The sequence below is a fragment of the Pseudomonas machongensis genome (genome assembly GCF_034961125.1).
In the GTDB taxonomy this organism is placed as follows: domain Bacteria; phylum Pseudomonadota; class Gammaproteobacteria; order Pseudomonadales; family Pseudomonadaceae; genus Aquipseudomonas; species Aquipseudomonas machongensis.
This window is the reverse complement of sequence record NZ_JAYFUI010000037.1, coordinates 84,668-141,784: the sequence shown is the minus strand read 5'-3', so window position 1 is coordinate 141,784 and position 57,117 is coordinate 84,668. Positions and strand designations below refer to the sequence as shown.

Genomic DNA, 57,117 nt, shown 5'->3' with positions numbered 1-57,117 from the left:
CATACCCAGGGATGCTTACCAGCGATATCCTGGCGGTGGCTTGGCTTGGGAGCAATCCGGCAGGACGTTGGGAGAGCGAGCAAAAGCCTGGCAGCGCCTTTGGTAGTGTCGACTTCAGCGTACCTGCGAGCGTAGTCGCCGCCAGCCAAGGCACGGTCGTCCAAGTGCTCTATGCCGTAGTGCAGGCCGGCAAGGCTGGTGTGCCGTCATTACCCCTTGATCTGACCGTGGGTGAGCTGGCGCAGGCAGACCTGCCCATGCCGGCCATTACCCAGGCCAACCCGATCACCCGCACGCTGGACCTGAACAGTTTTGCCGGCAACGCCTCAGCCACAGTCGTGGCATGGCCGTTGATCGCGACGGGGCAGCGGTTCTGGGTGTGGATCGACGGTACGTTGGAGAATGGTTCGGCGCATCGGTTCTATGCGGCCTCGGCTCAGGCGGTAACCGAGGCTCAGGTGGGGCAAGGGCTGGATGTCGCGGTGCTGCGTACGGAGTTGGAGAAGTTCAGGCACGCGTCGGTGGTTTCGGTCACGGTATCGGTGGCGTTCGACGGGGCGAGTAACGAGGCCTCGGTGAGGGCGTTCCCGGTTGCGACTTACACGCTCGAGAAGCTGATTGCGGTGACACCGACCATTGATTCGGTGATGGACGATAAAGGAAAAATCGTGCCGCCAGACGGCTCGACTGTATCGACGACCCTGACCTTGAGCGGGCAGGCGTCAGCGGGGCAGAAGGTGGAGATTCTTGATGGCGACACAGTATTGAAAACTGAAACCGTAGGGGCCATTGGGGAATGGACGAGTACGCTTACTGGGCTGGCTGCGAAGACTTATACCCTCAAGGCCAGAGGGCTGTATGGCGCTAATCCGGAATCTGAGGCTTGGGGGCTGACGGTACAGACCCATGTCTGTGACGATTTATCTACGGCACCGCTGGGGCGGTACCCTGATCGTCAGTTGAGACAGTTGACTTCAATGTTGAATTGTACTCCTGACTTCGGTGGGGCAGGGCGCTCTGCCCAGGCTCAAGTTGTCCAAGTGGGTAATAATCGTGAGCTTCAGTGGCTTTATACACTTGGTGGTGCCGGTGGTTATTCCGATCTACGCTTAGGTCTCCGTGACTTGGACTATCCACTTAAAAGCCCACTGACAGTCACTCTTGAGTTCTATGTCACTCAGTCGAATGCTACACAGGTGCAGTTGGTGGCTAACTATTACTTGGCGGGTGAGCAACACGCGGAGGTCCGGGCTTCAGTGGGCGCTCGGACAATAGCTGTCACTGTTCCAGCAGAGGCAGTGCCTTCACCAATATGGAGCCCTCAGGTGGGGGGCATACGTCTATACCTAGGCGAGGCTACGGGCAGGAGTTTATCTGCGCTCATTCACCTCAAGTCAGTGTGTCTTTCGCAATAGCTTCTGAATCGCTGGCTGTAAGCATCTGAGGCTTTGATTTTTCGAGTTTACAGAACGCTCTGTGGGGCACCCGACTATTTATCTGTACGGTTGGGTCCGCTCCCACAGAGCATTGATCTGCGTTTTTATCAGAGTTCCACGCGGGCTAGTTCAGCGCCTATCTTCCAGCTATCAGCGCCCGCCCTTGCTCCCGACACTCGATGGCCACTCTTCACTGCGGCTATGCCCACTGGTGCGCAGCAGCCCGAGGTCCAGCGCATTTTCGCCGTCCGCCGCGCCTTTGCTCTTGGACAGTTCGGCAATGGCCGTCCCTATATCGACCGGCGAGTTGGAAAAGTCCACCGACACATTGCGTTGATAGTCGCGGCCCGTGAGCGTTTCGCGGCTGACCGATTGGGCTTGCAGATCGACATCTCCAGCGCCGGACTGTATCCGTGCCCCAACCAGGCGCGCCTGGCCGCCAACGTTCAACTCGACGCCTTCACTACCCTTGATCCTGGCCTGGTGGGCGACGGTGTCGCGCTGGGTGTGGGACACCTCGACCTTTACCGTCGGCGAGAGTTTCGGGTCCACCTTGGACAGCGCCGGGCCGACTTTCTCGGTGACCTTGCCCGCCGCAGGGCCAGAGAGAGCACTGGCGGCGTCGAGATAACCCTGGGGGTTCTTCTCGTGGCTCAGGCGGCCATCGGCCTTGACGGTGAGGGTGTCGACGCTGTCCTTGCGGCTGGCCAACAACAGGTCGCCACCGATATCGCCGCGAACCTTCTGTGCATCCAGGCTTGCACCCTCGATCCGGGTGTCGCCCTGGCTCGCCAGCTCGATGCGCTCGGCGCGCAGGGTGCTGGCATTCCAGGTCTGGTTGTCGCGTTTGTCGAGGTTGACCTGCACCCGGCCGTGCAGACCACGGATATCCTTGTCTGGCGTCTCGCCGCTGTTGAGCCTGAAGCCGGCACCGGCGGTGATGTCGAGATTGTCGCGTTTTTCAGTGTTGCCCGAAGCTTCGACCAGCATGCCGCCGTTGCCGGCGTGCAGCTTGATCTCGCTGGCCGAGGCGTGCAGCCCCTGCAAATGCAGGGCGATATCTTCACGGGCGCGGCTGCTGATCAGCAGTTTGCCTTGAGTGTTGAAGTGGGCATCGACGGCCTGGCTGGCCTGCTCGTCGAGCTTGCCGTTGGCGAAGTGGCCACCGATGGCGCCGCCCTTGCCGGTGCCGAGCTTGGCAGCGACTTCCAGACCGCCACCCAGGTTGCGCCCCGTGGCCTGTTGGCTGTCATGGGCCGCCTTGACCTGCAGCAGGCCGGCGCTGTCCAGTTCGATACCGGCTACAGGCGCTTCACGGCTGCCGATGCGGGTGCCTTCGAGGATGAGGTCGCCGCCGCTGGCGAGCACGACCTTGCCCTTGGCGTCGATCTGCGCCACTTGAGCCTTGCTTTGCTGTTTCTGGCGCTCGGCTTGGTCGAGATAGCCGCGGGTTTCGATGCCGGTGCTGCCGGGGCGGTTGCCGACCTTGGCCCAGGCGTTGCCGTCGGTCTGGCGTGTGTGCTCGTTGTGTTGGTCGTTGGCCTGAGTCAGCAGCAGCTTGCCGTTGCTGGTGATGCTGAGGTCGCCGTTGCCAGCGTTGAAGTGGCTGCCTTCGTACAGGCCGTCGGCGCCCAACTGGACCTGGATGCCCGTTTGCCCATAAAGGCTGCCGACGCGCGCAGTGCGTACGTCTTGCACGCTGCTCGACGAGCCGCCCTTGCCGCTGGCCCGTACATTGAGGTCCTGGCCGGTGCTGGTGTCGACCCTGGCATCGCCACCAAAGGCCAGTTGCTCGACGCCATGGGATTGCTCGTCGACTGCCGCGCTCTGGTGATGCTGGTTAGCGCTGATCGCCAGCAGCCCTTGATTGGCACGCCAGGCGGTGCCCTGATCTTCGATACGCTCGGCCTGGACCTTGACACTCCCACCCGACAACTCGCTGACCTGGGCGATTCCGCGGCGCTGGTTCTCCAGGCGTTTGAGATGCTCCACGGTCATGTCACCGCCGACGCTGGGCGCGACCATCGCGTCCTCGGGCGATGCCTGCTGGAAGCGCGCAGCTTCCTCGCCAAGTACCAGGCGCTCGATCGGTCGGGTCAGGTCGCGGTACTCGAGGCTGGCACCGAGGGTGCCGCGCCAGTTGTCGTTGCGCTGAGTGCGTTCGTGCACATCCTGTACGGCACGATTTTCGATCTCGTTGGCCTCGACCACCAGGGCCTTGCCGGCTTCGACGCGTGCGGCCTCGGTAACCAGCTTTGCTGTGCCGATCTTCACATCGCCTCCTGCCTGCAATTCGCTGCGTTGTATCTTGCTGTCGCGCTCACGCACGTTCTCCTTCTGATGATGCCCTTCGAAGTGGCTGCCGATCCGGTCGATGCCGCCGGTCACGGCCAGGCTGCCGCCGCTGTGGGTGGTCTGGGTGTCTGTCTGCTGGTCGTTGCGGGTGGCGCCAAGCGTTATCTGTTGCCCTTGCAGGTTGAGGTCGCCGGTATCGGCCTTGACCTTCGAGCCGTTGACCTGCAAGTGCGCATCGCTGTGCAGCTCGACCGCCGCGCCCTTGAGTTCGCTGGCGACCTGCTCGGTGGCGCGTTGCTCGCTGTGCCGGTTGACCACTGCGTAGCCGACCCCGGCTTCATACTGGCGTGAACCGGGCTTGTCGCCGTCGGCCTCGGTGGTCTGGCGGGCGTGGGCGGTGAGGGTGCGCTGCTGTTCGTCGGTCTTGCTTTCGCTGCGCGCTTGAGCGCTTTCGACGATCAGATCGCCCTTGGCCTCGATCTTGAGCTGCTTGCCAGCCTCGACTTTGGCACCTTCAATGCGCAGTTCCTCGGCACTGGCCAGGCGCAGGTCGCTTTTCGAGCTGACGTCGCTCGCCAGCACCTTTTCCTGCTGGCTGCTGTGGCTGCGGTCGTGGCCGATCAGGCCGAACAGCTTGCTGTCGCTCTGTTTTTCGGTGGTGCTGGAGCGGTTGTGGTCGGCTTCGATCGCCAGGTTGCCGTTGTTGCTGTAGAGCACCGATTCACCTTCGCTGGCGATGGTGCTGCCCTTGACCCTGACCTGCCCGGCGGTGACGTTCAGGTTGGCGCCCGAGGTGATGGTGCTCCCGGCGACCTGCCGCGCGGTGTCGTCCTTGCCCTCGCGGTCGCCGAAGAAGCTGCCGGACACCAGGTCGCCGCGGTAGTCGCGTTGCGTGCCGCGCTTGTCGAGAGCCGTGGTGGTGATCTCGATCTGCTGGCCGGCCAGGGTCATATCGCCCTCGCTGTGCAGATGGCTGCCTTGCACCTTGAGCGTGCCACCGGCCTTGGCGGTCAGCTCGGCGCCTCGCAGATCGCTGGCTTTGGCGGTTTCCTGATAGTGGTCACTGTCGCTGTCACCCCGCCACAGATGCTTGCGATGGCGAACCTGCTCTTCGACACGCCCGCTCTCCTTGCCTGCTTCGATATTCAGGTTGGCCGCGCTGTCGAGGGCGAGTGCGCCACCGGCTTGCAGGCTGGCCGCCTGCAGTTGCATGTCGCCGCCGGACTTGAGCGCCAGGCGGTCATCGGCTTTCAGTTGCGTGCCCTGCAGTGTGTGCTGGGTTGTGGTGGTGTTGCTTTCATAGGTTTCGGTGGTGACGAACAACCATTTTTTGTCCCAGGCCTTGCGCTCACGCTCGATGTTCTCCTGGGCTGCGGTGTCCAGCGTGAGTTTCTGCCCTGCATTGACGTCGATCGATTTGCCCTGGCCCGTGACGGCCTGCAGCCTCAGGTCGCCGCTGGCACTGAGGTTGAGGTCACCTTGGCTGCTGCGCAGTACGGCGCCATGTTTGCCGTTGTCACCGATATACAGGCTGCCGGCGGACTGGATGTCGATGCCGTCGCGACCGTGCATGGCAATCGCCCCGACCCGCACGCCAGCGCCCTCGGCAGTGCTGACCACGCGGATGCGGCCGGCGTGCATGGCGCCGAACAGGCTGGCGTCGATGCTTGCCGGGGTGCCTGGCAGGTGCTCGACGACCTGGCCATTGGTGGCGTCGATGCGGTTGCGCCCGGCAATCAATTGCAGGTCGTCGCGGGCGTTGAGCGTACCTTTGCTGTCGATGCGCGGGGCAATCAGTTCGAGTGCGCCGCCGTCGTTGCTCTGGCCCCCGCCGAGCACAGTCAGCGCGGCGCTGGCGCTCATCGAGTCAAGCAGGCGCACGCGACCGTCCTCGAGCTGGACATCACCGACCAGAAAACCTGCGCGGGTGGTGTTGATGAAGCTGCCGCCATTGAGGGTGATGCCGTTGCTGTTGGCGAGGATGTAGTCGGCGGGGCGGCCGAAGATTTCCTGGGGGCCTTCGATCAGCGAGGCGTTGCGGCTGACCACTTCGTTGAGGATGGTCGAGGCGGCCTGGCCCTGGAACTGGGGGTTGGCGGCCAGGGCGCCAGCCAGTTGCGACTGGCCCGATTGCAGGGCGTTGTTGAGCACCGCACCCGCCTGGCCGACGTTGTAGTCGAGGAACTGGTTGTGCGACAGGCCGCTGGCGTTGGGGGCGACGATCTCGATCACCGGTACGCCATGGGCGTTGTTGATCAGTGGTGTTCCCGCCGGGCCGGGCGTCGGTTGCAGCCCGCCCTGGGCGAGCAGGGTCGGGGAGGTGGCCATCAGCGTCAGGAAGATGCTCCAGCGCAAGGCATTGGGCGACGTCGGGACCTGCAGTTTTTTGGTGTCGTTCACGGGCTTGTCTCTCTTGTTGTGGGTGAATCAGATACTCAGGTTCCATTCGAGCACCCAGACACCGGGCTCCAGGCTGCCGCGCGGCAGGTCGCTGGAGCTCAGCGCGCGCTGGTAGTCCAGGCGCAGACGCTGGCTCGGGGTGCTCAGCATCACGCCCAGGGTGGCGCCGACCATCCGCTGTGGGCTGCTGCCGTGGTCGAAACGGGTCCAGCCCAGGTCCAGGCCGAGGTGCGGGCGGATTTCCAGGGGCAGGGCGACGGACAGGGGGCGGCTCAGCGTGTTGCGCCACACGGCGCCGCTCGCGCCGGAGACGCTGTGCTGGCGAAAACCGCGCACGGCCAGGTCGTCGGAGAGGGCAAGCTGTTCGATGGCGGGCAGGCGGTCGGGGCTGTACTGCAAATTCAGCTCGCTCTGCCAGCGCCACTTGCCCTGGTTCAGGTACAGAAGCGTGGCGCGGTACTTGCGAAACCCGGGCTCGGCGCTCTTGCGTCCAAGCGGCTCGCGGTCGGCACCCAGCCAGTCGACGCCCTGGGCGATGCCGAGGTAGGCGTTCCACAGGCCGGCTTCGAGCCAGAACAGGTTGATGCCGGCTTCCAGGGTGGTCAGCACCGGGCTTTGCTGGGCGACCTTTAGCGGGCCGAACCAGGTGGCCACGCGCTTGTGATCCAGGCGCAGGCTGGCGTTGAGCATGCCTTGTTGATTGCGCCAGAGCATGCGCTCGACGCTCAGCCCTTGCAGGCTGCTGTTGCCGTGGCTGCCGAGCTGGCTGCCGGGCAGCGGCGCGCGGTATTGCAGTTGGCTGGCGTTGAGGGCGAAGGTCCAGGGACCATAGGGGAGGCTGTAGTAGAGGCTGGCGCCCTGGCTGCGACCTGGCGCGTCGAATACCGTCGAAAGCAGCGAAACGCGCAGGTCGTCGTTGAGGCTCAAGGGGCTGTCCAGGCCCAGCGTGAGGCTCAGCCGGTGGCGGCCGGTGAGTGCACTGCCGCGATTGTCCAGACGGCTGTCCAGGTGCCAGCGCGAGCTGATGTGGCGTGGTTCGATCTGGATGTGGGTGCCGCCAGGCAGGTCGCCGGGTCGCACGTTGGCGCCAAGATCATAGGCTCTGAGGCGATTCAACTGGTCCAGCCCTTGTTCCAGGTCAGGCAAGTGCAAAGGCTGGCCGAGCATGCCAGGGAAGGCGCTGGCCAGTGACAGCGGCAGCGCGTTGTCGAGTGCGATGCTTTCGACGAATCCTTCGATAATCACGATATCGAGGGGCATGCCAGCACCTGGTTGGCGCGCCAGGTAAGGGCGGCTTGCGGGATATCCGGCTTGGACGTAGCGTTCAGTGATGGCCAGCAGCAGGCGGTTGATGTCCGCCGGCCCCATGCAACCGTGCAGCAGAGGCCGCAGGCTCTGTTCGAGGGCGGCGTTGGTGACGTGCCTGTTACCGCTCAGGCGCAGGCCGCTGACCGGCCAACATTGCTCTGCAGGCGCTGCCGATGGCGCCTGGCGCTCCAGTGTTTGTGGGGCAGAACGGCGCTGCCATTGCTCCAGCCGCTGCTGTTGCTGCAAGTGCTGAAGTTCGCGTTGCTGGTCGCGCAGTTGCTCGCTGGCGGGATCGCCTGCAAGGGCAACCGAGCTGGTCAGCAGCGCGAGCAATGCATGGGTGATAGAGCGACAAATAGCCGGAAACGGGGTGTTCGCCATGGAAGAATTCCGCAGAGGTCGTACGGTTCGCGTACTCTTTTGCGTGGATTCTAAAAATTCGAACAGTCGTTTGGATGCGGTACGTTGCCTGCTTGGGTATCAGGCAAATAACGTTTTTGAGTCGGGATATTCTGAGGATTTGCTGTAGATGTAGGACGCTGCCCCGTCAGGCTACGCCGCCTTCCTCAGGTGGGCGCCCTGCAGCGCAGCAGTGGAAGGTGCAGGAAGCCCGCAGGCTCAGGGGCGAATCTCGATCATGGTGCCGTCCTTGACCATGCTCCACACTTCACGCATGTCATCGTTGCGCATGGCGATGCAGCCTTCGGTCCAGTCGAGGGTGTGGAAATACCACTCCGGGTATTCTTCGTCGATCGGTGTGCCGTGGATCATGATCATGCTGCCGGCATTGACCCCTTCGCGGCGCGCCTTGGCGGCGTCGCTGATGTTCGGGTAGGAGATGTGCATTGCCAGGTTGTAGCGGTCGCTGACCTTGCGCCAGTCGAGCCAGTAGAAGCCTTCAGGGGTGCGCTTGTCGCCTTCGCGCTCCTTGGCGCCCTTGGGTTGCTTGCCCAGGGAGATGCGGTAGGTCTTGAATGGCTCGCCGCGGCTGATCAGTTGCAGGCGCCGCTCTGACTTGAGCACCAGCACCTTGTCGATCTGCGGCTGGCTGCTGCTTTGCGCAGGCCTGGCCTGGGGCTGCGTGCCCTGGGACGTGGTCGCGGGCAGGGGCTTGCGAATGATGGTCTCGGTGAACGCCGCCTGGGACACCGATGCAACGCACAAGCAGAAGAGGGCAAGCAACCAGCGCATGAAACGTATCCTGAAGTAGCTAGGTGGACGACGAAACGTTCATCGGCGGCAGGTATTCATGGCCTATGGGGTACTGCTGCCCGATGCGGTCGCGATAATAGCATTCTAGTGTCCGGGTGACGGTGCGGAAAGCCAGTTCGTTCCAGGGTATTTCATGCTCCTCGAACAAGCGCACCTCCAGGCTCTCGACACCCACGTCGAAGTCCAGGTCGGTGAGCTCTGCGCGAAAGAATACGTGCACCTGATTGATGTGCGGCAGGTCGAACAACTGGTAGAGGGTGGTCGGGCCGACGCGTGCGCAGGCTTCCTCGACGGTCTCGCGGCGCGCGGCCTGGTCGAGGGTTTCGCCGTTTTCCATGAAACCAGCCGGCAGCGTCCAGAAGCCGCGGCGCGGCTCGATGGCGCGGCGGCACAGCAACACCTGGCTGCCCCAGACGGGCAAGACGCCTGCGACGATGTTGGGGTTCTGGTAGTGGATGGTCTGACAGGAGGGGCAGACGTACCGCAGGCGGCTGTCGCCCTCGGGAATCTGCTGAATGACCGGTTGGCCGCACGCGCTGCAGAATTTCATGCTTTTATTCCTGTGTGAGCCGCTATCTTGGCGCGGCCGGCGGGGTTGCCGCAAGCCGTCGGGGCTTGGGTGCCTCGCGGCTTTGGTGCATCATGCAAGGCAGGCCTTGGAATCGAGAGTGCGTAATGCTGGACGAGCTTCTTCGCCGAATGAGCAACCATACCCCCGCGTCACTGGAGGCGGATCGCCGTTTTCCCGAGGCGGCGGTGCTGCTGCCCATTACCCGTAGCGAAGAGCCCGAGCTGGTGCTCACCTTGCGTGCCAAGGGGCTTTCCACCCATGGTGGCGAGGTGGCCTTTCCGGGAGGGCGCCGCGATCCGGAAGACCCGGACCTGGTGTTCACCGCCCTGCGCGAAGCCGAGGAGGAAATCGGCCTGCCGCCGGGGTTGGTCGAGGTGATCGGCCCGCTGAGCCCGCTGATTTCGTTGCACGGACTGAAGGTTACGCCGTTCGTCGGGTTGATTCCGGATTACGTCGAGTACCAGCCCAACGATGCCGAAATCGCAGCGGTGTTCAACGTCCCGCTGTCGTTCTTTCGCCAGGATCCACGCGACCACACCCATCGCATCGACTACCAGGGGCGCAGCTGGTACGTGCCCAGCTACCGTTATGGCGACTACAAGATCTGGGGGCTGTCGGCGATCATGATCGTCGAGCTGGTCAACGTGCTGTTCGATGCCGGCATCAGCCTGCACCAGCCGCCAGAGCGCTTTATCCAGAACTGAGCGGGGCTCACCCGCCGACCGCGTCCAACCGTGAGGAACATGACATGAAATACCGCCTGGGCGACCTGCGGGTCGAAGCCCATCCCAGCAGTTGGGCCGCGCCCACTGCCACCTTGATCGGCAAGGTGCGCCTGCAGGCCCGGGCCAGTGTGTGGTTCGGCGCCGTGCTGCGCGGCGACAACGAGCTGATCGACATCGGCGAGGACAGCAATGTCCAGGACGGTACGGTGATGCACACCGACATGGGTTCGCCGCTGACCTTGGGCAAGGGCGTGACCATCGGTCACAACGCCATGCTGCATGGCTGCAGCGTCGGCGACTACAGCCTGGTCGGCATCAATGCGGTCATCCTCAACGGCGCGCGGATCGGCAAGCACTGCATCATCGGCGCCAATGCGCTGATCCCCGAGGGCAAGGAGATTCCCGACGGTTCGCTGGTGATGGGCTCGCCCGGCAAGGTGGTGCGCGAGCTGACCGAGCAGCAGATGCGCATGCTCGAAGCCAGCGCCGCGCACTATGTGCACAACGCCGAGCGCTATGCGCGGGAGCTGGTGGTCGATGAAGACTGACGAGCGGCCGGTCGCTTCGCCGTGCGTGAACGTCTGTGCGCTGGATGAGCAGGACGTCTGCATCGGTTGCCAGCGTACGGTGCAGGAGATCACCCGGTGGGCGCGGATGGACAATGACGAGCGCCGAGCGGTGATCAAGCTTTGCCACGAAAGGGCACTAGAGGCTGGCCTCATCCTCTAGTCTGATGCAGAACCCTGTGGTAGCGGGCATGCCCGCGAACACCGGCACAGCCGGTGCCATCCACCGCGCTGGACTCTTCGCGGGTTTACCCGCGAACTGCCCAAAGGTAATCTGTGCGGCTTGCCCACAGACTACCCGCCATGTTCTATCTCATTGCCTACATAAGCAGCGTAGTGCTGATCAACTACGCCTTCTCCAGTGCCCCGCACCTGGACGTGATCTGGTCCGCCTGGGGCGGTCTGGTGTTCATCCTGCGCGACATGGTGCAAACCCGCTTCGGCCACGGCGCCCTGGTCGCCATGTTGGTGGCGCTGGTGCTGTCCTATGTCACTTCGGAACCGGCCATCGCCCTTGCCAGTGCTACGGCCTTCTTCGTGTCCGAACTGATCGACTGGCTGGTGTTCAGCGTCACCCGCAGGCCCCTGCGTGACCGTTTGTGGCTGAGCTCGGCGCTGAGTATTCCGGTGGACACCTTCATCTTCTTCGGCATGATCGGTGCGCTGACGCCTGCCGTGATCGGCACGGCGATGGCCTCGAAGTTCGCCGGTGTAACGGCGGTCTGGCTGATCATGGCATGGCGGGCGCGACGCGCGCTGGCGGTGGGTTGATCCGCGCCCGATTGATGTAGAATACCGGTCCTTTTTCAGCGGGCAGCACCAGCCGGCGCGCCCCGGACGCCTTCGAGGACCTGAAATGACCCGTATCGGAACCCCATTGTCGCCGACTGCGACCCGCGTACTGCTGTGTGGCTGCGGCGAACTGGGCAAGGAAGTGGTGATCGAGCTGCAGCGCCTGGGCGTCGAGGTGATCGCCGTGGACCGTTACGCCAACGCGCCTGCCATGCAGGTCGCGCACCGCAGCCATGTGATCAACATGCTCGACGGCGTCGCCCTGCGTGCGGTGATCGAAGCTGAAAAACCGCACTACATCGTGCCGGAAATCGAGGCCATCGCCACCGCTACGCTGGTCGAGCTGGAAAACGAAGGTTTCAACGTGGTGCCGACCGCCCGCGCCACCCAGCTGACCATGAACCGCGAAGGCATCCGTCGCCTGGCGGCTGAAGAGCTGGAACTGCCGACCTCGCCCTACCACTTCGCCGACACCTATGAAGACTTCGCCAAAGGCGTGGCCGATGTTGGCTACCCGTGCGTGGTCAAACCGGTAATGAGCTCGTCGGGCAAGGGCCAGAGCCTGCTGCGCAGCGATGCCGACCTGCAGAAAGCCTGGGACTATGCCCAGGAAGGCGGGCGTGCCGGCAAGGGCCGGGTGATCGTCGAGGGCTTCATCGATTTCGAGTACGAAATCACCCTGCTGACCGTGCGTCATGTGGGCGGCACCACCTTCCTCGCGCCGGTCGGTCACCGTCAGGAGAAGGGCGACTATCAGGAATCCTGGCAGCCTCAGGCGATGAGTCCGAAGGCGCTGGCCGAGTCGCAGCGTGTGGCCCAGGCCGTCACCGATGCGCTGGGCGGCCGTGGCCTGTTCGGCGTCGAGCTGTTCGTCAAGGGCGACCAGGTGTGGTTCAGCGAAGTGTCGCCACGTCCGCATGACACTGGTCTGGTCACCTTGATTTCCCAGGACCTGTCGCAGTTCGCCCTGCATGCCCGTGCGATTCTCGGCCTGCCGATCCCGGTGGTGCGTCAGTTCGGACCGTCGGCCTCGGCGGTGATCCTGCCCGAGGGCCAGTCGCAGCAGACCAGCTTCGCCAACCTGGGCGCAGCGCTGAGCGAGCCAGACACCGCCATTCGCCTGTTCGGCAAGCCGGAAATCAATGGCACCCGCCGCATGGGCGTGTGCCTGGCCCGCGACGAGTCGGTCGAAGCGGCACGGGCCAAGGCGACCCGTGCTTCGCAGGCGGTCAAGGTCGAGTTCTGATCTGAGATCGCACGGGGCTGCCGAGCAGCCCATTCGCGGGCAAGCCCGCTCCTACAGACTCCTGCAGGAGCGGGCTTGCTCCAACTGCTCAAAGCTCGGTATGGCGGGTTTCCTTCAGGCACAGTACGGCAATCAGGCTGATCACCGCCGCCACTGATACATATCCCCCCACCCAGCTCAAACCGCCCATGCTCACCAGTTGCTGGGCAAAGAACGGTGCCGCCGAGGCGCCGACGATGCCGCCCAGGTTGTAGGCCGCCGAGGCCCCGGTGTAACGCACGTGGGTCGGGAACAGTTCAGGCAGCAGCGCGCCCATCGGGGCGAAGGTCACACCCATCAGGAACAGCTCGATTGCCAGGAACAGCGCCACGCCGGCAGTGGAGCCCGAGGTCAGCAGTGGCTCCATGGTGAAGCCCGAGGCAATCGCCAGCAGGCCGCCGACGATCAGCACCGGCTTGCGCCCATAGCGGTCGCTCAGCCAGGCCGACAGCGGCGTAGCCAGGGCCATGAACACCACGGCGAAGCACAGCAGGCCGAGGAAGGTTTCGCGGCTGTAGCCCAGCGTCGACACGCCGTAGCTCAGCGAGAATACCGTGGAGATGTAGAACAGTGCGTAGCACACCACCATCGCCGCAGCGCCCAGCAAGGTGGGCATCCAGTATTTGGCGAACAGGTCGACCACCGGCATTTTCACCCGCTCTTGACGGGCTACGGCCTTGGCGAACACCGGGCTTTCCTCGAGCTTCAGGCGTACGTACAGCCCCACCAGCACCAGGGCAGCGCTGAGCAGGAACGGAATGCGCCAGCCCCACTCACGGAACTGCTCGTCGCTGAGCACCAGTGCCAGGGTCAGGAAAAGACCGTTGGCGGCGAGAAAACCAATCGACGGGCCCAACTGCGGGAACATGCCGAACCAGGCGCGCTTGCCGGGTGGTGCGTTCTCGGTGGCGAGCAGGGCCGCGCCGCCCCATTCGCCGCCCAACCCCAGCCCCTGGCCGAAGCGTAGCACGCAAAGGATGATCGGTGCCCACACGCCGATGCTGTCATAGCCTGGCAGTACACCGATCAGCGTGGTGGATACGCCCATCAGCAGCAATGACGCGACCAGGGTCGACTTGCGCCCGATGCGATCACCGAAGTGGCCGAACAAGGCCGAGCCCAGCGGTCGGGCAAGGAAGGCGATACCGAAGGTGAGAAAGGCTGCCAGCATCTGCGCGGTGCCTGAGCCGGACGGGAAGAATACCGGCCCGATCACCAGCGCAGCGGCCGTGGCGTACACGTAGAAATCGTAGAACTCGATGGCGGTGCCGATGAAGCTGGCGGTGGCGACCCGGGCGGGCGAATTGACCGGGGTCGCCGAGTCAGGCTCGGCGTAGGTGCTGCTGGTTGTCATGCGTAGGTCCCTGAACAGTCGTTCGCGCGGCCGAGCAGGCGGGCCGCAGCGTATTGTTGTGGTTCGCCAGGCTGACGAGGGCCCAAGGGGTGGCAGGGAGCGGGCGCTGCTCGGGGTAGGACGCAGGGCTGCTGGCACGTCAGTGAGGCGGACTGGCCGTGGGGCGCCGGGTGCGGGTAGCAGGCGGGACGGCAGGGCTGGGTAAGCGTGGCCCGAGTATAGCTATCGGGTTATGGTCCAGACCAGTACCTTGCTGGCGCAATTGTCCTCGGTTTCGAGGATTTCCAGGCGGTAGCGTCCGACTTTCAGGCATACCGCGCTTGCCGGGATGCTTTCCAGTGCTTCGGTGACCAGGCCATTGAGGGTTTTCGGGCCGCCGTCGCAGGGCAGGTGCCATCCCAGGCTGCGGTTGAGCTCGCGCAGCGAGGCGGTGCCTTCGATGATGAAGCGGCCATCGGGCTGGGGATGGATATGGGGGTTGTCCAGGCTCTGTTCGTCCTCGAACTCGCCGACGATCTCTTCAAGGATGTCTTCGAGCGTCACGATCCCCAGCACTTCGCCGTACTCGTCCACGACCACGCCCATTCGCCGCTGCTGCTTGTGGAAGTTCAGCAGTTGCATTTGCAGTGGGGTGCTTTCCGGGACGAAGTAGGGCTCGTAGCAGGCGGCCTGTAGCTTCTCCAGGGTCAGTTCGGCGCGTGGCAGCAGGTGGCTGATGAGCTTGGTGTTGAGGATCGCTTCGACCTGGTTGATGTCGTTGTGATAGACGGGCAGGCGGGTGTGGCGGCTGAGGATCAACTGTTCGATGACCTGTTCGATCGGGTCGTCGAGGTTGATGCCGTCGACTTCGTTGCGCGGGACCAGAATGTCGTTGACGGTAATCTTGTCCAGCGCTTGCAGGCCCTCGATCAGCCCCTGGCGTGGTGGTTCGTGGGGCTCGTCGTCATCCTGGGCGTCGTCATCCTGTGGGTGCAGGGCGACGGCGTTGGGCTGTACGCGCAATGGGCGCAGGATCAGCTTGGCCGTGCCGTCGAGCAGGCAGGCCACAGGCTGCAGCGCCGCCAGTGGCAGCTTGAGCAGGCTGGCGCCAAGGCTGACATAGGCCTGTGGGTTGCGCCGGGCCAGGCGCCTTGGCAGGTATTCGGTCAGCACCAGCAGTGCCAGCGTGGCGCACAGCCCGGCCAGCCAGAAACCGTGCTCGCCGCTGTAGCGCTGGCCGATCAGGCAGGCCAGGCCCAGCACCAGCAATCTGCCCAGGCTGGCACAGAGCACCAAGGCCTGGGCGGGCAGGGTGTGCTGTTCGGCTTCACCGGCGCGGGCGTGGCCGTTGAGCTGCTGGCGGGCGGCCTCGACCGCGCTGAACAGCGCCGACCACAGCAGCGCCAGTATCAGGGTGCCGAGCAGCGGGGCGTACGGCAAAGTGTCCATGATTGCCCGTCAGATGTGCAGGATGAATTCGCGAACCAGCTTGCTGCCAAAATAGGCCAGCATCAGCAGGCAGAAGCCCGCCAGGGTCCAGCGGATCGCCTTGTGCCCGCGCCATCCCAGGCGATTGCGCCCCCACAGCAGGACGCTGAACACGATCCAGGCCAGGCACGACAGCGAGGTCTTGTGTACCAGGTGCTGGGCGAACAGGTTCTCGAAGAACAGCCAGCCGGAGATCAGCGAAAGCGACAGGAAGATCCAGCCCGCCCAGAGAAAGCCGAACAGCAGGCTTTCCATTGTTTGCAGTGGAGGGAAGTTGCGGATCAGCCCCGAGGGGTGCTTGTGCTTGAGCTGGTGATCCTGGAGCAACAGGAGCAACGCCTGGACCACGGCGATGGTGAACAGGCCATAGGCGAGGATCGACAGCAGGATGTGCGCCAGGATGCCGGGTTCTTCATTGACCAGCGGCACGGTGCCCGCCGGTGCGAACTGTGCCAGCAGCGCCGTCACTGCACCCAGCGGGAACAGCAGCACCAGCAGGTTCTCCACCGGAATGCTCAGGCAGGCGAGCAACGTCAGGGCGATCACTGCGGTGGCGATCAGGCTGGCGGCGCTGAAGAAGTCGAGGCTCAGGCCCAGCGGGGTGAGCAACTGGAAGAACAGGGCGCAGGTCTGTGCGACAACGGCAATCACGCCCAGCAGGCCGAGCAGGCGTTTGTCGACCTTGGCACCCTGTGCCAGGCGCGAACCTTGATAGGCCGTCGCGGCAATATAAAGGATGGCTGCGATCAGGTTGGGGATGAGGCTGGGTGAGGAGAGCATAGGTCCTGGTAGGCGAGCCCTTAAAGGAGGGGAGTTTGGCATAGAACGCGGTTGCCTAGGAAGACTGCAGACCGCGTCGGCCTTTTCGCGGCCAGTCCTGCTCCTGCAACCCCTGAGTTTCGTGGGCGCGGGCTGCCCGCGAACGGCCCCCCGATCACCGCTCGGCACCAAGGTGTGCGCCACCGCCGCTCTCCGTTATAATGCGCGGCTTGCTGTGCCCTTCGCGTGTGGATATCCGCCAGGGCACCTGAACAACCTCGGCTTTATTGGGCCTGAAAGGATCACCATGTTCGAAAACCTGACCGACCGCCTGTCACAGACGCTGCGCCATGTCACCGGCAAGGCCAAGCTGACCGAAGAGAACATCAAGGACACGTTGCGTGAAGTGCGCATGGCCCTGCTCGAGGCCGACGTTGCCCTGCCGGTGGTCAAGGACTTCGTCAACAGCATCAAGGAGCGTGCGGTCGGCACCGAGGTGTCGCGCAGCCTGACGCCGGGCCAGGCGTTCGTGAAGATCGTCCAGGCCGAGCTGGAAAGCCTGATGGGCGCGGCCAACGAAGACCTCGCACTCAATGCCGCTCCGCCAGCCGTGGTACTGATGGCAGGCCTGCAGGGCGCCGGTAAGACCACCACTGCCGGCAAGCTGGCGCGCTTCCTGAAAGAGCGCAAGAAAAAGACCGTCATGGTGGTGTCCGCGGACGTCTACCGCCCGGCGGCGATCAAGCAGCTCGAAACCCTGGCCAACGACATCGGCGTGACCTTCTTCCCGTCCGACATCAGCCAGAAGCCGGTCGATATCGCCGAGGCGGCGATTCGCGAAGCCAAGATCAAGTTCATCGACGTGGTCATCCTCGATACCGCCGGCCGTCTGCACATCGACGCCGACATGATGGACGAGATCAAGGCCCTGCACGCAGCGGTCAAGCCGGTCGAGACGCTGTTCGTGGTCGATGCCATGACCGGCCAGGACGCCGCCAACACCGCCAAGGCCTTCGGTGAGGCGCTGCCGCTGACCGGCGTGGTGCTGACCAAGGTCGATGGTGATGCCCGTGGCGGTGCCGCGCTGTCGGTGCGCGCCATTACCGGCAAGCCGATCAAGTTCATCGGTATGGGCGAGAAGACCGAAGCCCTCGAGCCTTTCCACCCCGACCGCATCGCCTCGCGCATCCTCGGCATGGGCGACGTGCTCAGCCTGATCGAGCAGGCCGAGCAGAACATCGACAAGGCCAAGGCCGACAAGCTGGCCAAGAAGCTGAAGAAGGGCAAGGGCTTCGACCTCGAAGACTTCCGCGACCAACTGCAGCAGATGAAGAACATGGGCGGCCTGGGTGGCCTGATGGACAAGCTGCCCAGCATCGGTGGCGTCAACCTGTCGCAGATGGGCAACGCGCAGGGTGCGGCCGAGAAGCAATTCAAGCAGATGGAAGCGATCATCAACTCCATGACCCCTGCCGAGCGCCGTGACCCCGACCTGATCAGCGGTTCGCGCAAGCGCCGTATCGCCCTGGGTTCCGGCACGCAGGTGCAGGATATCGGCCGGCTGATCAAGCAGCACAAGCAGATGCAGAAGATGATGAAGAAATTCTCCGCGAAGGGCGGCATGGCCAAGATGATGCGTGGCCTGGGCGGGATGCTGCCGGGCGGCGGCATGCCGAAGCTGTAACCGAATCCGCTTGGTCGCCTTGATAGGCGGCCAGGCAGACCCCGCCTTGGCGGGAAAGCGCCGCAAAACAGCGGCTTAAGCGGCAGGTCTGGATTGCTTTGCATGGCTCTTGCGAAAAAGCCATTTGCAAATGTCCGTGTATTCCCTGAGAATATGCGGCCTTTTGGGCACCCGTGTGCCTATTTGGCATTCAGATTTGCAGCACTGACTGCAGTACCGACTATAGGAACGATGTTCACATGGTAACCATTCGTCTGGCCCGTGGCGGCTCGAAAAAGCGCCCTTTCTACCACCTGACCGTGACCAACTCGCGTAACGCCCGTGACGGCCGTTTCGTTGAGCGCGTTGGCTTCTTCAACCCGATCGCCTCGGGCGCCGAAGTCAAGCTGTCGGTCAACCAGGAACGCGTCACCTACTGGCTGAGCCAGGGCGCGCAGCCGTCTGAGCGTGTTGCTCAGCTGCTGAAGGACGCTGCCAAGGCTGCTGCCTGAGCAGTATGAACGCGACGCCAGAAAAGGCTGACGACCTCATCGTCGTTGGCAAGATTTTTTCGGTTCACGGCGTTCGCGGCGAGGTGAAGGTGTATTCCTTTACCGATCCGATTGAAAACCTGTTGGATTATCCGCGCTGGACGCTTCGGCACGAAGGCAAGGTAAAGCAGGTCGAGCTGGTCAACGGTCGTGGCTCCCAGAAGGGCCTGGTCGTGAAACTGAAAGGCCTCGACGATCGCGATGAAGCCCGTCTTCTGAGCGGTTACGAAATCTGCATTGCGCGGAGCCTTTTGCCCAACCTGGCCGCCGACGAGTACTACTGGTACCAGTTGCAGGGCCTGAAGGTCATCAACCAGGACGAACAACTGTTCGGCAAGGTCGATCACCTGTTGGAGACCGGTGCGAACGATGTAATGGTGGTCAAGCCTTGCGCAGGCAGCCTGGATGATCGCGAGCGTCTGTTGCCCTATACGGAGCAATGTGTGCTGGCAATCGACCTGGAAGCAGGTGTGATGCGAGTCGAATGGGACGCGGATTTCTAGACGATGGGTAACCTTCGAGTAGAAGTCGTCACGTTGTTCCCCGAGATGTTCTCGGCCATCACGGAGTACGGCATTACCAGTCGTGCGGTGAAACAGGGGTTGCTGCAAGTGACCTGCTGGAACCCACGGGACTACACCACTGATCGCCACCACACGGTGGATGATCGGCCGTTTGGCGGTGGTCCGGGCATGGTGATGAAGATCAAGCCTCTGGAAGACGCCCTGGCCAGTGCCAGGCAGGCAACCGGAGCATCGGCGAAGGTGATCTACCTCTCGCCACAAGGCCGCAAGCTGACTCAGCAGGCGGTCAAAGGCCTGGCCGAACAGGAATCGTTGATCCTGATCGCCGGTCGTTATGAAGGCATCGACGAGCGTTTTATCGAAGCTCATGTCGATGAGGAGTGGTCGATTGGTGACTATGTACTTTCCGGTGGCGAGCTGCCGGCCATGGTACTGATCGATGCGGTTACGCGGCTGCTGCCCGGAGCTTTAGGGCATGTGGACTCGGCGGAGGAAGACTCCTTCACCGATGGTCTGCTGGATTGCCCGCACTACACCCGACCTGAGGTGTATGCGGATCAGCGTGTACCCGACGTGTTGCTAAGTGGCAACCATGCACACATCCGGCGTTGGAGAATGAAGCAGTCCCTTGGTAGGACCTTCGAACGACGCGCCGATCTTCTGGAAAGTCGCTCGCTTTCTGGAGAAGAGAAGAAGCTGCTCGAGGAATACCTCCGCGAGCGGGACGATAGTTAACGTATCGATGGTGGATCGAGTTATCCATCTTAGGAGCACAGCATGACCAACAAGATCATCCAGCAGCTCGAAGCCGAGCAGATGAGCAAGGAAATCCCGACCTTCGCACCAGGCGACACCATTGTCGTTCAGGTTAAAGTGAAGGAAGGCGATCGCTCGCGTCTGCAGGCGTTCGAAGGCGTTGTTATCGCCAAGCGTAACCGCGGTCTGAACAGCGCTTTCACCGTGCGCAAGATCTCCAGCGGCGTTGGCGTAGAGCGTACCTTCCAGACCTACAGCCCACAGATCGACAGCCTGGCCGTGAAACGTCGTGGTGACGTGCGTAAAGCCAAGCTGTACTACCTGCGCGACCTGTCCGGCAAAGCCGCTCGCATCAAGGAAAAACTGTCCTGAGTGCAGTTTGACCGGTGGCTTCGGCCACCTTGCGAGAGAAAAAGCAGCCTTCGGGCTGCTTTTTTGCATTCTGTGGTATTGGTGTTGCCTGCTTCGCGGGTCGCTCCGCTGCCATTCCCTTGCAAAGTGAGTACCCCATGACTACCACCCCAAGAGATCAGGAAATCCAGCGGCGTACCGAGCTGTCGATCACTCGCGTGACCAAGGCCGTTTTCCCCAACACCACCAACCACCACAACACCTTGTTCGGCGGCACCGCGCTGGCCTGGATGGACGAGGTGTCGTTCATCGCCGCTACGCGTTTCTGTCGCCTGCCGCTGGTGACCGTGTCCACTGACCGCATCGACTTCAAGCACCCGATCCCGGCGGGCTCGATCGTCGAGCTGGTTGGCAGCGTGATCAAGGTGGGCAATACCAGCTTGCAGGTACAGGTCGATGTGTTCGTCGAGAACATGTACCTCGACGGCCGCGAGCGTGCGATTCATGGGGTTTTCAGCTTCGTCGCCATCGACGAGGACAAGCGGCCGGTGCCGGTACTGGCTCAGGCCTGAGTTCTCCAGTGCGGGCCCTTTCGCGGGTAAACCCCACAGGTGCTACGCGATCCCTGTGGGAGCGGGTTTACCGGCGAAACGGCCGGTACAGACAACAATTATGCGTCTGTGAAACACTAGCCCACTTTCAACACCCAGCAGCCCTCCGAATGCCCGCCCTGGACCACCCCCTGATCGATCAGTTTCTCGATGCCCTCTGGCTGGAAAAAGGCCTGTCCGACAACACCCGCGTTTCCTACCGCAGCGACCTGGCCCTGTTCAATGGCTGGTTGCAGGAGCGTGGCGTGACGTTGCCCGATGCAGGTCGCGATTCGATCCTCGACCACCTTGCCTGGCGCTTCGATCAGGGTTACAAGCCGCGTTCCACTGCACGTTTTCTCTCTGGAGTGCGTGGTTTTTATCGTTATCTGCTGCGGGAAAAGCTCATAGGTGTCGACCCGACCTTGCAGGTCGATATGCCGCAACTGGGTAGGCCTTTGCCCAAGTCCCTGTCTGAAGCGGATGTCGAAGCGTTGCTCAAGGCGCCGGACCTGGCCGAAGCCATCGGCCAGCGCGACCGCGCCATGCTCGAGGTGCTCTACGCCTGCGGCCTGCGGGTCACCGAGCTGGTGAGCCTGACCCTCGATCAGGTCAACCTGCGCCAGGGCGTGCTGCGGGTGATGGGCAAAGGCACCAAGGAGCGCCTGGTGCCGATGGGCGAGGAGGCGGTGCTGTGGATCGAGCGCTACCTGCGTGACGGCCGGGCCGAGCTGCTCAACGGGCGCCCCAGCGATGTGCTGTTCCCCAGCCTGCGGGGCGAGGAAATGACCCGCCAGACCTTCTGGCATCGCATCAAGCATCACGCCCGCGTGGCGGGGATCGACAAGCCGCTGTCACCGCACACCCTGCGCCATGCTTTCGCTACGCATCTGCTCAATCACGGGGCCGACCTGAGGGTGGTGCAGATGCTGTTGGGGCACAGCGACCTTTCCACCACGCAGATCTACACCCACGTCGCCAAGGCACGTTTGCAGCAGTTGCACGCCCAGCACCATCCGCGTGGATGAATGATTTTCATGTTCCGCCCGGCGGCCATCAGACAGTGATTTCGCTGCGGCCTGATGTGGTAGGCTTGAGCGGTTTGCACCAGGGACCGCCCGGTCGCCGCGATTTTTCCGCAGGCGACGTCCTCCGGTCCCCGTCCGCCTTCAGGAGTACCCCATGCGCGTGACCCAGATTTTTGCCGCCGCCGCCCTGGCGCTGGCCAGTACCTTTGCCGTTGCTGCGGCCACCGACGTCACTGCCGGTGCCGAGCAGGCCATTCGCAACACACTCAAGACCCTGGAATTGGAAGTACCGATCGAAAGCGTCGCCAGCAGCCCGGTCGGCGGCTTGTACGAAGTCAAGCTGCAGGGCGGTCGCGTGCTCTATGCCAGCGCAGACGGCCAGTTCGTCATGCAGGGCTACCTGTACCAGATCCAGGATGGCAAGCCGGTCAACCTGACCGAGAAAACCGAACGCCAGGGTATCGCCAAGCTGATCAACGGCATTCCTGCGGCTGAGATGGTGGTTTACCCGGCCAAGGGCGAAACCAAATCGCACATCACCGTGTTCACCGACACGACCTGCCCGTACTGCCACAAGCTGCACGCCGAAGTGCCAGAGCTGAACAAGCGCGGTATCGAAGTGCGCTATGTCGCCTTCCCGCGCCAGGGCCTGGGCTCGCCGGGTGACGAGCAACTGCAGGCCGTCTGGTGCTCCAGCGATCGCCGTGCGGCGATGGACAAGATGGTCGACGGCAAGGAAATCAAGGCGGCCAAGTGCGCCAACCCGGTCAGCAAGCAGTTCCAGCTCGGCCAGTCGATCGGTGTCAACGGCACGCCAGCGATCGTGCTCGAAAGCGGCCAGGTGATCCCGGGCTACCAGCCGGCACCGCAGGTGGCCAAGCTGGCCCTGGCCGGCCAGGCGCAAGCCGCCAAGTAATTCATTCAATACGCCGTCGTCATGGGGTGACGGCATGTTTCACGGTCGGCGCAGGTGCCGGCCGTTCAATGGGGAGTTCACAGTGAAACCGGTCAAAGTAGGCATCTGTGGGTTGGGGACCGTCGGTGGCGGTACCTTCAATGTACTTCAGCGCAACGCCGAGGAGATTGCCCGCCGTGCCGGGCGCGGTATTGAAGTGGCTCAGATTGCCATGCGCTCGCAGAACCCGAACTGCCAGATTACCGGTACCCCCATTACCGCTGATGTGTTCGAAGTCGCGACCAACCCCGAAATCGACATCGTCATCGAGCTGATCGGTGGCTACACCATTGCCCGCGATCTGGTGCTCAAGGCCATCGAGAACGGCAAGCACGTGGTCACCGCCAACAAGGCGCTGATTGCCGTGCACGGCAACGAAATTTTCGCCAAGGCCCGTGAAAAGGGCGTGATCGTGGCCTTCGAGGCGGCAGTTGCCGGCGGTATCCCGGTGATCAAGGCGATCCGCGAAGGCCTCTCGGCCAACCGCATCAACTGGTTGGCCGGGATCATCAACGGCACCGGCAACTTCATCCTCACCGAAATGCGTGAAAAGGGCCGTGCCTTCCCTGACGTGCTGGCCGAAGCCCAGGCGCTGGGTTATGCCGAAGCCGACCCGACCTTCGACGTCGAGGGCATCGATGCTGCGCACAAGCTGACCATCCTGGCCTCCATCGCCTTTGGTATTCCGCTGCAGTTCGACAAGGCCTACACCGAGGGCATCACCCGCCTGACCACTGCCGATGTCAACTACGCCGAAGCCCTGGGCTATCGCATCAAGCACCTGGGCGTGGCCCGCCGTACCGCCGACGGCATCGAGCTGCGCGTGCACCCGACGCTGATCCCGAGCGACCGCCTGATCGCCAACGTCAACGGCGTGATGAACGCGGTGATGGTCAACGGTGATGCTGCAGGGTCTACGCTTTATTACGGTGCCGGTGCCGGCATGGAGCCGACCGCTTCGTCGGTGGTCGCCGACCTGGTCGACGTGGTGCGTGCCATGACCTCCGACCCGGAAAACCGCGTTCCGCACCTGGCCTTCCAGCCGGATTCGCTGTCGGCGCACCCGATCCTGCCGATCGAGGCTTGCGAAAGTGCCTACTACCTGCGTATCCAGGCCAAGGATCACCCAGGCGTGCTGGCCCAGGTCGCCAGCATCCTGTCCGAGCGTGGCATCAACATAGAGTCGATCATGCAGAAGGAAGCCGAGGAGCAGGACGGCCTGGTGCCGATGATCCTGCTGACGCACGGCGTGGTCGAGCAGCGTATCAACGATGCTATCGTCGCCCTTGAAGCCCTGCAGGATGTGGTCGGCAACGTCGTGCGCATCCGCGTCGAACAGCTCAATTAATTCAGCGGCGGGCCGCGACGGCGGCCCGCGCCCAGAACCGAAGGTTTGCACAATGCGCTATATCAGTACTCGCGGCCAGGCGCCGGCCCTGAATTTCGAAGACGTCCTGCTGGCTGGCCTTGCCAGTGATGGCGGCCTGTACGTGCCGGAGAACCTGCCACGCTTCACCCAGGAAGAGATCGCGTCCTGGGCCGGTCTGCCGTACCACGAACTGGCCTTCCGGGTGATGCGCCCGTTCGTCACCGGCAGCATCGCCGACGCCGACTTCAAGAAGATCCTGGAGGAAACCTACGGTGCCTTCGCCCATGCCGCGGTGGCGCCGCTGCGCCAGTTGAATGGCAACGAGTGGGTGATGGAACTGTTCCACGGCCCAACGCTGGCGTTCAAGGACTTCGCCCTGCAACTGCTCGGCCGTCTGCTCGACCACGTGCTGGTCAAGCGTGGCGAGCGCGTGGTGATTGTCGGCGCTACCAGCGGTGATACCGGTTCTGCCGCCATCGAAGGCTGCCGCCGTTGCGACAACGTCGACATCTTCATCCTGCACCCGCACCAGCGTGTGTCGGAAGTTCAGCGTCGGCAGATGACCACCATCCTCGGTGACAACATCCACAACATCGCCATCGAAGGCAACTTCGACGACTGCCAGGAAATGGTCAAGGCCAGCTTCGCCGATCAGTCCTTCCTCAAGGGCACTCGCCTGGTGGCGGTCAACTCGATCAACTGGGCGCGGATCATGGCCCAGATCGTCTACTACTTCCATGCAGCACTGCAGTTGGGCGGCCCGGCGCGCTCGATCGCATTCTCGGTCCCGACCGGCAACTTCGGCGACATCTTTGCCGGTTACCTGGCACGCAATATGGGCCTGCCGATCAGCCAACTGGTGGTGGCCACCAACCGCAACGACATCCTGCACCGCTTCATGAGCGGCAACCAGTACGTCAAGGATGCCCTGCACCCAACGCTGTCGCCGTCGATGGACATCATGGTCTCGTCCAACTTCGAGCGCCTGCTGTTCGACCTGCACGGTCGCAACGGCGCAGCGATCGCCGAGTTGATGGCCAACTTCAAGCAAGGTGGCGGTTTCAGCGTGGAGCAGGATCGCTGGACCGAGGCGCGCAAGCTCTTCGACTCCCTGGCGGTGAGCGACGAGCAGACCTGCGAGACCATCGCCGAGGTGTTCAAGGCCACCGGCGAAGTGCTTGATCCGCACACCGCAATCGGCGTCAAAGCCGCTCGTGAGTGCCGTCGCAGCCTGGACACGCCGATGGTGGTGCTGGGCACCGCGCATCCGGTCAAATTCCCCGAAGCGGTGGAGAAGGCCGGTGTCGGCAAGGCCCTCGAGTTGCCGGCGCACTTGAGCGACCTGTTCAGCCGCGAGGAGCGTTGCACGGTCCTGGCCAATGACCTGAAAATGGTCCAGGCCTTCGTCAGCCAGCACGGCAACCGCGGCAAGCCGCTGTAAAACGCGGCACTCGAGAGCATGGGGCGGGGCAAGTCGGAACATCGGCTTGCCCCGTTTGCGTTTGAGCGGTTCTATTAATTACAGAATCATCCTTCTTATTTTCAGGTTTTTCCTATTTGAGTCCCTATGCTGCTTTTCTAGAGTGGGCGCCCTGTCCATCAGGGCTCGCAGCCCTCAGGAGCGGCTCATGCACCGGCTCAACATTCTTATCGTCCAGTCTCATCCCGCCCAGCAGATCGCTTTGCACCAGGCCTGCAATGCCCTGGGGGTTTTCAACGTGCGCATTGCCTGCGATCTGGCCAGCGCCAAGGCAAGCATGGCGCAGATGCAAGCCTTGGACATGCTCATCATCGACCATGGCATGCCGGCGCTGAGCGCCCAGGCACTGTTGAAGCACGTGACCCGGCAAGGCCATGCGCGTGCGCTGCTGTTCGTCGGACAGCCCCCTGTGCGCGGCCCTGATCTCGCTGTCGAGGCCCAGCGTCAGGGGCAGTGGGTGGTTGCCCAATTGCCCTGGCCGTTGTCGGTGAGGGGGTTGCAGGCGGCATTGCAGCGGCTGCGTCGGCCGCCGCGCAGGAACTCCGGGCGGGATATCGAAACGGTCATGTTGCCCACGCATGCTCGCTGATACAGGCGCGTGCGGGCGAACTTTCCGAAGTGCCTGGCGGTCAGTTCCGATAGGTCCCCGACAAAGCGAGTACGCCGGATGGAAAGAATCTGCTCCCTGCTCAACGATGCCCTGTCCCCTTATCACACCCGCCTCGACGAAGTAGATGCGCGCGGCAATCGCCAACTCACCTTGCTCGATGCGCAGGGCAACGAGGTGTTGCGCCGCGCCGTGAGTGTGCGTCAGCTAGAGGAGCAGCGCTTGCTGGTCGATCTGGTCGACGGTCTGCACCGCGACCTGCAGATCGTCGAGGGGCGTCTGCAGCCTTGTGTGATCGCGGCCTTGCAACACCGACATCAACCTCAGGGAACCTTTGCCTGAGTGTCTCGTCAGACTTTATAGGGCGCTCGAACGCTGCTTTGCTCCGGTAGCGTTGGATCGCCGTACAGAGTCCGCTCAAGGGCTTTGAGTTGACCCCGGATGTCTTCCCCAGCATCCGGGGTTTCTTTTGCCTGCGTCATGGCAGGGCGTTGGCTGCAGAGGGAAGCTCCTCGACCAGGTGCCGTGTCTGCTCCAGGTACTCTGTGCGCAGTTCGGGGTCGAGCCAGCTTGCGTAGAACTCAGGGAGTACTTCCTGGCGCAGGTGCGGCAACAGCTTGTCGATATGGGCGATGGCTTGGCGTCCCAGTGGCGTGTCGGAGCAGCCCACATGCAGAAACTGATAGCGATTCGCACCCTTGATCGGGTGGAACTGGTAGCCGTCCAGCGAGCCGCCCTGCTGCTGGATCAGGTAACGCACCTCCGGCCAGTACCCAAGTACCAGTTGCAGGCGCCCCAGTTGCTGCATCTGCAAAAGGTTGGCGGTGGCATCGTTGCCGTAGTGGCGGCTCAGCGTGGTTTCTGGCAACTGGCGCAGGATATCGTCGACCACTACTCCGTAGCTGCGTTGGGCCACGATTCCCAACTTCATCCCTGGCCGTTCCAGCACCTGCTTCAGGTCCACAGGCGTGCTGTCCTCGGATTCGTCCAATCGTCCCGGGTCTGCCTTGCGGATGACCAGCCCGCTGCTGAGGATGGGCAGCGTGGGTTGGGAGAAATGCACGAAACGGGCGCGTTCCGGTGTCCATAGCAGGGTCGGGTCGCAGGTGAAGCTGCGTTCCTGAAGCATCTGGATGCCGCGCGCGCGATTTACCCGCAGGACCGTGTGATCGTATTCGGGCATCTGCTCGATGAGCAGGGGCAGCATGCGATCGACCACGCCCTGGCCCTTTTCCTGGCCTTCGAAAATAGTGAACGGCGGCAGGTCGCGCACCAGCCAGGTCAGGCGTTCACGGGCCTGGCCCTGCTGCGAGGACAACAGCAGGACGCAGAGCAGCACAAACATGCGCACCATGCTTGCTCGACGCCCGATCAGACCGCCCCCTGCTCGCGCAGGCGTGCCACCTCGGCAGTGCTATAGCCCAGCCCGGCGAGCAGTGTCGCCGTGTGCTCTCCCAGCGCAGGCCCGACCCACTCCGTGGAGCCGGGTGTCTGCGACAGCTTGGGCACGATCCCCGGCATCTTGAAGGGCTTGCCGTCTGGGAGCTTCGCCTGAAGGAACATTTCCCGGGCGAGGAATTGCGGGTCGCTGAACATGTCCTCGGCCGAATAGATGCGGCTGGCAGGCACGCCTGCGTCGTTCAGCGCCTGCATCACCTGTTCCAGCGGCAGGCTGTTGACCCAGCGGTCGATCACCCCGTACAGCTCGTCGCGACGCAGGTCACGGCCATCGTTGCTGGCCAGGGTTGCATCCTCGGCGAGGTCGTCGCGGCCAATGGCCTGCATGAAGCGTTTGAAGATCGCATCGCCGTTGGCGCCGATCTGCACGTGCCGGCCGTCGGCGCTGGTGTGGATGGAGGAGGGGGTGATGCCCGGCATGATGTTGCCGGCGCGCTCGCGAATGAAACCGAACACGTCGAACTCCGGCACCATGCTTTCCATCATCGCGAAGATTGCCTCGTACAGCGCCACATCCACCACCTGTCCTTCACCGCCATTGACTTCGCGGTGGCGCAGGGCCATCAGTGCACCAATCACGCCCCAGAGGGCGGCGATCGAGTCACCGATGGAAATGCCCGTGCGCACGGGCGGACGATCCTCGAAACCGGTGATGTAGCGCAGGCCCCCCATGGACTCGCCGACGGCACCGAAGCCTGGCTGGTCCTTCATCGGCCCGGTCTGGCCGAAGCCCGACAGGCGCACCATTACCAGGCGCGGGTTGAGGGCATGCAGCACCTCCCAGCCAAGGCCGAGTTTCTCCAGCACGCCAGGGCGGAAGTTCTCGATCAGGATGTCAGCATCGGCCAGCAATTGCTTGAGGATCTCGCGTCCTTCGGGGTGCTTGAGGTTGAGCGTGAGCGATTGCTTGTTGCGCGCCTGGACGAACCACCACAGCGAAGTCCCTTCATACAGTTTGCGCCACTTGCGCAGCGGATCGCCGCCATCAGGTGATTCGACCTTGATCACCTCGGCGCCGAATTCGGCGCAGATACGCGAAGCGAAGGGGCCGGCGATCAAGGTGCCGAGCTCGATGACCTTCAGACCGGCGAGGGGTTTGGCGGGGGTGGGCATGGTGCGTCCGTGGCGACAGAAAAGAGGCTTGGTTTTATCACAGCTGGTCAATGGCAGATACTGTTGCAAGGCAGAGTCCAGTGCACGCAGATGCGCAACCACCCACCCCAACAAACTCGGATCGGTTAAACTCTGCGACTTTCTCCAAAGAAGCCCCTTTCCCATGGCCCAGCCTTCCACCACCTACAAGTTCGAACTGAATCTGACCGACCTCGACCGCGGCGTGTACGAAAACGTACGTCAGACGATCGCTCGTCACCCGTCGGAGACCGAGGAACGCATGGCCGTCCGTCTGCTGGCCTACGCCCTTTGGTACAACGAGAACCTGTCGTTCGGCCGCGGTCTGTCGGATGTCGATGAGGCCGCCCTGTGGGAAAAAAGCCTGGATGATCGCATCCTGCACTGGATCGAAGTCGGCCAGCCCGACGCCGACCGTCTCACCTGGTGCTCGCGCCGTACCGAGCGCACCAGCCTGCTGGCCTACGGCAGCTTGCGGGTGTGGGAGAACAAGGTGGTCGGCGCGGTCAAGGGCCTGAAAAACCTGAGCATCGCTGCTGTCCCGCAGGAAGTCCTGGAGGTTCTGGCCACCGACATGCCGCGTACCATCAAATGGGATGTGATGATCAGTGAAGGCACGGTATTCGTCACCGACGACCGTGGCCAGCACGAAGTCCAATTGCAGTGGCTGCTCGGTGAGCGCGGCTGACCTGATCCGATCTGACAGCCGAAGACCCCATGCGTATCGAACCCCGCCCCCTGCCATCGGCACTGCCCTTCCTTGGCAACCTGCCACCCCTGTTGACCCGCCTTTATGCCGCCCGCGGCGTGCAGAGCGAGTCCGAACTGGACAAGAGCCTGGCGCGCCTGTTGCCGTACCAGCAACTTAAAGGAATCGAGGCGGCCGTCGACCTGTTGGTCGAGGCCCTGGACCTGCGTCAGCGCATCCTGATCGTCGGCGACTTCGACGCCGATGGCGCCACCGCCAGCACCGTAGGTGTGCTGGGGCTGCGACTGCTGGGTGCGGCCCATGTGGATTACCTGGTGCCCAATCGCTTCGAGTACGGCTATGGCCTGACCCCGGAGATCGTGCAGGTGGCGTTGCAGCGTCAGCCGCAACTGCTGATCACTGTCGATAACGGTATCTCCAGTGTCGATGGCGTGGCGGCGGCCAAGGCTGCCGGACTCAAGGTCCTGGTCACCGACCACCACCTGCCTGGCGAGCAGTTGCCCGACGCCGATGCGATCGTCAACCCGAACCAGCCAGGCTGCACCTTCCCCAGCAAGTCGCTGGCCGGGGTGGGGGTGATCTTCTACGTGCTGATGGCCCTGCGTGCCCGTCTGCGCAGCCTTGGACGCTATGAGACGCAGGCCCAACCGAACATTGGCGAACTGCTCGACCTGGTGGCGTTGGGCAGTGTCGCCGACGTGGTGCCGCTGGACGCCAACAACCGTATCCTCGTGCACCAGGGGCTCGAGCGCATCCGTGCCGGGCGTGCTCGTCCTGGGTTGAAGGCAATTCTCGAAGTGGCGCGGCGCGATCATCGGCGCATCACCTCGACCGACCTGGGTTTCATCCTCGGGCCACGGCTCAACGCCGCCGGTCGGCTGGACGACATGAGCCTGGGCATCGAATGCCTTCTGTGCGAAGACCCCGCCGTGGCGCTGGACATGGCCGGGCAACTGGACGGGCTCAACCAGGATCGCAAGTCCATCGAGCAGGGCATGCAGCGCGAAGCCCTGGCCCAGCTCAAGGACCTGCCGATCGAGTCCATGCCCTATGGCCTGTGCCTGTTCGACCCCGACTGGCACCAGGGTGTGATCGGTATCCTCGCCTCGCGCCTGAAGGAGCGCTACCACCGACCGACCATCGCCTTTGCCGATGCGGGCGAGGGCATGCTCAAGGGCTCTGCCCGTTCGGTGCCGGGCTTCCATATCCGCGATGCGCTGGATGCCGTGGCCGCACGCCAGCCGCACCTGATCAGCAAGTTCGGCGGCCACGCCATGGCCGCAGGCTTGTCGCTGCCTGAGGCTAACTTCCAGGCCTTCGCCGATGCGTTCGACGAAGAGGTGCGGCGCCAGTTGTGCGAGGACGACCTGACCGGGCGCCTGCTGTCCGACGGCACCCTGGCGGTCGAGGAGTTTCATCTGGACCTGGCCCGCGCCCTGCGCAATGCTGGCCCTTGGGGGCAGCATTTTCCCGAGCCGCTGTTCCATGGCGTGTTCCAGATGGTCGAACAGCGCGTGGTGGGGGAGCGGCATCTGAAAGTGGTGCTCAAGAGCGAGTGCGGCTCGGTGAAACTCGATGGGATCGCCTTCGGCATCGACCGCGACGTGTGGCCCAACCCGACGGTGCGTTGGGTGGAGGTGGCCTACAAGCTCGATGTGAACGAGTTTCGCGGCAATGAAAGCGTGCAACTGATGATTGCGCACATGGAGCCGCGCTGACAGAGGGCAGCCCTCAGCGCGGGGCGTCCATCCGGCGGAACCTCCCCCCAGGGTAATCTGGTCTAGTCTCAGAGAAGACCGGTACCGGGCCACGGCCGCACACGAGTGTCCGGGCCGGATCACCATTGGAGTCCTTGGGAGGTCCCCTCATGAGCCTGCTGCTTGAGCCGTATACCCTGCGTCAGCTGACCCTGCCCAATCGCATTGCGGTTTCGCCAATGTGCCAGTACTCGAGCGTCGATGGCCTGGCCAACGACTGGCACCTTGTCCACCTGGGCAGCCGCGCCGTCGGTGGCGCCGGGCTGGTGATCACCGAGGCGGTGGCTGTCACTGCCGACGGAAGAATCACCGCCGAAGACCTCGGGTTGTGGAACGACGACCAGATCGTCCCACTGCAACGTATCACCCGCTTCATCACTTCCCAGGGCGCCATTCCGGGCATTCAGCTGGCGCATGCCGGGCGCAAGGCGAGCACCCATCGTCCCTGGCTCGGCAAGCACGGCAGCGTCAAGGTCGAGGACGGCGGCTGGCAGCCGGTCGGGCCTTCGAAGATCGCCTTCGATCCGGAGCATACGCCGCCGCGCGAGCTGAGCCACGATGAGATCCAGGGTGTTGTCCAGGCCTTCGTCCAGGCCGCCGAGCGTGCCAAGGCAGCCGGGTTCAAGGTCGTCGAAATCCATGCGGCCCACGGCTACCTGCTGCATCAGTTTCTTTCGCCGCTGAGCAACCAGCGGCGTGACGAGTACGGCAGCTGCTTCGAGAACCGTATTCGTCTGACGCTTCAGGTGACCGAGGCCGTACGTGAGGTGTGGCCGCAGGAGTTGCCGCTGTTCGTGCGGGTATCGGCCACCGATTGGGTCGAGGATGGCTGGAACCCAGACGAGACGGTCGAGCTGGCGCGTCGTCTGAGGGCGCTGGGGGTCGACCTGATCGACGTGTCCTCGGGCGGCACCTCGGTCAATGCCGAAATCCCCACCGGCCCGGGTTACCAGACCCGCTTCGCCGAGCGGGTGCGCAAGGAGTCGGAAGTCGCCACCGGCACCGTGGGCATGATCACCGAACCCGCCCAGGCCGAGCACATCCTGCGTACCGGTCAGGCCGACCTGATCTTCCTCGCCCGCGAACTGCTGCGCGACCCTTACTGGCCGCTGCATGCCGACGATGACCTGGGTGGCAACAAGGCAATCTGGCCTGCGCAGTACCAACGTGCGACCAGCCGGGCCAATCCGATTCATGAGTCGGATCTGCGGGAGTGATGGATACGCGTACCGTTCGACTGGCCGGATGCAACATCCCGAAGCAAATGCGTTAAGGGAGAATTCAGGCTGCGGGCCTACTCTGGAGCTTTCCTATCCGTCCAGGAGTCATCCAGATGAACACCCGTGGTCTGCTCGATCAACTGCTCAAGTCCGGCCAGTCACTGCTGCAGAACCAGCAGGGCAAGGGCGGGGCGGGCAAGGTGCCCGGTCTTGGTGATCTGCTCGGGGGTGGCCAAGGCAAGGGCTCTGGCCTTGGCGGCCTGCTTTCCGGTGCCGGAGGCGGGGCGCTGGCGGCCGGGGCCATGGGCCTGCTGCTGGGCAGCAAGAAGGCGCGCAAGTACGGTGGCAAGGCACTCACCTACGGTGGCCTCGCCGCCCTTGGCGTGCTGGCCTACAAAGCCTATGGCAACTGGCAGGCGCGCCAGGGCCAGGCTCCTGCGCAGGAGCCATAGACCCTCGATCGCCTGCCACCAGCCCAGGCCGAGCAACACAGCCAGGCGGTGCTAAAGGCGCTGGTGGCGGCGGCCAAGTCCGACGGTCATATCGATGAGCGCGAGCGTGAACTGATCGAGGGCGAGTTCGTGCGCCTGGACAGCGATCGCGAGCTGCAGGCCTGGCTGCATGCCGAGCTGAACAAGCCGCTCGATCCTGCCGAAGTGGCCCGTGCCGCACAGACCCCTGAAATGGCCGCAGAGATGTACCTGGCCAGTGTGATGATGGTCGATCAGGAACACTTCATGGAGCGCGCCTACCTTGACGAACTGGCCCGCCAATTGCGCCTGGACCCGAACTTGCGTGAGGAACTGGAACGCCAGGTACGGGACGCTGCAGCGCAGTGATGTGGCGATTGGCTATTTAATCGGCAGGGATGCCGGAATACTCCGCAATTCAACCGATAACGCGCCTGGCGCCTAGGCTATACTTCGACGATTTTCCCGCTCGTGAAGAATTCCTGAGGGCTGATTGTGAAGAACTGGACCTTGCGCCAACGGATCCTGGCAAGTTTCGCCGTGATCATCGCCATCATGCTGTTGATGATCGTAGCGGCGTATTCACGCCTGGTCACCATCGAAGCCAGCGAGCAGGCAGTGGGCACGGACAGCATTCCGGGGGTTTACTACAGCTCGATGATCCGCAGCGCCTGGGTCGACAGCTACGTCGCCAGCCAGCAGTTGGTCGGCTTGTCCAACCATCGCGAGCTGACCTCGGCCGACCTCGAGCTGTTCAAGGGTTTCCACGACCGCCTCAGGGCGCAGATGGCCAACTACCAGGGCACGATCCAGGACGCGCAGGACCAGGCATTCTTCGACACCTTCGTGCGCCTCGAGGAGGCCTACGTCAAGGTGGTCGACCAGGTCCTGGCAGCCTACCGCGAGAAGAACTACCCCGAAGCCGAGCGCCTGATCGCCGAAGTACTGACACCGGCCTGGACCGACGGGCGCAAGCACCTGAACTCGGTGATCGACCGCAATACCGAATCCGCCAATGCCGCCACCCGCGAGATCGTCAGCGCCGTGGCCACCGCCAAGGGCAGCATGATCGTTTCGCTGATCCTGGCGATTGTCGCTGCTGGTATCTGCGGCCTGCTGCTGATGCGCGCCATCAGTGCTCCCATGCAACGCATCGTGCACGCCCTCGACAAGCTGCGCTCGGGTGACCTCAGCGCGCGCCTGAACCTGGACCGCAAGGATGAGTTCGGCGCCATCGAGAATGGTTTCAATGAAATGGGCGAGGCGCTTGCCAACCTGGTGGCCCAGGCCCAGCGCTCATCGGTGCAGGTGACCACCTCCGTCACCGAGATCGCCGCCACCTCCAAGCAGCAGCAGGCCACGGCCACCGAAACCGCTGCAACCACCACGGAAATTGGCGCCACCTCGCGCGAGATCGCCGCGACCTCGCGTGACCTGGTGCGTACCATGACCGAGGTGACCAGTGCCGCCGACCAGGCTTCGAGCCTTGCCGGTTCCGGCCAGCAAGGCCTGGCGCGCATGGAGGAAACCATGCATCAGGTGATGGGCGCCGCCGACCTGGTCAACGCCAAGCTGGGCATCCTCAACGAGAAGGCCAGCAACATCAACCAGGTGGTGGTGACCATCGTCAAGGTCGCCGACCAGACCAACCTGCTGTCGCTCAACGCGGCCATCGAGGCGGAAAAAGCCGGTGAGTACGGCCGCGGTTTTGCCGTGGTGGCCACCGAAGTGCGCCGCCTGGCCGACCAGACCGCAGTGGCCACCTACGACATCGAGCAGATGGTGCGCGAGATCCAGTCCGCGGTGTCGGCTGGGGTCATGGGCATGGACAAGTTCTCCGAGGAAGTGCGCCGCGGCATGTTCGAGGTGCAGCAGGTAGGCGAGCAGCTCAGTCAGATCATTCATCAGGTGCAGGCGCTGGCGCCACGGGTCCTGATGGTCAACGAGGGCATGCAGGCCCAGGCCACCGGCGCCGAGCAGATCAACCAGGCGTTGGCCCAGCTCAGTGATGCCAGCACGCAGACGGTCGAGTCGTTGCGCCAGGCCAGTTTCGCCATCGACGAACTGAGCCAGGTGGCTGCCGGGCTGCGTGGCGGTGTCTCGCGCTTCAAAGTCTGACGGCGATGAACGATCTGCAACCGCGTGATCAGCGGCAGGCCGAAGCCAAGGGCGTGTTGTACCTGCTGTTCCATATTGGCGCACAGCGCTTTGCCCTGGATGTGCGCGAAGTGATAGAGGTGCTGCCGTTGCGCCCGCTCAAGCCCATCGCCCAGGCGCCCGTCTGGGTCGCCGGGATCCTCGGGCATCGCGGTGCGCTGGTACCGGTCATCGACCTGTCGTCCCTTACCTTCGGCGCGCCTGCGCCGCAGCGCACCAGCACGCGCCTGGTACTGGTGCGTTATGGCAATGACCTGCAACTGGGGCTGGTGCTCGAACAGGCGACCAACACCTTGCGTTGCCAACCCGAGGAGTTCCAGCCCTATGGGGTGGACAACAGCGAGGCACGTTACCTGGGGCCAGTGCGACAGGATGCACAGGGGCTGTTGCAGCGCATCCAGGTCGACGACCTGTTGAACGATGCCGTACGCCTGCTGTTGTTCCCGGATCAATCCGCGCAGGTGGCAGGATGATCGAACAACGCTTCTTCCGCTTCCTGCAGGAGCGCATCGGCCTGGATGTGGACTCGGTGGGCGCGCCGATGGTCGAGCGGGCCCTGCGCCAGCGGTGCGTGGTACTTGCCGCGCGTGACCTCGACGACTACTGGCTGCGCCTGCAGCAATCGCCCGGCGAGCAGCAGGCGTTGATCGAGGCAGTGATCGTCCCCGAGACCTGGTTCTTCCGTTATCCCGAATCGTTCACGGCATTGGCCGGGCTGGCGCAAAAACGCCTGGTCGAGCTGGCCGGATCACGACCGCTGCGTATCCTCAGCCTGCCGTGCTCGACCGGCGAGGAGCCCTATTCGATTTCCATGGCGCTGCTCGATGCCGGTCTGTCTCCATCGGCCGTGCGCATCGATGCCATGGACATCAGCCCCAGCTCCCTCGCCCGTGCCGAGCAGGCCGTGTATGGACGCAACTCGTTTCGGGGCAGTGAACTGGCATTCCGTGAGCGGCACTTCGACTGCACCGATGACAGTTACCGGCTGCATGAGCGCGTGCGCCAGCAGGTCAGTCTGGAGCCCGGCAATGTGCTCGATCCCGCCCTGCGCAGTCGCAAGGGAGTCTACGATTTTGTCTTTTGTCGCAACCTGCTGATCTATTTCGACGTACCTACCCAACAGCGGGTTTTCGAGGTGCTCAAGCAGCTGCTCCACGACGATGGCGTGCTGTTCATCGGCCCTGCCGAGGGCAGCCTGCTGGCGCGCCTGGGCATGCGGCCGATCGGCATCGCTCAGTCGTTCGCCTACGTGCGTCAGGATCAGCTCGGCGTGCAGCCACCGGTCAACCCGGTACCGCCGGCACGGCCCGCCATCGCGCCGGTGGCTTCGCCGCGTCCAGTCGCCATGCCCGTGGCGGCACCACCCTTTGCCCGTGCTCCCCGCCCGCCCGCCAGGCCGGTTGCGTTGGCGACCGTGAACGAGAACGAAAGCGAGTTGCTGGCAGCCATCGCCCGCCAGGCCAATGCCGGTGCCAGCGAGCAGGCCCGCGCCAGTTGCGAGCGCTACTTGCGTCTGTTCGAACCCGCGGCGCAGGTCTACTACTGGCTGGGGCTGCTCAGCGATACCCAGGGCGATGCCGGCGAAGCACTCAAGCATTACCGCAAGGCCCTGTACCTCGAGCCGCAGCACACCGAGGCGCTGCTGCACCTGGCCACGCTGTTGGCATCCCAGGGGGATGTCACAGGGGCACGGCGCCTGCAGGAGCGGGCGGCGCGGGCGGGCAGGGAGTCTGAACGATGAGTGGTGCCTACTCGATGGACCTGATCGCCCGGGACCATGAAGACATCGACGACTGCTGGAATCGCATCGGTGTCCATGGCGACAAGCAATGTCCGCTGTTGGACCGGCACATCCACTGCCGCAATTGCGAAGTGTATGCCGCGGCGGCTACCCGCCTGCTCGACCGCTACACCTTGTTGCAGGACGAGCATGTCGAGACCGTGCAGGTGGAACAGGGCACTGTCGGCCGTTCCATGCTGCTGTTCAGGCTGGGGGAGGAGTGGCTGGCGCTGGCCACGGCCTGCCTGGCGGAGATCGCGCCGCTGCAGGCCGTTCACTCGCTGCCGCACCAGCGTTCGCGGATGTTGCAGGGGGTCGCCAACGTGCGAGGTGCGCTGGTGCCGTGCCTGTCGTTCGCCGACCTGTTGGGCATGGAGCTGGCGCCGACACAGGAGCGTAGCGGCCGGGTGATGCCACGTATGTTGATCCTGGCTGCCGAAGGTGGCCCGGTGGTATTGCCGGTCGACGAGATCGACGGCATCCATCGGCTGGACACTGCGCGCCTGCACGAGGAGCACGACGCGGCCCACTTCACGCTGGCGGTACTGCAATGGCGTGGCCGCAGTGTGCGTGTACTCGATGAACAACACCTCCTGTCTGCCGTGAAGCGGAGCCTGTCATGACCCCGGAGCAAATGCGCGACGCATCGTTGCTCGAACTGTTCAGCCTTGAGGCCGAGGCCCAGACCCAAGTGCTCAGTGCCGGGCTGTTGGCCCTCGAGCGCAATCCGGCCCAGGTCGACCAGCTGGAAGCCTGCATGCGCGCAGCGCACTCCCTCAAGGGCGCCGCGCGTATCGTCGGCATCGATGCCGGCGTCAGCGTCGCTCATGTCATGGAGGATTGCCTGGTCGCGGCCCAGGAGCGCCGCCTGTTGCTGCGCCCTGAGCACATCGATGCCTTGTTGCAGGGCACTGACCTGCTGATGCGCATTGCAACACCCGGGGATACCCAGGCCGAAACGGCGGTGCCAGCGTTCCTCGTGCAGATGGCCATGTTGCTTGACCCTTCTTCGGCACCCGCGCCGGATGCTGCCGGCGCTGCGGCCACGCCTTCGCCGCTGGCGATGCCGCCCGAGGTGCCGACGACGCCTGTCGAGCCCGAGGCGGAAGTGGAGCCGGCGCCCGCAGCCAGGGGTGGCAAGCGCGCAGGCGAGGGCGCTGAGCGCGTGCTGCGGGTCACCGCCGACCGCCTGAACAGCCTGCTCGACCTGTCGAGCAAGTCGTTGGTGGAAACCCAGCGGCTCAAGCCCTATCTCGCCAGCCTGCAGCGCCTCAAACGCATGCATGGCCAAGGCATGCGCGCCCTCGACGGGCTCAAGAGCCAGCTCGAGGGCAGCGGGCAGAGCGCCGAGGTGCTCGATGCCCTGGCCCAGACCCAGCGCTTGCTCGCCGAAACCCAACAGATCCTCCAGCAGCAGGCTGCCGACCTCGACGAGTTCGGCTGGCAGGCGAGCCAGCGCGCGCAGTTGCTGTACGACACTGCGCTGGCCTGCCGGATGCGTCCCTTCGCCGATGTGCTGACCGGGCAGAGCCGCATGGTGCGCGACCTTGGGCGCTCCCTGGGCAAGCAGGTGCGGCTGCTGATCGAGGGCGAGAAGACCCAGGTCGACCGTGATGTGCTGGAAAAACTCGAGGCGCCGCTCACGCACTTGCTGCGCAATGCTGTCGACCATGGCATCGAGCAGCCCGAGCGACGCCTGTTGGCGGGCAAGCCCAGTGACGGCACGCTGCGCCTGCGCGCATCGCACCAGGCCGGGTTGCTGATTCTCGAACTGAGCGACGACGGTGCGGGCATCGACCTTGAGCGCCTGCGCCGCAGCATCGTCGATCGGGCACTGTCGCCCGCAGAGACCGTGGCGCAGATGAGCGAGGCCGAGCTGCTGACCTTCCTGTTCCTGCCCGGTTTCAGCCTGCGTGACCAGGTCACCGAGGTGTCTGGACGAGGCGTCGGCCTGGACGCGGTGCAGCACATGGTGCGCGAACTGCGCGGGTCCATCGAGCTCACTCAGGTGGCGGGGCAGGGCTGCTGCTTCCACCTGGAGGTACCGCTGACGCTGTCGGTGGTGCGCAGCCTGGTGGTCGAGGTCGGTGGCGAGGCCTACGCCTTCCCGTTGGCGCATATCGAACGCACTCTCGATGTACCGGCCGAGGCCATCGTGCAGATCGAAGGTCGTCAGCACTTCTGGCACGAAGACCGCCATATCGGCCTGGTCGCCGCAAGCCAGTTGCTCAACCGTCCGGCGGCGCAGGAGGAGGCGGACAACCTGCGCGTGGTGGTCATCCGCGAGCGGGAGCAACTGTACGGTGTGGCCGTGGAGCGCCTGATCGGCGAGCGCGTGCTGGTGGTGATGCCGCTCGACCCGCGTCTGGGCAAGGTCCAGGACATTTCCTCCGGCGCCTTGCTCGACGATGGCTCGGTGGTGCTGATCATCGATGTCGAAGACCTCTTGCGCTCGGTGGACAAGCTGCTGAGCACCGGGCGCCTGGAGCGTATCGATCGCGGGGCACGGGCGGGACGGGGAGTGGCGCGCAAGCGCATCCTTGTGGTCGACGACTCGCTGACGGTACGCGAGCTCCAGCGCAAGCTGCTGGGTACGCGGGGCTACGACGTAGCGGTGGCGGTCGATGGCATGGATGGCTGGAACGCCCTGCGCAGCGAAGACTTCGACCTGCTGATCACCGACATCGACATGCCGCGCATGGACGGTATCGAGCTGGTCACCCTGGTGCGTCGCGACAATCGCCTGCAAACGTTGCCGGTGATGGTGGTGTCTTACAAGGACCGGGAAGAGGACCGCCGACGTGGACTGGATGCAGGCGCCGACTATTATTTGGCCAAGGCCAGCTTCCATGACGATGCGTTGCTGGATGCGGTGGAGGAGTTGATTGGAGGAGCCCAGGGATGAGGATCGCCATCGTCAATGACATGCCCATGGCTGTCGAAGCCTTGCGCCGTGCGCTGGCCTTCGAGCCTATGCACGAAGTGATCTGGGTGGCCGGCAATGGTGCCGAGGCCGTGCACAAGTGTGCCGAGCAGACGCCGGACCTGATCCTCATGGACCTGATCATGCCGGTGATGGATGGCGTGGAGGCGACTCGCCGGATCATGGCCGAAACCCCTTGCGCCATCGTCATCGTCACGGTGGATCGCAAGCAGAATGTGCACCGGGTGTTCGAGGCCATGGGCTACGGCGCCCTCGATGTGGTCGACACGCCGGCACTGGGCGCGGGCGATGCCCGGGAGGCGGCGGCACCGTTGCTGCGCAAGATCCTCAACATCGGCTGGTTGATCGGCCAGCAGCGCTCCAGCGCGGCGCGCACCGTGGCGGCGCCGGTGCGCAACCCAGTGCTTCGCTGCGGCCTGGTGGCCATTGGTTCGTCGGCAGGCGGCCCGGCTGCGCTGGAAGTGTTGCTCAAGGGACTGCCACGGGATTTTCCGGCGGCCATCGTGCTGGTCCAGCATGTCGATCAGGTGTTCGCCGCCGGTATGGCCGAATGGCTGAGCGGTGTGTCCGGGCTACCGGTACGCCTGGCCCGCGAGGGTGAACCACCGCAACCGGGGCAGGTGCTGCTGGCAGGTACCAACCATCATATCCGGCTGTTGCAGAATGGCCAGCTGGCGTATACCGCCGAGCCGGTCAACGAAATCTACCGCCCCTCGATCGACGTGTTCTTCGAGAGCGTGGCGCGCTTCTGGCGCAGCGATGCGGTGGGCGTGCTGCTCACCGGCATGGGCCGCGATGGCGCGCAGGGCCTGAAGTTGATGCGCGAGCAGGGCTTCCTGACCATCGCCCAGGACCAGCAAAGCAGTGCGGTGTATGGCATGCCCAAGGCCGCCGCAGCGATCCAGGCGGCGGTCGAGATACGACCGCTGGAGCGAATTGCCGGGCGACTTGTGGAAATCTTTCCGAAATGACGATATGTATTGAGTCACGCCGCCTGGCCGGTAGTGACCTGGTGAATAGGGATGAATGACCTACCGATCGATGGTTTCACGACGATCAACGAAAGCGCCGCGATGGTCCTGCTGGTCGACGACCAGGCGATGATCGGCGAGGCGGTGCGTCGTGGGCTGTCCCACGAGGAAAACATCGACTTCCACTTCTGTGCCGATCCACACCAGGCGGTAGCCCAGGCCATGCGCATCAAGCCGACGGTGATCCTCCAGGACCTGATCATGCCGGGCCTGGACGGTCTGACGCTGGTGCGCGAGTACCGCAACAACCCGGCGACCCAGGATATCCCGATCATCGTCCTGTCGACCAAGGAGGACCCGCTGGTCAAGAGTGCGGCCTTCGCCGCCGGGGCCAACGACTACCTGGTCAAGCTGCCGGACACCATCGAGCTGGTGGCGCGTATCCGCTATCACTCGCGCTCCTACCTCACCCTGCTGCAGCGTGACGAGGCTTATCGCGCCTTGCGTGTCAGCCAGCAGCAGCTGCTCGACACCAACCTGATGCTGCAGCGGTTGATGAACTCCGATGGCCTGACCGGGCTGTCCAACCGCCGCCACTTCGACGAGTACCTGGAACTGGAGTGGCGCCGCGCCATGCGCGAGCAGCAGCAGCTGTCGCTGCTGATGATCGATGTCGACTACTTCAAGGCCTACAACGACAGCTTCGGCCATCTGGCCGGTGACGAAGCGTTGCGCCAGGTGGCCGAAGCGATCCGCGGCTCCTGCTCGCGCCCAAGCGACCTGCCGGCGCGCTATGGCGGCGAGGAGTTCGCCCTGGTGCTGCCCAACACCTCGCCAGGTGGTGCACGGCTGATTGCGGAAAAGCTGCGCCAGACCGTGCTGGGTCTGAATATTCCGCACAGTGCCCCGCAACCGGAATCGCGCCTGACCGTGAGCATTGGCCTGGCGACGCAGACGCCGAGTGTCGGCAGTCATTGCCGGCAGTTGATTTCGGCGGCGGACAAGGGGCTGTACCTGGCCAAGAACAGCGGGCGTAACCAGGTCGGGGTTGCCTGAAACCAGCGCGCATTGCGCGAAACCCTGGGAGCTGTGCAGCCGGGTCGGCCCAGCAATGGGCAAGTGCAGTGGCTGCCCGGCGGGGCTGCCGCCCTGGCATGAATGGCGTTATACTCGCAGGCTTTTCACCGAATTCGTGCGAGTAGCCAGAGCCATGGAAATCCAACCGATCCTGAACACCATCAAGGACCTCACCGAACGCTCCCAGTCCATTCGGGGGTATCTTTGACTACGATCACAAAGCTGATCGTCTGATCGAAGTCAACCGCGAGCTGGAAGACCCCAACGTCTGGAACAAGCCCGAGTACGCTCAGGCCCTGGGCCGCGAACGTGCCATGCTGGCGCAGGTGGTCGAGACCCTCGACAAGCTGTCCAACGGCCTGGCCGACTGCCAGGACCTGCTCGACATGGCGGTCGAGGAGGGTGACGAAGGTGCCGTCGGCGACGTCGTGACCGAACTGGAAGGCCTGGAAGAAAACCTTGCCCAGCTCGAGTTCCGTCGCATGTTCAGCGGCGAGATGGACATGAACAACGCCTACCTGGACATCCAGGCCGGCTCCGGTGGCACTGAAGCGCAGGACTGGGCCAACATCCTGCTGCGCATGTACCTGCGCTGGGCCGACAAGCGCGGTTTCGACGCCACCATCATCGAGCTGTCCGAAGGTGAAGTCGCCGGCATCAAGGGCGCCACCGTGCACATCAAGGGCGAATACGCCTTCGGCTGGCTGCGCACCGAGATCGGCGTGCACCGCCTGGTGCGCAAGAGCCCGTTCGACTCCGGTGCCCGTCGCCATACCTCGTTCTCGGCGGTGTTCGTCTCGCCCGAGATCGACGACAAGGTCGAGATCGAGATCAACCCGTCCGACCTGCGCATCGACACCTACCGCTCCTCCGGCGCCGGTGGCCAGCACGTCAACACCACCGACTCGGCGGTGCGTATCACCCACGTGCCGACCAACACCGTGGTGGCGTGCCAGAACGAACGCTCCCAGCACGCCAACAAGGATACCGCCATGAAAATGCTGCGGGCCAAGTTGTACGAGCTGGAAATGCAGAAGCGCAACGCCGCCTCGCAGGCGCTGGAAGACAGCAAGTCGGATATCGGCTGGGGTCACCAGATCCGCTCCTATGTACTCGATGATTCGCGTATCAAGGACCTGCGTACCGGTGTCGAGCGCAGCGACTGCCAGAAGGTCCTCGACGGCGACCTCGACCAGTACCTGGAAGCCAGCCTCAAGCAGGGGCTGTAAACCGCACACCACTGCCGCGATACGAGGCCATGGGCCCGTATCGCGTGCCCTGCCCGACAGGGGCACCGAATACCTGATGGAAACAATGACGACATGAGCGACCTCAAGACCGAATCGCAAGACCTGCAACAGGAAGAAAACACCCTGATCGCCCTGCGCAAGGAAAAACTTGCCGCCGAGCGTGCCAAGGGCAACGCCTTCCCCAACGACTTCCGTCGCGACAGCTACTGCAACGACCTGCAGAAGCAATACGCGGACAAGACCAAGGAAGAGCTGGAAGCAGCCGCGATCCCGGTCAAGGTTGCCGGTCGCATCATGCTCAACCGTGGCTCGTTCATGGTGATCCAGGACATGACCGGGCGCATCCAGGTCTACGTCAACCGCAAGACCCTGCCCGAAGAAACCCTCGCCGCGGTCAAGACCTGGGACCTGGGCGACATCATCAGCGCCGAAGGTACCCTGGCTCGCTCGGGCAAGGGCGACCTGTACGTCGAGATGACCGACGTGCGCCTGCTGACCAAGTCGCTGCGTCCGCTGCCGGACAAGCACCATGGCCTCACCGACACCGAGCAGCGCTACCGCCAGCGCTACGTCGACCTGATGGTCAACGAGGAAACCCGCCACACCTTCCGTGTGCGTTCGCAGGTGATCTCGCATATCCGCAAATTCCTGATCGAGCGCGACTTCCTCGAAGTCGAGACGCCGATGCTGCAGACCATCCCTGGCGGCGCTGCGGCCAAGCCGTTCGAAACCCACCACAACGCTCTGGACATGGCCATGTTCCTGCGCATCGCGCCGGAGCTGTACCTCAAGCGCCTTGTCGTTGGTGGCTTCGAGAAAGTGTTCGAGATCAACCGCAACTTCCGTAACGAAGGCGTTTCGACCCGGCACAATCCCGAGTTCACCATGCTCGAGTTCTACCAGGCCTACGCCGACTATCGTGACAACATGGACCTCACCGAAGAGCTGTTCCGCGAGCTGGCGCAGCTGGTACTGGGTACTACCGACGTGCCGTACGGCGACAAGGTATTCCACTTCGGCGAGCCGTTCGCGCGCCTGTCGGTGTTCGATTCGATCCTCAAGTACAACCCGGAGCTGACCGCCGCCGACCTGCAGGACGTCGACAAGGCCCGCGCCATCGCCAAGAAGGCTGGCGCCAAGGTGCTGGGCCACGAAGGTCTGGGCAAGCTGCAGGTGATGATTTTCGAAGAGCTGGTCGAGCACAAGCTGGAGCAGCCGCACTTCATTACCGAGTATCCGTTCGAAGTGTCGCCGCTGGCCCGTCGCAACGATGACAATCCGGCTGTGACCGACCGCTTCGAGCTGTTCATCGGTGGTCGCGAAATCGCCAACGCCTACTCCGAGCTCAACGATGCCGAAGACCAGGCCGAGCGCTTCCTGGCGCAGGTCGCCGAGAAGGACGCCGGTGACGACGAAGCCATGCACTACGATGCCGACTTCGTGCGTGCCCTGGAGTACGGCATGCCGCCTACGGCAGGTGAAGGTATCGGTATCGACCGTCTGGTGATGCTGTTGACCAACTCGCCGTCGATTCGCGATGTGATCCTGTTCCCGCACATGCGTCCGCAGGCTTGAGTGATTTGAAAAAGCCGCCTCTCGGGGCGGCTTTTTCTTGCCTGGCTGTGTAGTCTCTGTACCGGCCCTATCGCGGGGCAAGTCGGATCGCCGCACCGCCGCTCCTGCAGGTGCGGCGCTGTACCTGTAGGAGCGGCGGTGCGGCGATCCGACTTGCCTCGCGAGGGCCGGTACAGACAATGAACATCCCCCAGACAGACACCGAGGTTCCTACCGTGCCCCCCGCAAACGCCCAGCAAGGCGCCGCCGGCGTAGCCAACGCCGTCGCCGAGAGCGTGCAGTACCAAGGTCGCAAGACCAGCCGCCAGGGCAGCGAGCAACGCCGCCAGCAGATCCTCGACGCGGCCATGCGCATCGTCGTGCGCGACGGTGTGCGCGGTGTGCGCCACCGCGCAGTGGCGGCCGAGGCCGAGGTGCCGCTGTCGGCCACCACCTATTACTTCAAGGATATCGAAGACCTGCTCACCGATACCTTCGCCCAGTACGTCGAACGCAGCGCCGCCTACATGGCCAAGCTGTGGGCCAACACCGAAGTGGTGCTGCGCCAGTTGCTGGCCCAGGGCGACTGCAGCCCTCAGTCCCGTGCACGCCTTGCCGACGAAGTGGCGCGCATGACCGCCGACTATGTGACCCGCCAGCTGTACAACCGCCGCGACTTCCTGATGGCCGAGCAGGCCTTCCGCCAGGAGGCGCTGCTGTGCCCCCGTCTGGCCGAACTGGTGCGGGCCCATGAGCAGATCCTGCTGCATGGCGCGCGGCAGATGCTTCAGGTGGTGGGCTCGCGCCAGCCCGAGCAGGACGCCCTGGTGTTGACGGCCATCATCGAGCAGATGGAATATCAAGGGCTGCTCAAAGAAGCGAACGCCCAGGCCGATGGGCAGATGCTCGCTATCCTTACCCGTTACCTGCACTTGGTGCTGGCCGCGGTTTGAGGCGCAGCCGATCTTTTCAAGGAGAACCTGATGAAAGCCTGGCGTGTGCTGTTGTTGACCTTGTCGTTCCTGCTGCTGGGCGGGTGTCTGGTGACCTTCGACGAACCGCTGGCCAGTAATGAGCCGGCCCCCAAGGCCTTGCTGGGCCAATGGAGCAGCAAGGATGCCTGGGGCCAGCCACTGAAGCTGACCATCAGCCGCGTCGGCGGTAACACCTACAAGGCCGTGGCCCGTACGCAGGGCAAGGCCGCCGAGGAATACACCTTCAGTGTGTCGCGCCATGGCAACCGCTGGTACCTGTCGGCCGGCGTGCCCAAGCGGCTGGGGGGCAAGTTCCTGATTGGCGGTTTCGAGGTCGTCGACGGCAAGCAGCTGGTGGTCTACAACCTTGACGTCGAGCAGGTCCAGCAGGCTGTAAACAACAAGGAGTTGAGCGGACGCAGCACCGAGGTGCCCGAGGATAACGGACCGGGTGTGCTGATCGACAGCCCCGCCGAGCGGGTGCTGGCCTACCTCGATGATCCGGCCAACTCCGACCTGTTCGTCGAGGTGGCGCGGTTCCAGCGGGCCGGCAAATAGCGGATACCGCGTACCTGTGGGAGCGGGCTTGCCCGCGAATAGGGCCTTACAAGGAGTCCCCGGTGGACGAATACCAGCAAACCATACGCGCATTGTCCGACCGTATCGTCGCGGCCCAGACCCCGATCCGGGTCCTGGACGCGGTGAAATGGGACGACGGCATTCGCCAGGGCTTTTTCAAGGCCAAGGGCAAGGAGCCGCCTGCGGTGGACCGTGCCTACTACCAGAACCGTCCGCTGTCGTTCGACTCCAGCGCGGTGAAGGCCGAGTTCCAGGCCATCGAGCGCGACATCATCCGCCAGCTCGGCCAGTTCAACCCGGTCGGGCAGATCATGAAGCGCATGTGCCGCGAATACCGCATGGTGGTGCGCATGCTCGAAGCGCGCGGCACCGAGGACTTCGGCCTGATTTCCCAGGAGCTCTACGGCGCCGCTTCCGACGCGTTCCACGCGGGTGACCCGACCCTGGCCGACCTGGGGCTGATGCTCTCGGACTACCTGAACAACATCGATGGTCGTGGTGACCTGAAGGACGAGCCGAAAAACCTCACGGCCAAGGAGGCGGTGGAAATCCTCCAGCGCCGCCTGAACAAGGTCTTCGGCGAGGCAGAAGAAACCATCCGCGTGTTCGAGTCCGATGGCATCGTCGCCGATGCGGCGGCCGGTGCCGACTACATCAAGGTGCGCGCCGATGCCATGTTCAACAGCCGCGACGTACGCGCGCTGGAAGTCCACGAGGGGCTGGTGCACGTGGGCACAACGCTCAACGGCCTGAACCAGCCGATCTGCACTTTCCTGGCCAAGGGGCCGCCCTCGTCGACCGTGACCCAGGAGGGCCTGGCCATCCTCATGGAGGTGATCGCCTTCGCCTCCTACCCCAGCCGCTTGCGCAAGCTGACCAACCGCACCCGCGCCATCCACATGGTGGAGCAGGGCGCCGATTTTTTGCAGGTATACGAGTTCTTCCGTGGCCAGGGCTTCGAGATGGCCGAAAGCTATGGTAATGCCAGCCGGGTATTCCGCGGTTCGGTACCCAATGGCCTGCCGTTTACCAAGGACTTGTCCTATCTCAAGGGCTTCATCATGGTTTACAACTACATTCAGTTGGCCGTGAGAAAGGGCAAGCTGGAGCAGATTCCGCTGCTGTTCTGCGGCAAGACCACGCTGGAAGACATGCGCACCTTGCGCCAACTGGTCGAGGAGGGCCTGGTGGAACCGCCGAAGTACCTGCCCGAACAGTTCCGCGACCTCAACGCGCTGTCGGCCTGGATGTGTTTCTCCAACTTCCTCAATCACCTGAGCCTGGATCGCATTGAAGCCGACTACGCGAACATTCTCTAAGCGTTGCCGCACCCTGTTGCTCGGGCTCGGACTGACGTGCCTGGCCGGTTGCAGCAGCCTGCTGTTCTATCCAGAGCCGGGCCAGCCGTTCACCCCCGAGCGAGCGCACCTGCAATACCGCGATGTCACGCTGACCACCGAGGATGGCACTCGCCTGCATGGCTGGTGGCTGCCGGCCAAGTCGGGCGTCGAGGTCAAGGGCACGGTGCTGCATCTGCACGGTAATGGTGGCAACCTGGCCTGGCACCTGGGTGGCAGTTACTGGCTGCCCGAGCAGGGTTATCAGGTTCTGATGATCGATTACCGCGGCTATGGCCTGTCCCAGGGCACGCCGACACTGCCGGCGGTCTACGAGGATATCGACGCTGCGCTGGACTGGCTGGGCAAGGCGCCCGAGGCACAGGGCAAGCCGCTGGTGCTGCTCGGCCAGAGCCTGGGAGGTGCGATGGCCATCCATTACCTGGCCGGCCATCCCGAGCAGCGCCAGCGTTTCAGTGCGCTGGTCTTCGATGGCGTACCGGCGAGTTACCGCGACGTCGGGCGTTTCGCCCTGAGCACGTCGTGGATGACCTGGCCGCTTCAGGTGCCGCTGTCGTGGCTGGTGCCGGACGCTGACAGCGCGATCCACTCCATCGAACGCCTGGACAGCCCGCCCAAGCTGTTCTTCCACAGCATCGATGACAAATTGGTGCCCATGGCCAACGGTATCCGCCTGTACCAGCATGCCCCGCCGCCCCGCGTGTTGCAGTTGACCCGCGGCGACCATGTGCAGACCTTCGCCGACCCGACCTGGCGTCAGGTGATGCTGCGCTTCCTCGACGACCCCAGCCGCTTCAACGGCCTGCGCCGACTGGCGGAAGTCCCGAACTACCCTGACGAGAAGAATGAGCAATGAGTGAAGAACGCAACGCCATCCCGCTGATCCTGACCGGTGTCGGCAGCATCATCGTGACGGTGGGTGCCTTGTGGTACTACGGCTACCTGCATTTCGCCAAGCCCGAGGACGCCCTGCTGCTGCAGGACTACACCATGCTCAAGACCATCCCGGGCGAAGACTATCGGGTTTCTCTCGATCCATCGCCGCAGGTGGCGCAGTGCGTCGAGGGTGTTCTGGTGCTGTTCGACACCCAGCAGAAGGGCCTGACGGGCGTGCTGGTCGACAACCGCAAGCGGGCGATCCGCTGCATGGGCCAGGACACGCCGCAGCAGGTGCAGTGACCCATCGCTGTTCCCCAGACATGAAAAACCCGCCATCAAGGCGGGTTTTTCATGTCACTCACGTAACCTGTATCAGCGCATGGTAGAACGCGGCTGAACTGGCTGGTTGTCGTTGGAGATGGTCACCTCCACGCGACGGTTCTGCGCACGGCCCGAGTTGCTGGAGTTGTCCGCGACCGGATACTCCTTGCCATAGCCCTGGGCGACCACGCGGGACGGGTCGATGCCGGCACGCAGCAGCGCACGGCGCACGCTTTCGGCGCGACGCTCCGACAGGCCCTGGTTGTAGCTGGCCGAACCGACGCTGTCGGTATAGCCCTCGACGATCACCTTGCGCTCCGGGTTTTCCTGGAGGAAGTTGGCCAGGGTGGTGATGTTCGGCAGGGCGCTGCTCTTCAGGTCAGCCTTGTTGAAGTCGAACAGCACGTCGCCGAAGGTCACCAGCGTACCGCGGTCGGTCTGCTTGGCGTTGAGGCTGTCCTGCAGCTTCTTGATCTGCGCGTCGCGGGCGTCCAGCTTGGCCTGGGCGCGTTGCGCCGCCGCATTCTTGATATCGGCTTCGGCGGTACGCAGGGCGATGGTCTGTTTGGCGACTTCGACACGCTGGTTGGTCAGGTAGGCCAGTTGATCGACCTTCTTCTCGTCTTCGCGGTCCATGTAGGCCTTGTCAGCCTTGTTCAGCCAGTCCTGGGCATCCTTGGTCTCGAGGGCTGCCAGCTTGCTCGCCTGCGGATCGCTCTGCAGCGCCGAGAAGTTGGTGCGGGCCGATTCGAGGTTGGCGTTCGGGTCGTGCGAGCACGCAGCCAGACCGACGCTCAGAGCCAACAGGGCAGGGATCATTACGTAATTGCGCAGTGTGTTCATCCTTTGATCGATAACGAAGGCAGGGGAATACCGGACAGGCCTCACTGGGCGCTGCGCAGGCCTTCCTCACGTACGTCCTGAACGCCCTGGCGGGCATCCTGCACGGCTTTCTGGGCCTTGGCTGCCTGTGCCTTGCGCTCGGCAACACGGGCGTCCCATTCGGCCTGTTCGGCCAGTCGCTTGGCTTCGTCGTACTTCTTGTCATGCATGGCGATTTCCGCCTGCTTGAACTTGTCCTGCGCCGCTTTCATCTCCACGGCGGCAAACTCGGTGCCGCCTGCGCTGACGGCAGAGTTCACGGCAGACTGGGTCACCGCGTACTGCTCGGTCGGCGGGTTGCCAGCACAGCCAGCCAGTACCAGGCTGCTGCCAAGCGCCAGCGCGGCCAGCTTGAGCCCGCGCAGAGAGTTGGACGGGAATTTTTCGGTGCGGGTCTTCATGGTGGTCAACTCCATTGGATCACTCCTGATAACGATGTCCGTGGCAGTCCATCGCTCCCTGACATACGCATGTGCTCGAGTCCGAAGCCAAACACCATGCGTGCAGGGTTTTTGCGTGATGGCTATTGGCTCCGACTTGAGCATTTTCAGAATAGTTCAGAAAAAGTTGCGTAGGCTTCGTAATTATTTCTGACTGGTCAGTCAGTGCTTTTCCTACGGAACTATTGCCGTGCGCGGCAGTATTCGCGGGCCTTCCAGCTCAAGCGTCGCGCTTGGGAGGCGTGTGGCTGAGGTCGTGCAGATGCCGCCGCGACAGGCTGAGGAAGCGTGGCGTGGGGCCGATATCTTCGTACAGCGGATCACCCTCTTCATCGGTGGCGATCACCTGCTGGCCCTTCACGTAGGGGAAGCTGGCTTCGAGTTCTTCGAGCGCGGCGGCAACCAGTTCGCCGAGCAATTCTTCGGTGGTGCGCTTGGGGTACATCTCGACCAAGGCTGCCAGGCGCGCTTCGGACTCCAGGTCCAGGTGCAGGTGGTGCCCGGTGGGGCTGAGGGTGCCGGCGGCGTTCTGTTCCCAATGTTGTGCGAGCTCGCGGATTTTCATGATGACCTCTGTAAAACCATGGCATGAGCTGTGAGGGCCGTCTCTTCACTTTAGTTGCATTGGCCGATCCCGGCTTGCCTTGCGGGGGCGCCTATGGGCACTCTTGGGCAATGACCTGGGCGGCGGCGCGGGTGGACCGCGCGATGAGGAGAGCCAATGACCGATATCGATGTGCGCTTGCGTGAGGATGTCCATCTGTTGGGTGAACTGCTGGGCGAGACCATCCGCCAGCAGCATGGCGAGGCATTCCTGCAGAAGATCGAGGATATCCGTCACAGCGCCAAGGCCGATCGCCGTGGCGCGGCCGAGCAGTTGAGCTCCACCCTCGGCGATCTTGCAGACGATGACCTGTTGCCGGTTGCCCGGGCCTTCAATCAGTTCCTCAACCTGGCCAACATTGCCGAGCAGTACCAGTTGATCCATCGCCGTGGCGCCGACCAACCGGCGCCGTTCGAGGACCGTGCTCTGCCCGAGTTGCTGGCGCGCCTCAAGCAGGCAGGGCATGGCAACGATGCCTTGGCCCGGCAACTGGCCAAGCTGGACATCCAGCTGGTACTCACTGCCCACCCCACCGAAGTGGCGCGGCGTACGCTGATCCAGAAGTACGATGCCATCGCCGCGCAGCTTGCCGCACAGGACCATCGCGACCTCACGCCGGCCGAGCGCCAGCAGGTGCGTGAGCGCCTGCGCCGGTTGATCGCCGAGGCCTGGCACACCGAGGAGATTCGACGCACCCGGCCAACGCCGGTCGATGAGGCCAAATGGGGCTTTGCGGTGATCGAGCATTCCTTGTGGCAGGCGATTCCCAGCCACCTGCGCAAGGTCGACAAGGCGCTGTTCGAGGCCACGGGCCTGCACCTGCCGCTGGAGGCGGCGCCGGTGCGTTTCGCCTCGTGGATGGGCGGCGACCGCGATGGCAACCCCAACGTCACTGCCCCGGTCACCCGCGAGGTGCTGTTGTTGGCACGCTGGATGGCGGCCGACCTGTTCCTGCGCGATATCGACTACCTCGCCGCCGAACTGTCCATGCAACAGGCCAGTGACGCCCTGCGCGCCAAGGTGGGTGACAGCGCCGAGCCCTACCGCGCCTTCCTCAAGCAACTGCGCGATCGCCTGCGTGCCACCCGGGCCTGGGCCCATGCCTCGCTGGCCGGTCCGCAGCCTGCCGGTGCGGACGTGCTCGCCGACAATCGTGAACTGATCGAACCACTGCAACTGTGCTATCAGTCGCTGCACGACTGCGGCATGGGTGTGATCGCCGACGGCCCGTTGCTCGACTGCCTGCGCCGGGCGGTGACCTTCGGCCTGTTCCTGGTGCGCCTGGACGTGCGTCAGGATGCGGCCCGGCACCGCGACGCGCTGTCGGAGATCACCGAGTACCTGGGGCTCGGGCGTTATGCCGAGTGGGACGAAGAACAGCGCATGAGCTTCCTCCAGGCCGAGCTGAAGAATCGTCGGCCGCTGTTGCCCGCGCATTTCCAGCCCGAGGCCGAGACTGCCGAGGTGCTTGCCACCTGCCGCGAGATTGCTGCAGCACCAGCGGCATCGCTTGGCTCCTATGTCATCTCCATGGCTGGCGCAGCATCGGATGTGCTGGCTGTGCAACTGCTGCTCAAGGAGGCCGGCCTGACCCGGCCGATGCGCGTGGTACCGCTGTTCGAAACGCTCGCCGACCTGGACAACGCCGGCCCGGTGATGGAACGACTGCTCGGCCTGCCGGGCTACCGTGCCGGCCTGCACGGGCCGCAGGAGGTGATGATCGGTTACTCGGACTCGGCCAAGGATGCGGGGACCACGGCGGCAGCCTGGGCGCAGTACCGGGCGCAGGAAAACCTGGTGCGCATCTGCCGCGAACACCAAGTCGAACTGCTGTTGTTCCACGGCCGTGGCGGCACCGTCGGCCGTGGCGGTGGCCCGGCCCATGCGGCGATCCTTTCCCAACCGCCAGGTTCGGTGGCGGGGCGTTTCCGCACGACCGAACAGGGCGAGATGATCCGTTTCAAGTTCGGCCTGCCGGGAATCGCCGAGCAGAACCTCAATCTCTACCTGGCGGCGGTGCTTGAGGCGACCTTGCTGCCGCCGCCACCGCCCGAGCCTGCCTGGCGCGAACTCATGGACCAGCTCGCCGCCGATGGGGTGAAGGCTTATCGCGCGGTGGTTCGCGAGAACCCCGATTTCGTCGAGTACTTCCGTCAATCCACCCCGGAGCAGGAACTTGGGCGCCTGCCGTTAGGCAGTCGGCCGGCCAAGCGCCGGGCGGGCGGCATCGAAAGCCTGCGGGCCATCCCGTGGATCTTCGGCTGGACCCAGACGCGCCTGATGCTGCCGGCCTGGCTTGGGTGGGAAACAGCGCTGAGCAATGCCCTGGCGCGCGGCCAGGGTGAGCTGCTGGGGCAGATGCGTGAGCAGTGGCCGTTCTTCCGCACCCGCATCGACATGCTGGAGATGGTGCTGGCCAAGGCCGATGCGGAAATCGCCAGGGCCTACGACGAACGTCTAGTGCAACCGGCGCTGCTGCCATTGGGTGCGCATCTGCGCGACCTATTGTCGCAGTCGTGCCAGGTGGTGTTGGGCCTCACCGGCCAGCCGGTGCTACTGGCACACAGCCCGGAGACCCTGGAATTCATCAGCCTGCGCAACACCTACTTGGACCCGCTGCACCGCCTGCAGGCCGAGCTGCTGGCCCGTTCGCGGGTGCGCGAAGCCGCTCTGGACAGCCCGCTGGAGCAGGCCCTGCTGGTGACCGTGGCCGGTATTGCCGCCGGTTTGCGCAACACCGGCTGAGGCCGTCGGACAGCGCCGCACCGGGCTGCACGGTGGTGCAGGCACGGGGTGTATCGGGGTAGGTTGCGATGGGTGCAACCTGCTCGGCAGAACGGCGCCAGATGGGCTTTCGTGCAATTTTGGAACGCTTGTCTGGCTGCCGGGCGCTGTGTATCTTGATCAGCCTTTTGACCGATTTTTCGGTCTGATCCGATTTTCCGGACTTGGCCCTGAACGCCGAATCCATTGATTTGCAATAAAAAAATATGAGGAGCACAAGATGCGCGTAATTCTGCTGGGAGCTCCCGGGGCCGGTAAAGGTACTCAGGCAAAGTTCATCACCGAGAAGTTCGGTATTCCACAGATCTCCACCGGCGACATGCTGCGTGCCGCTGTCAAGGCCGGCACCCCGCTGGGTCTGGAACTGAAGAAAGTCATGGACGCCGGCCAGCTGGTTTCCGACGATCTGATCATCAGCCTGGTGAAGGAGCGCATCGCTCAGCCAGACTGCGCCAAGGGCTGCCTGTTCGACGGTTTCCCACGCACCATCCCGCAGGCCGAAGCCATGGTCGCTGCCGGTGTCGACATTGATGCCGTAGTCGAAATCGCCGTGGACGACGAAGAGATCGTCGGTCGCATGGCCGGTCGCCGCGTGCACCTGGCCTCGGGCCGCACCTACCACATCCAGTACAACCCGCCGAAAGTGGCAGGCAAGGACGATGTCACCGGCGAAGACCTGATCCAGCGCGACGACGACAAGGAAGAAACCGTGCGTCACCGCCTGTCGGTCTACCACAGCCAGACCAAGCCGCTGGTGGACTTCTACCAGAAGCTGTCGGCTGACAACGCCGGCAAGCCCAAGTACGCCCACATCGAAGGCGTCGGCTCGGTCGAGTCGATCACCGCCAAGGTGCTGGCAGCCCTGAGCTGATCGGCCCCTGCGTTTTACAACGGCCCGCTTGCGGGCCGTTGTCGTTTATACTGCCGCTCTTTTCCCTTTCGCCTGGATACACGTTCGATGACCACCCTGCTGGCCCTGGATACCGCCACCGAAGCCTGTTCCGTCGCCCTGCTGCATGACGGCAAGGTGACCAGCCATTACGAGGTGATCCCGCGCCAGCATGCGCAGAAGCTGCTGCCGATGATCAAGCAGTTGCTCGCCGACTCCGGTATCGCCCTGACTGCAGTGGATGCCATCGCCTTTGGCCGTGGGCCTGGGGCCTTCACGGGTGTGCGCATCGCCATCGGTGTGGTCCAGGGGCTGGCGTTCGCCCTCGAACGGCCGGTGCTGCCGGTGTCGAACCTCGCCGCCCTGGCCCAGGGGGCGTTGCGCCAACAGGGTGTGCAGCAGGTGGCCGCGGCCATCGATGCGCGCATGGACGAAGTGTACTGGGGCTGCTACCAGGCGCACGATGGCGAAATGCGCCTGCTCGATCAGGAGCGGGTGATCGCCCCTGAGCGGGTGGCACTGCCCCAGGCCGGCCAGTGGTTCGGTGCCGGCACTGGCTGGGGTTATGGCGAGCGTCTGGCGGTGCAGGTCGAGCGTTGCGATGCCCAGGCCCTGCCGCATGCCCTGGATATCCTCAGCCTGGCCGGTCATGCCTGGGCGCGTGGCGAGGCGGTTGCAGCCGAACAGGCGCAGCCGGTCTATCTGCGCGATAACGTCGCTACGCCCAAGGCGCGCTGAGTGCAGTTCGTCGGCTATTGCCGTTCGAGATAAAACCTTTTGCGCGAACTGTGGTCCAGTTATCACACGCGCATTGGTGATGGAAGCCTGATGCTGCTAGATTGCCATCATTGCTCCTGAGTGCACCCATCATGCGCATCGACGGTTTCTCCTCACAGTCCTATCCGGTCAAGCGTGCCCCGCGCAAGGCGTTGGTGCGCGACGAGAGCATCGACGATGCACAGGTAATCGAGGACGTCGAAGACGACGAAGCCGAGCAGATTGCCCGCGCCAACCGCCGCAGCGCCGGCCTGCCTGCGCGTCAGCAGGACATGGTATTCCCCCGCGCCCGTGACCGACGCACCGCCACCGCGCTGGCCAGTTACCTCAGCACCGCCGGTTTCACCGATTGGGAGATGGAAGTGCTGGGGTTGGACCTGTACATTTGATGGATGAATCCATCGCCTCTGCCTTATCACCTCGGTTGTCCGTCCTGGAGCGAGAACGCCTGGCGCGACTACCTCTATCCCGCCGACGCCCGCCCTGCTGAATACCTTGGCCTGTACAGCCAGGTGTTCAATGCGGTCGAGGGCAACACCACCTTCTACGCCCGTCCTGCGCCCGCCACGGTGGAGCGCTGGGCCCAGGTCATGCCCCAGCGGTTTCGCTTCACTGCGAAGTTTCCCGGTGACGTCAGCCATGCGGGCGATCTGCGTGATCAGCTTGAATCCGCGCTGGACTTCACCCGCCTGCTGGCGCCGCTGGGCGAGCGAGTAACCCCCTACTGGCTGCAACTGCCAGCGCTGTTCGGCCCGGCCCGATTGGCGGAGCTGAGTCACTTTCTCGACGAGATCGGTGTGCCAGTGGCTGTCGAGGTGCGCAACGATGCCTTCTTCGCCCGTGGCGATGAAGAGCGCCTGCTCAATCGACTGTTGCATGAGCGCGGTGTGGAGCGGATCTGCCTGGATCCGCGGGCACTGTTCAGTTGCACGTCGCGCGACCCGGCGGTGCTGCACGCGCAGGCCAAGAAGCCCAAGGTGCCGCCGCGTCCGGCCGCCTTCAGCCAGCACCCGCAGGTGCGCTTCATCGGTCATCCGGAGTTGGCTGCCAACGACAGCTTTCTCACACCCTGGGTAGACAAGGTCGCCGGCTGGATCGAGGAGGGGCGTTGCCCGTACATTTTCCTGCACACCTCCGACAACCGCCTGGCCGCAGCCTTGGCCCAGCACTTTCACCAGCGCCTCATGGTGCGGTTGCCGGGCCTGGCGGCCTTGCCGGAATTGCCGCGCGCACCTGAGGTCGAACAACTGGGATTACTCTGACCCCCAGACCTTGCCGGAGACCTGATCATGGATGTGCAAACCCTGCGAGCCGAAGCCTTCAAGATGTTGCACGAGCGTGATGGCGCCTTCGTCATTGCCAACCCTTGGGACGCCGGGTCCGCCAAGCTGCTGGCTGCGTTGGGCTTCGAGGCACTGGCCACGACCAGTGCAGGATTGGCCTTCAGTCTGGGCCGTCCTGATGCTGAGGGCGCTCTGAGCCTCGATGAAACCCTGGCCAACGCCCAGGCCATCGTTGATGCCACACCCCTACCGGTGGCCGCAGACCTGGAGAACGGTTTCGGCGACCTGCCCGAACACTGCGCGCAGACCATCCTGCGTGCCGCCGAGGCCGGGTTGGTGGGCGGCTCGATCGAGGACGCCAGCGGTCGGCGCGATTCCCCCATCCATGACTTCGGCCTGGCCGTCGAGCGCGTACGCGCTGCAGTGCAGGCGGCCCGCAGCCTGCCTTTCCCGTTCACTCTCTGTGCCCGCGCAGAAAACCTGCTGCACGGGCGCCTGGACCTGGATGACATCATCAAGCGGCTGCAGGCGTTCGCCGAGGCCGGTGCCGATGTGCTCTATGCCCCAGGCCTGCGCAGCGTCGATGAGATACGGGCAGTGGTGCAGGCAGTTGCGCCCAGGCCGGTCAACGTGCTGATGGGCATGGCAGGCGTGCCGCTGGGGGTAAACCAGTTGCAGGACCTGGGTGTGCGGCGCATCAGTGTGGGTTCATCAATGGCCAGGGCGGCGCTGGGGGCGTTGCAGCGTGCGGCGCTGGAGATCCGCGACCAGGGCACCTTCGCTTACGGCGAGCAGGCGGTGCCGTTCGCCCAGCTCAACGATCTG

At 63.8% G+C, this 57,117-nt stretch carries 53 protein-coding genes and 1 pseudogene (2 of these 54 only partly in view); 42 read left to right on the top strand and 12 right to left on the bottom strand.

Features of this window, described 5'->3' with window-relative positions:
• Positions 1-1,415 carry the 3' portion of a hypothetical protein gene (locus tag VA602_RS02345; RefSeq protein ID WP_323452371.1) on the top strand. The gene continues 166 nt to the left of window position 1, outside the view, so the window shows 1,415 of its 1,581 coding nt (coding positions 167-1,581); its start codon lies beyond the left edge, outside the window; it ends in the stop codon at positions 1,413-1,415.
• A 171-nt stretch (positions 1,416-1,586) separates the two neighbouring features.
• Here VA602_RS02345 and VA602_RS02340 read toward each other — a convergent pair whose 3' ends face one another.
• The 4 genes from VA602_RS02340 to VA602_RS02325 form a co-directional block, all read right to left on the bottom strand.
• Positions 1,587-6,131 carry a hemagglutinin repeat-containing protein gene (locus VA602_RS02340; protein WP_323452370.1) on the bottom strand — a complete coding sequence of 1,515 codons (4,545 nt, stop codon included), beginning with the start codon at positions 6,129-6,131 and terminating at the stop codon, positions 1,587-1,589.
• Positions 6,132-6,158: 27 nt separating this feature from the next.
• On the bottom strand, positions 6,159-7,820 hold the full coding sequence (locus VA602_RS02335) for a ShlB/FhaC/HecB family hemolysin secretion/activation protein (RefSeq protein ID WP_323452369.1): 1,662 nt from the start codon (positions 7,818-7,820) through the stop codon (positions 6,159-6,161).
• Between the two features lie 237 nt (positions 7,821-8,057).
• Entirely contained in the window at positions 8,058-8,630 is a 573-nt protein-coding gene (locus VA602_RS02330; RefSeq protein ID WP_063543292.1) for a L,D-transpeptidase family protein, read from the bottom strand.
• Between the two features lie 19 nt (positions 8,631-8,649).
• On the bottom strand, positions 8,650-9,201 hold the full coding sequence (locus VA602_RS02325) for an NUDIX hydrolase (protein WP_323452368.1): 552 nt from the start codon (positions 9,199-9,201) through the stop codon (positions 8,650-8,652).
• Between the two features lie 125 nt (positions 9,202-9,326).
• Here VA602_RS02325 and VA602_RS02320 point away from each other — a divergent pair, with 125 nt between their 5' ends.
• The 5 genes from VA602_RS02320 to purT all read left to right on the top strand — a co-directional run bounded on the left by VA602_RS02320 (position 9,327) and on the right by purT (position 12,551).
• Positions 9,327-9,926 (top strand): CoA pyrophosphatase, encoded by a 600-nt coding sequence (locus VA602_RS02320; protein WP_054894676.1) that lies wholly within the window; start codon positions 9,327-9,329, stop codon positions 9,924-9,926.
• A 44-nt stretch (positions 9,927-9,970) separates the two neighbouring features.
• On the top strand, positions 9,971-10,495 hold the full coding sequence (locus VA602_RS02315; protein ID WP_153773959.1) for a gamma carbonic anhydrase family protein: 525 nt from the start codon (positions 9,971-9,973) through the stop codon (positions 10,493-10,495).
• Positions 10,485-10,676, top strand: a complete 192-nt coding sequence (locus VA602_RS02310; RefSeq protein ID WP_323452367.1) for a DUF1289 domain-containing protein — start codon at positions 10,485-10,487, stop codon at positions 10,674-10,676. Before VA602_RS02315 ends, VA602_RS02310 begins: the two co-directional genes overlap by 11 nt.
• A gap of 140 nt (positions 10,677-10,816) precedes the next feature.
• Complete coding sequence (locus tag VA602_RS02305; protein WP_323452366.1) at positions 10,817-11,284, top strand: VUT family protein; 468 nt, start codon at positions 10,817-10,819, stop codon at positions 11,282-11,284.
• An 85-nt stretch (positions 11,285-11,369) separates the two neighbouring features.
• Positions 11,370-12,551 carry a formate-dependent phosphoribosylglycinamide formyltransferase gene (purT, locus tag VA602_RS02300; protein ID WP_112897568.1) on the top strand — a complete coding sequence of 394 codons (1,182 nt, stop codon included), beginning with the start codon at positions 11,370-11,372 and terminating at the stop codon, positions 12,549-12,551.
• An 88-nt stretch (positions 12,552-12,639) separates the two neighbouring features.
• On the opposite strand, the gene VA602_RS02295 is transcribed toward purT, so the two are convergent.
• The 3 genes from VA602_RS02295 to VA602_RS02285 form a co-directional block, all read right to left on the bottom strand.
• Positions 12,640-13,944, bottom strand: coding sequence for an MFS transporter (locus VA602_RS02295; RefSeq protein WP_063543298.1), 1,305 nt, complete (start codon positions 13,942-13,944; stop codon positions 12,640-12,642).
• Between the two features lie 222 nt (positions 13,945-14,166).
• Entirely contained in the window at positions 14,167-15,372 is a 1,206-nt protein-coding gene (locus VA602_RS02290; protein ID WP_323452365.1) for a transporter associated domain-containing protein, read from the bottom strand.
• A 9-nt stretch (positions 15,373-15,381) separates the two neighbouring features.
• On the bottom strand, positions 15,382-16,191 hold the full coding sequence (locus VA602_RS02285) for a cytochrome C assembly family protein (protein WP_054895622.1): 810 nt from the start codon (positions 16,189-16,191) through the stop codon (positions 15,382-15,384).
• Positions 16,192-16,477: 286 nt separating this feature from the next.
• Here VA602_RS02285 and ffh point away from each other — a divergent pair, with 286 nt between their 5' ends.
• The 12 genes from ffh (at position 16,478) to VA602_RS02225 (ending at position 26,386) form a co-directional block, all read left to right on the top strand.
• Positions 16,478-17,854: a signal recognition particle protein gene (gene ffh, locus VA602_RS02280; RefSeq protein WP_063543302.1), complete on the top strand. Its 1,377-nt coding sequence runs from the start codon at positions 16,478-16,480 to the stop codon at positions 17,852-17,854.
• Between the two features lie 239 nt (positions 17,855-18,093).
• The gene (rpsP, locus tag VA602_RS02275) at positions 18,094-18,345 is read left to right on the top strand and encodes a 30S ribosomal protein S16 (RefSeq protein WP_008094480.1); all 252 of its coding nucleotides are present in this window, start codon (positions 18,094-18,096) and stop codon (positions 18,343-18,345) included.
• Positions 18,346-18,350: 5 nt separating this feature from the next.
• Positions 18,351-18,887 (top strand): ribosome maturation factor RimM, encoded by a 537-nt coding sequence (gene rimM / locus VA602_RS02270; protein WP_063543304.1) that lies wholly within the window; start codon positions 18,351-18,353, stop codon positions 18,885-18,887.
• 3 nt (positions 18,888-18,890) lie between these two features.
• Positions 18,891-19,643, top strand: coding sequence for a tRNA (guanosine(37)-N1)-methyltransferase TrmD (gene trmD, locus VA602_RS02265; protein WP_054895625.1), 753 nt, complete (start codon positions 18,891-18,893; stop codon positions 19,641-19,643).
• Positions 19,644-19,685: 42 nt separating this feature from the next.
• Complete coding sequence (rplS, locus tag VA602_RS02260; protein WP_023629812.1) at positions 19,686-20,036, top strand: 50S ribosomal protein L19; 351 nt, start codon at positions 19,686-19,688, stop codon at positions 20,034-20,036.
• A gap of 137 nt (positions 20,037-20,173) precedes the next feature.
• On the top strand, positions 20,174-20,587 hold the full coding sequence (locus VA602_RS02255) for an acyl-CoA thioesterase (RefSeq protein ID WP_063543306.1): 414 nt from the start codon (positions 20,174-20,176) through the stop codon (positions 20,585-20,587).
• Between the two features lie 149 nt (positions 20,588-20,736).
• Complete coding sequence (gene xerD / locus VA602_RS02250) at positions 20,737-21,633, top strand: site-specific tyrosine recombinase XerD (protein ID WP_323452364.1); 897 nt, start codon at positions 20,737-20,739, stop codon at positions 21,631-21,633.
• A gap of 154 nt (positions 21,634-21,787) precedes the next feature.
• Positions 21,788-22,549, top strand: coding sequence for a DsbC family protein (locus tag VA602_RS02245; protein ID WP_054895087.1), 762 nt, complete (start codon positions 21,788-21,790; stop codon positions 22,547-22,549).
• An 82-nt stretch (positions 22,550-22,631) separates the two neighbouring features.
• Entirely contained in the window at positions 22,632-23,936 is a 1,305-nt protein-coding gene (locus VA602_RS02240) for a homoserine dehydrogenase (protein WP_054895086.1), read from the top strand.
• Positions 23,937-23,988: 52 nt separating this feature from the next.
• Positions 23,989-25,398: a threonine synthase gene (gene thrC, locus VA602_RS02235; protein WP_323452363.1), complete on the top strand. Its 1,410-nt coding sequence runs from the start codon at positions 23,989-23,991 to the stop codon at positions 25,396-25,398.
• Positions 25,399-25,585: 187 nt separating this feature from the next.
• Positions 25,586-26,026, top strand: coding sequence for a DNA-binding transcriptional response regulator (locus VA602_RS02230; protein WP_323452362.1), 441 nt, complete (start codon positions 25,586-25,588; stop codon positions 26,024-26,026).
• Positions 26,027-26,104: 78 nt separating this feature from the next.
• Positions 26,105-26,386, top strand: a complete 282-nt coding sequence (locus tag VA602_RS02225) for a DUF3509 domain-containing protein (RefSeq protein ID WP_323452361.1) — start codon at positions 26,105-26,107, stop codon at positions 26,384-26,386.
• A gap of 136 nt (positions 26,387-26,522) precedes the next feature.
• Here the strand turns inward: VA602_RS02225 and VA602_RS02220 are convergent, their stop codons facing one another.
• Together VA602_RS02220 and VA602_RS02215 are read right to left on the bottom strand one after the other, a co-directional pair.
• Complete coding sequence (locus tag VA602_RS02220; RefSeq protein ID WP_323452360.1) at positions 26,523-27,398, bottom strand: TIGR02285 family protein; 876 nt, start codon at positions 27,396-27,398, stop codon at positions 26,523-26,525.
• 17 nt (positions 27,399-27,415) lie between these two features.
• The gene (locus tag VA602_RS02215; RefSeq protein WP_323452359.1) at positions 27,416-28,615 is read right to left on the bottom strand and encodes a CaiB/BaiF CoA transferase family protein; all 1,200 of its coding nucleotides are present in this window, start codon (positions 28,613-28,615) and stop codon (positions 27,416-27,418) included.
• A 163-nt stretch (positions 28,616-28,778) separates the two neighbouring features.
• Between VA602_RS02215 and VA602_RS02210 the strand changes: the two genes are divergently transcribed.
• The 18 genes and pseudogenes from VA602_RS02210 to VA602_RS02125 all read left to right on the top strand — a co-directional run bounded on the left by VA602_RS02210 (position 28,779) and on the right by VA602_RS02125 (position 48,612).
• Positions 28,779-29,321 (top strand): YaeQ family protein, encoded by a 543-nt coding sequence (locus tag VA602_RS02210; RefSeq protein ID WP_054895081.1) that lies wholly within the window; start codon positions 28,779-28,781, stop codon positions 29,319-29,321.
• A 29-nt stretch (positions 29,322-29,350) separates the two neighbouring features.
• Positions 29,351-31,060, top strand: coding sequence for a single-stranded-DNA-specific exonuclease RecJ (gene recJ / locus VA602_RS02205; protein WP_323452358.1), 1,710 nt, complete (start codon positions 29,351-29,353; stop codon positions 31,058-31,060).
• A gap of 149 nt (positions 31,061-31,209) precedes the next feature.
• The gene (locus VA602_RS02200) at positions 31,210-32,316 is read left to right on the top strand and encodes an NADH:flavin oxidoreductase/NADH oxidase (RefSeq protein ID WP_323452357.1); all 1,107 of its coding nucleotides are present in this window, start codon (positions 31,210-31,212) and stop codon (positions 32,314-32,316) included.
• A 116-nt stretch (positions 32,317-32,432) separates the two neighbouring features.
• Positions 32,433-33,158 (top strand): annotated as a pseudogene (locus tag VA602_RS02195) (tellurite resistance TerB family protein).
• A 126-nt stretch (positions 33,159-33,284) separates the two neighbouring features.
• A complete protein-coding gene (locus VA602_RS02190; RefSeq protein WP_323452356.1) occupies positions 33,285-34,907 on the top strand; it encodes a methyl-accepting chemotaxis protein in 1,623 nt (540 codons plus the stop codon).
• Between the two features lie 5 nt (positions 34,908-34,912).
• Positions 34,913-35,419 carry a chemotaxis protein CheW gene (locus tag VA602_RS02185; RefSeq protein WP_323452355.1) on the top strand — a complete coding sequence of 169 codons (507 nt, stop codon included), beginning with the start codon at positions 34,913-34,915 and terminating at the stop codon, positions 35,417-35,419.
• Complete coding sequence (locus VA602_RS02180; protein WP_323452354.1) at positions 35,416-36,687, top strand: CheR family methyltransferase; 1,272 nt, start codon at positions 35,416-35,418, stop codon at positions 36,685-36,687. Before VA602_RS02185 ends, VA602_RS02180 begins: the two co-directional genes overlap by 4 nt.
• A complete protein-coding gene (locus tag VA602_RS02175; RefSeq protein ID WP_151925333.1) occupies positions 36,684-37,349 on the top strand; it encodes a chemotaxis protein CheW in 666 nt (221 codons plus the stop codon). Before VA602_RS02180 ends, VA602_RS02175 begins: the two co-directional genes overlap by 4 nt.
• Complete coding sequence (locus tag VA602_RS02170; RefSeq protein ID WP_323452353.1) at positions 37,346-39,631, top strand: hybrid sensor histidine kinase/response regulator; 2,286 nt, start codon at positions 37,346-37,348, stop codon at positions 39,629-39,631. Before VA602_RS02175 ends, VA602_RS02170 begins: the two co-directional genes overlap by 4 nt.
• Positions 39,628-40,641 (top strand): chemotaxis response regulator protein-glutamate methylesterase, encoded by a 1,014-nt coding sequence (gene cheB, locus VA602_RS02165; protein WP_323452352.1) that lies wholly within the window; start codon positions 39,628-39,630, stop codon positions 40,639-40,641. Before VA602_RS02170 ends, cheB begins: the two co-directional genes overlap by 4 nt.
• Before the next feature lie 51 nt (positions 40,642-40,692).
• A complete protein-coding gene (locus VA602_RS02160; RefSeq protein WP_054895071.1) occupies positions 40,693-41,697 on the top strand; it encodes a response regulator in 1,005 nt (334 codons plus the stop codon).
• Positions 41,698-41,851: 154 nt separating this feature from the next.
• Positions 41,852-42,947, top strand: a protein-coding gene (gene prfB / locus VA602_RS02155) for a peptide chain release factor 2 (protein WP_112897576.1) whose coding sequence is annotated in 2 segments (ribosomal slippage) — positions 41,852-41,923 and positions 41,925-42,947 — 1,095 coding nt in all. Because the reading frame shifts where the segments join, the coding sequence is not laid out codon by codon here.
• A gap of 93 nt (positions 42,948-43,040) precedes the next feature.
• The gene (gene lysS, locus VA602_RS02150) at positions 43,041-44,543 is read left to right on the top strand and encodes a lysine--tRNA ligase (protein WP_054895070.1); all 1,503 of its coding nucleotides are present in this window, start codon (positions 43,041-43,043) and stop codon (positions 44,541-44,543) included.
• A gap of 179 nt (positions 44,544-44,722) precedes the next feature.
• Positions 44,723-45,475 (top strand): TetR/AcrR family transcriptional regulator, encoded by a 753-nt coding sequence (locus VA602_RS02145; RefSeq protein WP_063543332.1) that lies wholly within the window; start codon positions 44,723-44,725, stop codon positions 45,473-45,475.
• A 30-nt stretch (positions 45,476-45,505) separates the two neighbouring features.
• Complete coding sequence (locus VA602_RS02140) at positions 45,506-46,054, top strand: LolA-like protein (protein ID WP_054895068.1); 549 nt, start codon at positions 45,506-45,508, stop codon at positions 46,052-46,054.
• Between the two features lie 62 nt (positions 46,055-46,116).
• On the top strand, positions 46,117-47,394 hold the full coding sequence (locus VA602_RS02135; RefSeq protein WP_054895067.1) for a flavohemoglobin expression-modulating QEGLA motif protein: 1,278 nt from the start codon (positions 46,117-46,119) through the stop codon (positions 47,392-47,394).
• Positions 47,366-48,289: an alpha/beta hydrolase gene (locus VA602_RS02130; protein ID WP_323452351.1), complete on the top strand. Its 924-nt coding sequence runs from the start codon at positions 47,366-47,368 to the stop codon at positions 48,287-48,289. The genes VA602_RS02135 and VA602_RS02130 overlap by 29 nt, the downstream gene beginning before the upstream one ends.
• A complete protein-coding gene (locus VA602_RS02125; protein WP_063543336.1) occupies positions 48,286-48,612 on the top strand; it encodes a hypothetical protein in 327 nt (108 codons plus the stop codon). Before VA602_RS02130 ends, VA602_RS02125 begins: the two co-directional genes overlap by 4 nt.
• Positions 48,613-48,684: 72 nt before the next feature.
• Here the strand turns inward: VA602_RS02125 and VA602_RS02120 are convergent, their stop codons facing one another.
• The 3 genes from VA602_RS02120 to VA602_RS02110 form a co-directional block, all read right to left on the bottom strand.
• On the bottom strand, positions 48,685-49,467 hold the full coding sequence (locus VA602_RS02120) for an OmpA family protein (RefSeq protein ID WP_054895064.1): 783 nt from the start codon (positions 49,465-49,467) through the stop codon (positions 48,685-48,687).
• A gap of 50 nt (positions 49,468-49,517) precedes the next feature.
• Positions 49,518-49,931: a DUF4398 domain-containing protein gene (locus VA602_RS02115; protein ID WP_054895063.1), complete on the bottom strand. Its 414-nt coding sequence runs from the start codon at positions 49,929-49,931 to the stop codon at positions 49,518-49,520.
• A 244-nt stretch (positions 49,932-50,175) separates the two neighbouring features.
• Positions 50,176-50,520 carry a pilin assembly protein gene (locus VA602_RS02110; protein WP_323452350.1) on the bottom strand — a complete coding sequence of 115 codons (345 nt, stop codon included), beginning with the start codon at positions 50,518-50,520 and terminating at the stop codon, positions 50,176-50,178.
• Between the two features lie 156 nt (positions 50,521-50,676).
• Between VA602_RS02110 and ppc the strand changes: the two genes are divergently transcribed.
• From ppc to VA602_RS02080, 6 genes are all read left to right on the top strand, one after another.
• On the top strand, positions 50,677-53,304 hold the full coding sequence (ppc, locus tag VA602_RS02105; protein WP_112897578.1) for a phosphoenolpyruvate carboxylase: 2,628 nt from the start codon (positions 50,677-50,679) through the stop codon (positions 53,302-53,304).
• Positions 53,305-53,563: 259 nt separating this feature from the next.
• Positions 53,564-54,214 carry an adenylate kinase gene (gene adk / locus VA602_RS02100; RefSeq protein ID WP_063543342.1) on the top strand — a complete coding sequence of 217 codons (651 nt, stop codon included), beginning with the start codon at positions 53,564-53,566 and terminating at the stop codon, positions 54,212-54,214.
• Between the two features lie 87 nt (positions 54,215-54,301).
• Positions 54,302-54,970: a tRNA (adenosine(37)-N6)-threonylcarbamoyltransferase complex dimerization subunit type 1 TsaB gene (gene tsaB / locus VA602_RS02095; RefSeq protein WP_323452349.1), complete on the top strand. Its 669-nt coding sequence runs from the start codon at positions 54,302-54,304 to the stop codon at positions 54,968-54,970.
• Between the two features lie 131 nt (positions 54,971-55,101).
• On the top strand, positions 55,102-55,398 hold the full coding sequence (locus VA602_RS02090) for a hypothetical protein (protein ID WP_054895058.1): 297 nt from the start codon (positions 55,102-55,104) through the stop codon (positions 55,396-55,398).
• Positions 55,399-55,401: 3 nt separating this feature from the next.
• A complete protein-coding gene (locus tag VA602_RS02085; protein ID WP_323452348.1) occupies positions 55,402-56,271 on the top strand; it encodes a DUF72 domain-containing protein in 870 nt (289 codons plus the stop codon).
• Positions 56,272-56,298: 27 nt separating this feature from the next.
• A protein-coding gene (locus VA602_RS02080; protein ID WP_323452347.1) for an isocitrate lyase/PEP mutase family protein crosses the window boundary here: on the top strand, positions 56,299-57,117 show its 5' portion. 12 nt of this gene lie beyond the right edge of the window; only the first 819 of its 831 coding nucleotides appear in the window; the start codon lies at positions 56,299-56,301; the stop codon falls past the right edge of the window.

Coding starts and splice junctions, on each gene's coding strand:
- VA602_RS02335 (WP_323452369.1), bottom strand. CDS start 7,820: ATGGCGAACACCCCGTTTCCGGCTATTTGTCGCTCTATCACCCATGCA.
- VA602_RS02330 (WP_063543292.1), bottom strand. CDS start 8,630: ATGCGCTGGTTGCTTGCCCTCTTCTGCTTGTGCGTTGCATCGGTGTCC.
- VA602_RS02325 (WP_323452368.1), bottom strand. CDS start 9,201: ATGAAATTCTGCAGCGCGTGCGGCCAACCGGTCATTCAGCAGATTCCC.
- VA602_RS02320 (WP_054894676.1), top strand. CDS start 9,327: ATGCTGGACGAGCTTCTTCGCCGAATGAGCAACCATACCCCCGCGTCA.
- VA602_RS02315 (WP_153773959.1), top strand. CDS start 9,971: ATGAAATACCGCCTGGGCGACCTGCGGGTCGAAGCCCATCCCAGCAGT.
- VA602_RS02310 (WP_323452367.1), top strand. CDS start 10,485: ATGAAGACTGACGAGCGGCCGGTCGCTTCGCCGTGCGTGAACGTCTGT.
- VA602_RS02305 (WP_323452366.1), top strand. CDS start 10,817: ATGTTCTATCTCATTGCCTACATAAGCAGCGTAGTGCTGATCAACTAC.
- purT (WP_112897568.1), top strand. CDS start 11,370: ATGACCCGTATCGGAACCCCATTGTCGCCGACTGCGACCCGCGTACTG.
- VA602_RS02295 (WP_063543298.1), bottom strand. CDS start 13,944: ATGACAACCAGCAGCACCTACGCCGAGCCTGACTCGGCGACCCCGGTC.
- VA602_RS02290 (WP_323452365.1), bottom strand. CDS start 15,372: ATGGACACTTTGCCGTACGCCCCGCTGCTCGGCACCCTGATACTGGCG.
- VA602_RS02285 (WP_054895622.1), bottom strand. CDS start 16,191: ATGCTCTCCTCACCCAGCCTCATCCCCAACCTGATCGCAGCCATCCTT.
- ffh (WP_063543302.1), top strand. CDS start 16,478: ATGTTCGAAAACCTGACCGACCGCCTGTCACAGACGCTGCGCCATGTC.
- rpsP (WP_008094480.1), top strand. CDS start 18,094: ATGGTAACCATTCGTCTGGCCCGTGGCGGCTCGAAAAAGCGCCCTTTC.
- rimM (WP_063543304.1), top strand. CDS start 18,351: ATGAACGCGACGCCAGAAAAGGCTGACGACCTCATCGTCGTTGGCAAG.
- trmD (WP_054895625.1), top strand. CDS start 18,891: ATGGGTAACCTTCGAGTAGAAGTCGTCACGTTGTTCCCCGAGATGTTC.
- rplS (WP_023629812.1), top strand. CDS start 19,686: ATGACCAACAAGATCATCCAGCAGCTCGAAGCCGAGCAGATGAGCAAG.
- VA602_RS02255 (WP_063543306.1), top strand. CDS start 20,174: ATGACTACCACCCCAAGAGATCAGGAAATCCAGCGGCGTACCGAGCTG.
- xerD (WP_323452364.1), top strand. CDS start 20,737: ATGCCCGCCCTGGACCACCCCCTGATCGATCAGTTTCTCGATGCCCTC.
- VA602_RS02245 (WP_054895087.1), top strand. CDS start 21,788: ATGCGCGTGACCCAGATTTTTGCCGCCGCCGCCCTGGCGCTGGCCAGT.
- thrC (WP_323452363.1), top strand. CDS start 23,989: ATGCGCTATATCAGTACTCGCGGCCAGGCGCCGGCCCTGAATTTCGAA.
- VA602_RS02230 (WP_323452362.1), top strand. CDS start 25,586: ATGCACCGGCTCAACATTCTTATCGTCCAGTCTCATCCCGCCCAGCAG.
- VA602_RS02225 (WP_323452361.1), top strand. CDS start 26,105: ATGGAAAGAATCTGCTCCCTGCTCAACGATGCCCTGTCCCCTTATCAC.
- VA602_RS02220 (WP_323452360.1), bottom strand. CDS start 27,398: ATGGTGCGCATGTTTGTGCTGCTCTGCGTCCTGCTGTTGTCCTCGCAG.
- VA602_RS02215 (WP_323452359.1), bottom strand. CDS start 28,615: ATGCCCACCCCCGCCAAACCCCTCGCCGGTCTGAAGGTCATCGAGCTC.
- VA602_RS02210 (WP_054895081.1), top strand. CDS start 28,779: ATGGCCCAGCCTTCCACCACCTACAAGTTCGAACTGAATCTGACCGAC.
- recJ (WP_323452358.1), top strand. CDS start 29,351: ATGCGTATCGAACCCCGCCCCCTGCCATCGGCACTGCCCTTCCTTGGC.
- VA602_RS02200 (WP_323452357.1), top strand. CDS start 31,210: ATGAGCCTGCTGCTTGAGCCGTATACCCTGCGTCAGCTGACCCTGCCC.
- VA602_RS02185 (WP_323452355.1), top strand. CDS start 34,913: ATGAACGATCTGCAACCGCGTGATCAGCGGCAGGCCGAAGCCAAGGGC.
- VA602_RS02180 (WP_323452354.1), top strand. CDS start 35,416: ATGATCGAACAACGCTTCTTCCGCTTCCTGCAGGAGCGCATCGGCCTG.
- VA602_RS02175 (WP_151925333.1), top strand. CDS start 36,684: ATGAGTGGTGCCTACTCGATGGACCTGATCGCCCGGGACCATGAAGAC.
- VA602_RS02170 (WP_323452353.1), top strand. CDS start 37,346: ATGACCCCGGAGCAAATGCGCGACGCATCGTTGCTCGAACTGTTCAGC.
- cheB (WP_323452352.1), top strand. CDS start 39,628: ATGAGGATCGCCATCGTCAATGACATGCCCATGGCTGTCGAAGCCTTG.
- VA602_RS02160 (WP_054895071.1), top strand. CDS start 40,693: ATGAATGACCTACCGATCGATGGTTTCACGACGATCAACGAAAGCGCC.
- lysS (WP_054895070.1), top strand. CDS start 43,041: ATGAGCGACCTCAAGACCGAATCGCAAGACCTGCAACAGGAAGAAAAC.
- VA602_RS02145 (WP_063543332.1), top strand. CDS start 44,723: ATGAACATCCCCCAGACAGACACCGAGGTTCCTACCGTGCCCCCCGCA.
- VA602_RS02140 (WP_054895068.1), top strand. CDS start 45,506: ATGAAAGCCTGGCGTGTGCTGTTGTTGACCTTGTCGTTCCTGCTGCTG.
- VA602_RS02125 (WP_063543336.1), top strand. CDS start 48,286: ATGAGTGAAGAACGCAACGCCATCCCGCTGATCCTGACCGGTGTCGGC.
- VA602_RS02115 (WP_054895063.1), bottom strand. CDS start 49,931: ATGGAGTTGACCACCATGAAGACCCGCACCGAAAAATTCCCGTCCAAC.
- VA602_RS02110 (WP_323452350.1), bottom strand. CDS start 50,520: ATGAAAATCCGCGAGCTCGCACAACATTGGGAACAGAACGCCGCCGGC.
- ppc (WP_112897578.1), top strand. CDS start 50,677: ATGACCGATATCGATGTGCGCTTGCGTGAGGATGTCCATCTGTTGGGT.
- adk (WP_063543342.1), top strand. CDS start 53,564: ATGCGCGTAATTCTGCTGGGAGCTCCCGGGGCCGGTAAAGGTACTCAG.
- tsaB (WP_323452349.1), top strand. CDS start 54,302: ATGACCACCCTGCTGGCCCTGGATACCGCCACCGAAGCCTGTTCCGTC.
- VA602_RS02090 (WP_054895058.1), top strand. CDS start 55,102: ATGCGCATCGACGGTTTCTCCTCACAGTCCTATCCGGTCAAGCGTGCC.
- VA602_RS02085 (WP_323452348.1), top strand. CDS start 55,402: ATGAATCCATCGCCTCTGCCTTATCACCTCGGTTGTCCGTCCTGGAGC.